This is a genomic window from Inquilinus limosus DSM 16000 (assembly GCF_000423185.1).
Classification (GTDB): Bacteria; Pseudomonadota; Alphaproteobacteria; order DSM-16000; family Inquilinaceae; genus Inquilinus; species Inquilinus limosus.
Map to the genome: position 1 here is coordinate 1 of NZ_AUHM01000014.1, position 54,995 is coordinate 54,995.

Here is a 54,995-nt window from a genome sequence, read left to right on the forward strand (position 1 = left end):
CAGGCCGCGCTCAGCCGCTGCCCGGTTTCGGCAGCCAGGGAGCGCGGTCGAGCCGTTTGCCGGTCTCGATGTCATACCAGCCCTGGACCGGGATCTTGTCGCTCTCGTCGAGATGCCAGTAGCGGCCGGCATCCGGTCCGTCCTCGGGCCACCAGGGCACGGGGGGCTTGTCGCCGTCCTTGGCCGCCTTCTTCCGCCGTCCGAACCAGTCGGCGCCGGAATACTCCGGGTCCAGCCAGGCCGGGTCGGGGCGGATGCGCAGGTCGCGGCAGAGCTGGAAGACGATCGCCTCCAGCGCATGCTCGGAGAGGGAGAGGTCGGCGTCGATCGCCGGGTCGTCGACCAGCCGCTTCCACATCGCGGCGATCTGCGCCTCGCAGGTCTCGGCATCGAGGTCGCGGTTGGCGGCGACCGAGCAGGCGACGGCGCGGGCCACCCGGTGGCGGCGCGTCTCCTTCGCCGCGGCGCTGTCGCGGGCATGGACGGCGACCATCTCCGCCATCTCCTGGCGCTTCTTGGCGAGGTGGAGCTTGAGCGCCAGGACGTGGCGGACGCCGCGGCCGGCACGCTCGAAAACCAGCCCGAACTCCTTGGCCTTGGCGGCGTCATCGGCCTCGACGGCGGCCATCGTGGCCCGGTGCATCGCCTCCGCCTGCTGCATCGCCATCTCCGCCAGCCGGTCGAGCATGCGCGCCGCCCGCTCCGCCTCGGCCGGGTCGAGGCCCGGGGCGGCTGGCTGGGGAGTGGGGACGGAGTGCGGCGTGTTCATGGAACATATCATGAACGAGGTACGCGGAGTTAAGCAATGAACATTGTGTTAACCAGGGCGAAGGCACGTCGGCTCGAGCTCGTGTGCGCTTTAGGAGGGCGGCGGGGCGAGTGCTCTGCCGGGGGATGCTGACCGTCGCCTTTGGGCGGAAAGCGGAACTCCTGCGAAGATCCTGGTCAGCACGCTATCTTACGGAATGACTGAAAAGATTCTCAGAGAGATCGTGAATCCAACAGGAACCGAAAAGGTTCTGATCGTGCAGCGCTCCGACGACAGATTCACCTACAAGCGCCAATTCCATGATGGAAGCGGCTGGAGTCTTCCGACCATCGATGCCGGCATCTACGACTCTCCCGACACGGCTGAGACCGAGGCGAGACAACGGATTGGGTGGTTGAGGGCGCTATTCCACTGATGGCTGCAAGGGTCGAATCCAGCCCACAGCGTCCCTTTCGATAAGGGCGGCGCGAGGCCGCCCGCCGCGGCAGCGCCGAATAACCCATGCGGCCAAGGCGGGCTTTCCGCCTTCGCCGGCTATGCCGGCGGAACGCCGGGCGCAACCTTGTTCAGCCGGACGGCTGCGGCGGCGGCCAGCAGGCCGAGGAAGGAGGCCAGCAGCATCAGCGCCATCAGGAGCGCAGGCGACGGCTCGCCGGACAGGGCGAGGCCCGTCAGCGTCGTCATCAGCGCGCCGCCCAGGACGGTCAGCGCGCCGGTGATGCCGGCCGCGCTTCCCGCCAGCCGCGGGCGCACCGACATCGCCCCGGCATTGCTGTTCGGCATCGTCATGCCGTTGCCCAGCCCGACGAAGATGGTGCATCCGAAATACAGAGCCGGCGCCAGATGGCCCGTGGCGATGACCGCGAGGCCGAGCAGAAGGCCCAGGCAGGCAGGCCAGCATCCGGCCGATCAGCATGACCGTCGTCGGCGGATGCCGGCCGGCAAGGCGGCTGGCCAGCCAGCTGCCGGCCATGAAGCCCGCGGTGATGCTGCCGACGAACACCCCCAGCTCCGCCGTGCCGATCCCGAACACCGTGGCGACAAGGGGCGCCCCGGCCAGGAATACGTAGAAGGCGCCGGTCGAGAAGGCCGTGCACAGCGCGTAGCACCAGAACGCCGGCTCCCGCAGCAGCGCGGTCAGGCGCCTGCCGTCATGTCCCGCGCCGGCCGAGGGCCGGTTGGTTTCGCCCAGATCCGCCCATGCCAGGCCCAAAAGCCCCACCCCGGCCGCGGCATAGAGCAGGAAGACCATGCGCCAGCCGAAGGCGGCGTCCAGAACGCTGCCCAGCATCGGTCCCAGCATCGGGGCCAGTGCCATCGCCATGCCGATGCGGCCCAAGAGCCGCGCGGCCTCGGCCTCCCCGGCCGTGTCGCGAACGATCGCGAGGGACAGGACGTAGCCCGACACCACCGCCGCCTGCAGCATCCGGAACGCCAGCAGCATCCACACGGTCCCGGCCGTCGCGCAGCCGAGCGACGCGAGCGTGAAGACCGCGAGCGCCGCGAGCAGCACCGGACGCCGGCCGATCCGGTCGGACAGCGGACCTACTGCGAGCTGGACCGCGGCCGTGACGGCGAGATACCCGCCGAGGGCAAGGCTGACCAAGGCATAGTCGGCATCGAGATCCCGCGCGATGTTGGCCAGCGACGGCACGATCATGTTCAGCGTCACCGTCGAGGTGGCGGTCATCAGGATCAGCGTCGCCAGGGCCGGGGGGCCGCTTGCCTTGCGCATCGGTTCAGAATCCCTGAAAACAAAAAGCCCCCGAACGATGGTTCGGGGGCGCATGGCGAACGGATATGGCTTCCGCTACCGGGCCATGCACCTTTCACCTACGACTGCGAAATTCGATTGAAGCATCTGCTGTCTCCTGCGCAATGAACATATTATCAGATCGGCGCGCTGCGCAAGTTCTGTTCTGGCTTCCGCTATGGGCTCGTACCGGCTACTGACCCTCCCGGCAGCGACACCTCCTGTGGGTCGAAGCCGGTCCGCTGCGGGGTGGCCGCTGACTGGTTTCGACGCAAAGCGGCCAATACCGGAAAGGACATTCAGTACCAAGGAGCCCTAGGAGGCTCCGGTCTTAGTCCTAACACGAGCGGCTTCCGATACATGGATCCAAGGCAGGGTTATGCTGGCGGATATAGCTCGTATAATAATCCTGGCGGCCAGGCCGTTAATATCGGAACAGGAAGAACAATTGGCAAATCTGATCCTTCATGTTCACATTCTCGCCAAATGAGGAGTGACGATGACCACTCCTGAACCACAGGTATCAATCCTGGATAGGTTGTTGGATCTCGAATTGAGCGCCATTACTTTTATTAGAGACTATCTACAATTGCATTTTGATGGACCATATCTTAATCTATATACTTTGCCGATAGTTATAGATTCGGAAGAACGGACATGCGACAGTACATCGTTAAAATATCGCAATGCTTTGTGTAATCAAATTGGTAAAAGAGTAGTGTCTACTGAAATCAACAAACAACAGAAGATGTCAATTGGCTTCGAAGATGGTGTTTTTTTCGTTGTATCGTTACGAGAAGAAGATCGTGTCGGCGAGGAGGCGGTGATGTTTCAGGATGGGACAGGAGAACTTTGGGACGTCTGGTGGCCACCCATTCATGAACTGCCCCCGCGGACTGTCGACTCCTTCTCGGGCCACGCGGACGGCGGCGGGTCGGGAGCATCTCCGGATCGGATCCTACGGTCGTCGATCGGCAGCATCCGGCCACGGCCGCACGGTCGTTGCGGCAGAACGCCATGTGGATGGTCCTGGCAGAACAGGGGCCGGGCGTATCGCCGCCTGCGGCCCCTACCCAGCCGCACCGGCGACCGACCGACCCGCGCCGAGCCGGCGATCGCTGCCGCCGCCGGCAGCCCCGATGCCCGATAAGCCCCTTATCGCGCGTGCCGTGATTGCATTCGGCACTGGGACCGGATGCCCGCCATCGTTTGGAGCGGCCATTCAGCGGCCTTAGTTGAAACTTCCGCTTTCCACCCTTCGGAGATGGGCGGGGGCCTGCGGCTCTTTCGACCATGAACGTACCGGCACCGCCCGGTGAGGGTCAGGCCGTCTTCCGGCCGTCCTCGAACCAGACCAGGGCCAGGCACAGCGCGGCTGCGCCGGCGGCGATCGTGCGCGCCCAGTTCCAGGCATCCCACGGCCCGAAATAGCGGGCCCGCGCCGCCGTCAGATCGGCTGCGCCATCCAGCGGAACCGTCGCCAGCCATTGGTTCAGCGGCACATTCGCCAGGAAGGTGAGGGCGAAGCCAGCGGTTCCGTAGAGGACCACCGCCGCGGCCAGCCAGACCTCCGACCGGCCGAAGCGGGCGCGGGCCAGCCGCAGCGCCAGCAGCGCCGCCGGGAAGGCGAGGGCGCCGAAGAAGGCGAAGGCGAAGACCGGGTTCCGGACGGTCGCGTTGATCGCCTGCATGGCGGCGATCGCGGCGCGATCGTCGAGCTGGGCCAGCCCGTACAGCACGGAACAGCCGTAGGCGTAGAAGAACCCGGCCGCCAACGCGACCGCGAGGGTCGACAGCGCCAGGAGGCCACGGTCGAGAAGCCGAAACGATGGCATGCTGATCTCCCGGATCTGTACCGTACCGATCGGTACTGATATGCTGCAGCGAATGAGGCCGAAGGGTCAAGAGGTACGGATCGGTGTCACGACAGACCGAGGAGCGGCGGCGGGCGGTGCTGGATGCCGCCCTGGCGGTGCTGGAGCGCCAGGGCTATGCCGGCACCAGCATGCTCGACATCGCCCGCGCGGCCCGGGCGTCGAAGGAAACGCTCTACGCCTGGTTCGGCGACAAGAAGGGGCTGTTCACGGCGTTGGTCGCGGACAATGCCGCGGCCCTGAACGCCATGGTCGACGCCATGCTCGCCGACCCGGAGGAGGCGCCGATCCGCGGCGTGCTGTCGGATTTCGGTTCGGCGCTGCTCGGCCTGCTGCTGGGACCGCGGGCGGTGGCGATCAACCGCGCCGCGGCGGCGGAGGCGGCGCAGGACAGCGAGTTCGGGCGCCTCCTCGTCGCCTCCGGCCGCGGGGCGACAGGCGGCCGGGTGGTGGCCCTGCTGCGGGACCGGGCCGCCCGCGGCGAAATCGAGATCGCCGATCCGGAGGACGCCTTCTCGGTCTTTCTCGGCCTGCTGCTGCGCGACCTGCAGATCCAGGTGCTGGTCGGGGCTGCGTCAGCGCCGGACGACAAGGCCCTGCGGCAGCGGGCGGAAGCGGCGGCGGATCTTTTCCTGCGGCTCTACGGGGCGGGGCGCGGCTGAGCCGTCACGCCCCGATCGGCACCTTGGTCTCGTACTTCACCCGCGACAGGTTGAAGCTGGTGCGGAAGCGCCGGATGTTGTGCTCGTTCGCCAGCACGCGCCGGCAGAACAGGTTGTAGGCCTCCATGTCGCGGCAGGTGACGACCAGGAGGTAATCGATCTCGCCGGAGACGAAATAGCATTGCTGCACCTCCGGCTCTGCCGCGATCTTGCGCTCGAAGGCGGCCAGCACGTCCTCGCGCTGGCGGTCCAGCTCGACCCCGACGAAGGCGACGATGGTCTGGCCGACCTTCTCCGGGTCCACCAGGGCCACGTCGCGCACCACCACCCCTTCCTGGCGCAGCCGCCGCACCCGTTTCAGGCAGGCCGGCGGCGACAGGCCGACGCGCTCGGCCAGGGCCAGGTTGGTGACCTGGTTGTCCTCCTGCAGCGCGTCGAGGATGCGGCGGTCGATGGCGTCGAGCTGGGCCGGGGCAGGGCGGGGGCGGTCGGGACTTTTCATGGATTTCCTCGAGGTGGCGCCGGCACATTCCACGACGGAAATTCCGGTCCTGCAAATCGAAATCCGTTTCCGCCGATTTCGTCCTAGCCTCGACGAACGTCGAACAGGAGGCGGACATGGACTCACCGGATCTGTCGAACCGCATCGAGGTGCACGACCGCGAGGCGCTGGCGGCGGCGCGCGCCGTGCTGGACGCCTGCGCGGATGCCGCGGCGATGGGGGAGGCGGTCAAGGCCGCCGTCGGGCGCAACGCGGCCTGGCGCGGCGAGGAGTGCATCAACCTCTTGGCGCCCGAGGCGCCGACCAGCCCGGGCGTGCGGGCGCTGCTGGCGGCGGAGATCGGCACCCGCGCGGCGGAGGGCCATATCGGCCGGGTCAACCGCTGGTTCGCCGGCACCCGCCATATCGACGAGGTCGAGGCGCTGTGCGTCGAGCTGCTGAAGCGGCATTTCCGCTGCAGCTACGCCGACCACCGGCTCTGCGCCTCGATGATCGGCAACGCCGTGGTCTACACCGCGCTGACCGCGCCGGGCGACGTGGTGATGACGGCGGCGCAGCCGGTCGGCGGCCATTCCTCGAACCGGGCCGACGGGCCGGCCGGCGCCATGGGCCGCACCATCGTCGACATCCCGATGGATCCCGAGGAGCTGGTGGTCGACATCGACCTGTTCCGCCGGGCGGCGCCGCTGGCCCGGCCCAAGCTGGTGGCGCTGGGCCTATCGATGACGCTGTTCCCGCAGCCGGTGGCGGCGATGCGCGAGGTGATCGCGGAGTGGGGCGGCCGCTTCTTCTTCGACGCGGCGCATCAGCTGGGCCTGATCGGCGGCGGCCAGTTCCAGGATCCGCTGAAGGAGGGGGCGGACATCATCACCGGCTCGGCCGGCAAGACCTTCGCCGGGCCGCAATCCGGCATCCTCTTGTGGGACGACCCGACCATCACCGAGGCGGTGACCACCGCGGTCTTCCCGGTCTGGGCCGCGACGCACCAGGTCAACCGTGTGGCGGCGCTGGCCCTGGCGACGGCCGAGGCGATCGCCTTCGGCGCGGCGCTGCAGGCGCAGATCGTCGCCAATGCCCGGGCCCTGGCGCGGGCGCTGCAGGAGCGGGGCGTGCCGATGCTCGGCGCGCACAAGGGCTTCACCACCACGCATCAGGCGATCGCCGACGCCCGGAACTTCGGCCGCGGCCTGGCGGCGGCGCAGACGCTGGAGCGCGCCAACCTGATCGTGAACAAGAACCTGCTGCCGGCCGACCGCAAGGAAGACTGGGACTATCCCGGCGGGCTGCGCATCGGCACCATCGAGGTCACCCGCTTCGGCATGCGCGAGCGCGAGATGGAGGCGATCGCCGAGCTGATCGCCCGTGTCCTGGTGCGCGGCGAGGCGCCTGAATCCGTCCGGCCGGATGCGGTGGCGCTGCGCCGGAGCTTCCCGACGCTGTACTACTGCTTCGAGAACGGCCTCCCGCCGGCGTGAGGGAGCGCGGCGTCGCTCCGGGCGCTATTGCGTCTCCGGGGCCAGGGCCGCCTCGATCCGCTGCCGGGCGGTGCCGCTGAGCCGGCGGATGCCGAACCGGCGGGCGATCTCGACCGCCGGGTCCTCGGCAACGCCGGCCCGGGCCGCGGCCCGGATCTCGGCCAGCGCGATCTCCTCGATCTGGCGGATGTCCTCGGCCGAGGCCGGCGGACGGAACCCCTGCCAGCGCGCCGGTGCCTCCCGGTCGGGCCACACGAACAGCCCCGCCGCGCCGTCCGGCGCCGCGTGGTGCCGCTGCGCGACCACGGCCATCACCCGTTCGCGGATCAGCCGCCCGGCGCGCTGGAACCCGTGCGCCCGGGCGATCCGCTGCACCAGCAGAGTCTCCGAGATCGGCGCCTCGCCGGCGAGCACGTGCTCGACCAGCGCAGAGAGCGTCTCGTCATAGCCCGGCTCATGGAACGCGGCGGGATCGATCCTCTCCTGATGCGGCGTGAAGTCGGTCGCCCGGTAGGGGGGCGATTCGGCCGCCGTCGCGTCGGCCTGGATCTGCCGGGCGAGCTGGATCGGCGCCGTGCTCGCGATCGTGTCGGTCTCCCCGGCGCCGTTGCCGGCCGCGGCATGGTGAAGAGTGGGCGGTTCCGCGATCGTCCCGTCCGGAATCGGATCGAGCGCCGGGATCGCGTCCGCCGCAGGGGCCGGATCGACGATGATCGGCGCCGACGGGACGGGGGCTGCCTTCTCCGCCTCGATCCTGGCGCGCGACTCCGCCAGCGCCGCCTCCAGCGCGCGGTGCAGCCGGTCGGCAGATCCGGCCTTGTCGATCCACCAATCGGTGGACCAGATGCGGATCAGGGTCCAGCCGAGCCCCTGCAGGATGGCGGCACGCACCTTGTCGCGGTCGCGGGCGGTGGCGGCGCTGTGATAGGCGGCGCCGTCGCACTCGATCCCGGCCAGATAGTCGCCCGGCCGGTCGGGATGGACGATGCCGAGATCGATGCGGAAGCGGGAGACGCCGATCTGCGGCACCACGGTCCAGCCGCGCCGCGTCAGCTCTCGCGCCACCGCCTGCTCGAACGGCGATTCGTGGCCGCCGACCGATCCTTGCACGGCCTCGGCCATCGCGGCCGGCCCGCGCTCGGCAAACTCGATGAAATGCTTCAGGTCGCGCACGGCCCGGGCGCTGGTCCGGTTGAGGTCGATCATGCCCGGATCGAAGGAGGTGAAGACCACCATCTCCCGCCGGGCGCGCGTCACCGCCACGTTCAGCCGCCGCCAGCCACCCTCCTTGTTGAGCGCGCCGAAGGACATCGACATGATCTTGCCCCCCGGCTCGGTCGGGCCGAAGCCGATGCCGAGCATGATCACGTCGCGCTCATCGCCCTGCACCGTCTCCAGATTCTTCACCACCACAGGCTCGGTGCGGTCCTCGCCGAAATGCGCCTCGATCTCGGGATGCTGCCGGCGTGCCTTGTCGAGCAGGTCCTCGACCAGCCGCTGCTGGTCGGCGTTGAGCGTGATGATGCCCAGCGTCAGGCCGGCGGCGATGAAGGCGGGGTCGGTCAGGCGGCGCACGGTCTCGTCGACCATCGCCTGCGCCTCGATCGGGTTGGTCCGCCCCTTGCCGCGGGCGTAGACGCCGTCGACCCGCCGCCATTCCACGGCGCTGGCGCGCGTGACCGGCGCGGGGAAGGTGACCAGGCCGCCCTCGTAGTAGCGGTGGTTGGAGAAGGCGATCAGGCTTTCGTGCCGGCTGCGGTAGTGCCAGGACAGGCTGTGCATCGGCACGCCGGTGGCGAGGCACTCGTCGAGGATGCTCTCCATGTCCTCCTCGGTGTCCGCATCGCTGTCGGTCGCCGTGGCGGAACGGTTGAAGAAGCTGGTCGGCGGCATCTGCCGCGGGTCGCCGGCGATCACCACCTGTGCTCCGCGGGCGATGGCCCCGACCGCATCCCAGGGGGCGATCTGGGAGGCTTCGTCGAAGATCACCAGATCGAACAGCGCCTGGTCCGGCGGCAGGTATTGCGCGATCGACAGCGGGCTCATGAGCATGCAGGGGGCCAGGCGGGTGAAGCTCTCGCCCATCTCCGCCGCCAGCTGACGGATCGGCTTGTGCCGGCGCTGCAGCTGCAGCTGGTGCTTCAGAACCGCGTAGCCGTCGCCCCGGCCGACGCTCTCCTTCGCGGGAATCAGGCCGCAGATCCTGGCGCGGATGTAGCGGGTGGCGAGTTCCGACAGCCGGGCATCGAGCCGGCGGAACGCCTCGATATTGTCCATATGGACCGAGGAGACGAAGCGCGACAGCAGCGGTTCGGCGTCGATCCGCCGGCTGGCGAACCAGCGGGCATATCCCGTCTCGAACGCATCGGAGGCTTCGCCCGGACGGATCGTTTCGGACTCCAGCGCCGTGACCAGCGGGCCGAGCTCCGCCAGCATCGCCTCGTCACGCACCCGGCGCCAGTCGGTCCAGGCCTTCAGTCGGGGTGCCCGGGCGACGACGGCGAGGGCACGGTTGCGGGTCTCGGCAAAGTCGCGGGAAGCGGCGGGCGGCTCCGCCAACGCATCGAATCGCGAGGACGCCGCCTCGAAGGCCGCGGCGGCATCCTCGAGGCGGGTCTTGCCGCGGGCGATCGCACTGTCCGGCGCCAGCAGGTCGTTGGCGTCGACCACGAGGGTCGATACCGCCCCGCGCAGCGCGACTAGATGGTCGGGGCCGGTCGCCGCGGCCGTCACCGCGGTCCGCAGCTCTTCGGCCAACGTCAAAGTGTCCGCGATGGCCTTGGTATCCGACGCCACCCCTGCCCAGCCGGGCAAGCCCGCCAGGCGAAGGGACAGGCCATCCAGCTCCGACAGCGCGGCGGCCATGGCCTCGAGACGCGGCAGATCGGCCGCGACGTCGACAGGCGCTGCGACGCCGGCCTGCTGCGCCAGGTCGCGGGCGACCCGCCTCCGGGCGAAGGTGGCGAGAAGCCAGACCTTCTCCCCGGCGGCCTGCCAGCGCGCCCGCAGCGCCGAAAGATCGATCCGGCGCACCGCTTCGGGCGCGTAGCGGGCGGACAGCGCGGCCTCCTCGTGCCGATAGCGTTCGACCAGCCCGATCGCGGTGCGGGCCGCGGCGATCCGCTCGGCGGCGTCGGGCGCGAAGGCGAAGCGGAAATCGCGGCTATGGACTGCCAGCCCGAGCCCGACCAGCCGGCGCAGCCGCGCCATGCCGGCGGGATCGTCGGCGGCGAGCGGCAGTCGCGTCGCCGCCAGCACCTCGTCGCGCGCGGCCAGCATCGTATCGAGCGCCGGCGGCAACGCCTGCGCGGCCTCGACGATCGCCTCCTGCCAGCTGTTCGACCAGTCGGCATGGGCGATGCCGTCGAGCGCGCCGGACAGATCGTGGACTTCGGCCCAGGCCAATCCCAGGCGCCGCGCGATGTCGCGCAGCCGGGCGAGATCGGCCTCGCGATGGTCGCTTCCGGGCGCGAAGGCGAAGCGCGGGCTCGTCTCCGTCCAGTCCCGCACAACCCGGCCGATCGCGCTGTGGACCGTCAGGCCATTGGCGGCGCGGCGATGCAGCAGGGCGACGACGTCGTTCAAGGCGTCGCGCAGGCGCTTCGCTTCCGCGGCCTCGCGCGCCCATTCCTCCGCATTCATGGTCTCGCGTGTGGTCCAGGCGCGGTCGAGCTGCTTCAGGACCTCGGTCTTGGTCGCCTTGGCCGAATGCAGCTCCAGGCAGAACTCGCCCAGCCCCCTTTCGGCGAGGCGGCGCTGCACGACGTCGAGGGCCGCCATCTTCTCCGCCACGAACAGCACCCGTCGTCCCAGCGCCAGGTTATGGGCGATCATGTTGGCGATGGTCTGCGACTTGCCGGTGCCGGGCGGGCCGTCCAGCACGAAGTCATGGCCTCTCGCCGATGCCACCACGGCGGCGATCTGCGAGCTGTCGGCCGGCAGCGGCGTGAACAGCTCGGCCGGATCGACCGACTGGTCCAGCTGCTCGGGCCGCGGGAATTCGCCCCGCTTCGGGAAGCCCGACCCGTCCCGCTCGATCAGGTGGCGGACGATCGGGCTCTGCTTCAGCTGGTCGGCGCGGTCGACCAGATCCTTCCACATCAGATATTTGGCGAAGGAGAAGGTGCCGAGCACCAGCTCCTCCGTCACCTCGAAGCCCGGCAGGTCGCGCACCGCCCGGCGGACCGTGGTCCAGACGGCGGCAACGTCGACGCCGCGCTCGTCGGCCGGCAAGGGCCCCTCGAGGGCGGGAATGGTCAGCTCGAAATCCTGGCGGAGCAGCTCGAGCAGCGTGAGGTTGAAGCGCGGCTCGTCCTCGTGCTGGGTCATGACCACGCCGGACCGGGCGCTCTTCCGCTCCAGCCGGATCGGCAGCAGGATCAGCGGCGCCCGGAAGCTGCGCGGGTCGGAGGCGGATTTCTTCCATTTCAGGAAGCCGAGCGCGAGGAACAGCGTGTTGGCGCCGCCCTCGGCCATGTCGGTCCGGGCCTTGCGGTAGAGGTCGATCAGCGCGCTGTCCAGCGTCTCCTTGTCGGCGAGCGACAGCACCTCGCCGCGCTCCAGCGCGGCCCGGGCAAGCTCCTCGCGCAGGTTTTCGTTCGTCCGGGCCTCGAACAGCTTCTCGTCGCGCCCGCCAGCGGTCAGGTCAGGCATGGGGACGATGCGGACCTTCTGTCCCATCGCCAGGCGGTCCTCCAACCCGCCCGGATCGGGGCAGAGCAGCCGGACCACCTTGCCGCCGTCGGGCAGATGCAGCAGGCGGTTGCTGGTGGTCAGGTTCAGCAGCTTGCGCTGCCACAACGCGACGCGGTCCGCCGCCGTCACCGGCTCTGCCGCCGTCTCGACATCAAAGCCCGGCAGGGCCGGCGGCGCCTCGAGCGCCTCGGCGACCGGCGGCGCATCGGCGGACCCGTCTTCCGCCGGCCTGGATCCGACGAGGCTGAGCGGCCGGATCTTCTGCATGCGCGCGCGGCGCACGTCGACCGCCATCTCGAACGGGGCGAGGGCATCCTCCGCCAGTTGCCGCACCGCGGTGCGCTCCGCCTGGCTGAAGCTCGGCGTCGGGATCTGCGTGACCAGCGTCGTCTCGAAGACGAGGAGATCCTTCAGGTCGATCCGGCGGCGCAGGGCGGCCGCCTCGTCCGTGATCAGCGCCGAGAACTCGACCGGCTGCAGCCAGACGCCGGCGAAGGCATGGCCGCGGGTGACGATGATCAGGGGATTGAGCCCGGCTTGCTCCAGCGCCGCGGCGAACAGCAGCGCGGTGTCGAGACAGGTCGCGACCTGGCCCTCCAGAATCGCGCCGGGCGTTCGCACTTTCTGTCCCTGCTGTTCGAAGCTGGCGGGCGGCAGCGCATAGGCGATCCGGAAGCCCGCGACCGCCGACCAGATCGCGGAGGCCAGCTCCCAGACCCGTTCCCGCGACTTCGCCTCATAGCCGTCCATGCCGGAGGGACGGCCGGCACGGCGCAGCACATCCGACGCGGCCTTGAGGACGCGATCGACCGCAGGGTCGTTCGGCATCACGAAGACGGGCAGCAGCTCCGCCATCGTGCCCGCCCCGCCCCATTCGCTGCGGGCCAGCAGCTCGATCGGATGCGTGGCTTCGGCCAGCACCTCGTCGCCGGCGGTCAGACGGAAGGTGACGGTGCCCCGGATGCTCTCCGTCAGGTCGTTCAAGAGACCGGCGTTCAGCGCGACGTCGCGGTCCGTAACGTGCAGGACGCCATCGGACGCCAAGCGGTCGATCCGCCACGTCTTGGGCGTGAGGAAGGCCGGATCCGCGGTCAGCGTCAGCGTCGCGCCGTCCACCGGCGCCTCCGCATGGCCGGCGATCTCCAGCTCGCGCAGAACCGGGACGGCATTCTGATGCGACGCGAAGCCGATCTTGCCGGCGACGACGGTCTTGATCTCGAAGGTCACGGATACGTCCCCTTCACATCCGATCTTCTAAATCGTCTCTTCCAGTATTCCCCGCCGAGGGCGGAGGTTCTCATGAATGCGTGGTGTCAATCGGGCGGGATCGCGCGCGAATGGCGGGATGGTCTCAAAAAGTCACGCATCGGAGAGTGCCGGTTTCGTCCGCGCACCGTCAACGCTTCCGTCCCCATCGGCGCCGGGAGGCGTCAGTCGCGGCCGCGCCGCGCCCGCGGATGGGCGTCGGCGTAGACGGCCATCAGCCGGTCGGTGTCGACGTCGGTGTAGCGCTGCGTGGTCGACAGGGCGGCGTGACCCAGCAGCTCCTGGATCGTGCGCAGGTCGCCGCCGCCGGCCAGGAGATGGGTGGCGAAGCTGTGCCGGAGGGCGTGCGGCGTCGCCGAATCTGGCAGGCCCAGCACGGCCCGCAACTGGCGCATTTGCCGCTCGGCCACGCCGGGATTCAGCGGGCCGCCGCGGGCGCCCAGGAACAGCGGCCCGTCGGCGGCGAGCGGGTGGGGGCAGGCGGCGATATAGGCGTCGACCGCCTCGCGCACCGCCGGCAGCACCGGCACTATGCGCTGCTTGCGACCCTTGCCGGTGACCGCCAGCGTGTCGCCCTTCGGCGCCTCGCGCCGGGTCAGCCCCAGCGCCTCGCCCAGGCGCAGGCCGCAGCCATAGAGCAGGAAGAGGAGGGCGCGGTCGCGCAGCCCGATCCATTCCTCGTTGCTCAAGGTCTCCACGGTGTCGACCGCGGCGAGGGCGTCGGGCACGGCCAGCGGCCGGGGCAGGCGCTTCGGCAGCTTGGGGTTGCGCAGCGAGCCGATGGCCGCGTTGTGCAGCACCCCGGCGCGGTCGAGATGGGTCAGGAAGTTGCGCAGGCCGGACAGGCCGCGGGCCCGGGTCGCCGCGCCGGCCCCGCCCGTGGCCCGGCGCGACTGGTAGGCGCGCAGGTCGGACAGGGCGGCGGCGGAGAGGTCGTTCAGGCTGGGCGGGCGGCCGAGATGCTCGGCCAGGAAGCCGACGAAGCGGGCGACATCGCCGAGATAGGCGCGCAGCGTGTGCGGCGACACCCGCTTCTCATCCTCCAGCCACACCCGCCAGCGGCCGGCCGCGTCGCGCAGATCCGCCGCCGCCGGCCAGCCGGCCATGGAGTCGGGGTCAGAGGGCATGGACGGTTGCCGATGCGCACAGACGAGTCCCCCCTCCCCCCGCGGGAGGGGGGTAGGGGGAGGGGGCTCGCGCCGTCGAGCTGACGGATGTCCGGAAAGAGAGGATTAAGGAGTCTTTGGTCGGCGGCTCCGATAGCGGAACCGAGTCTGCCCTCGACACCCCCCTCCCCCTACCCCCCTCCCGCGAGGGGAGGGGGGACAAGGAAGAGCGAACCGCTTCGGCGGAAAGGCGACCGAGGAAAGAAGCTTCCTGTCGCAAGAGGACCGACCCGCCCATCGGGCCTGGGCCCTAGCCGTCCTGGCCGGGGATGGTCAGCCAGGAGCGGATGCAGCGCTCCAGCACCCGGCCGAGGAAGCCGACCAGCTCGGTCCGCATGCCGGGGTGGAACATCTCCGGGTCGCGGCTGCCGAGGGCCAGGACGCAGGGCGGCGTCTCGGGCGAGACGTTCAGCCGGACCAGCGCCTGGCTGCGCACCAGCCCGGCCCCGGCGCCGAACAGTGCCTCGTCGCCGGCGATGTCCGATTCGAGCAGCAGCTCCTGCCCGCCCAGGCGGCGGCCGACCTCACCGGGCCCGACGATGCGGACCTCGGCGCTGTGCGGCGGCGATTCCTCGCCATCCGCCGCCTCGACCAGCAGCGTCACCACGTCGAGGTCGAGCAGCACGGCGAGGTCGGTCGACACCGTGTGGATCAGCTGCTCGAAGCTCTCGGCGTCGAGCAGGAACAGGATCGCGGCATGCACCCGGTTCTGGGTGTTGTGGTTGGCGCGGCTGGCGCTGATGAAGGCGCGTTGCTGGTCCTTCAGCCGGTCGACCTGGCCGCGCAGCCTCTCGGCCTGGTAGCCCTGCAGGTCGATCACCCCTTCGCCGCGGTCGCGCGGCGGCAGGGCCAGCCGGCCCAGCAGGTCCGGGTGCTGGACCAGGAAGTCCGGATGGGCCAGCAGCCAGGCCGAGACGTCCGCCGCGGTGATCGCGGGAGCGTCCGGCCGCTTCACTTCCTGTGCCAACGGGCCGCCCTCACGCCGCCGACTTCTGCTGCTTCAGGGCCGCGAGCTCGTTGTCGTCGAGGATGCTCTGGCCGGTCTTCTGCCAGTCGGCCACGAAGGCGGACAGGCCCTTGTCGGTCAGCGGGTGGCTGAACAGGGCGCGCAGAGCGGCCGGCGGCATGGTGCCGACATGGGCGCCCAGCTTGGCGGCCTGGATGACGTGCTGCGGCCCGCGGATCGAGGCCACCAGCACCTCGGTCTTGATCGCCGGGTACTGGCGGTAGATCTCGACGATGTCGGCGATCAGCTGCATGCCGTTCTCGCCGATGTCGTCGAGCCGGCCGACGAAGGGCGAGATGAAGCTCGCACCGGCCTTCGCCGCCAGGATCGCCTGGCCGGCCGAGAAGCACAGCGTGACGTTGACCATGGTGCCGGCGTCCGCCAAGGTGCGGCAGACCTTGAGGCCGGCCGGCGTCAGCGGCACCTTGACCGCGATGTTCTTCGCGATCTTCGCCAGCTTGCGGCCTTCGGCCAGCATGGTCTCGAAGTCGGTGGCGGCGACCTCGGCCGAGACCGGGCCCGGCACCACTTCGCAGATCTGGGGAATCAGATCGAGAAAGCGCGCCCCGGACTTGGCGACGAGCGAGGGGTTCGTCGTCACGCCGTCGACCAGGCCGGTGGCGGCGAGATCGCGGATTTCGGAGATGTCGGCGGTATCGATGAAGAACTTCATGGGCTTCGTTCCAATGGCCGGGGATCGTTTCGGGCCGATGCGCGGCGCCGATTCCGGCGCACGGGGGCAAGTCTAGCCGATGGCGGAGTCCGAGGCCACAGCAGCAACGCCCATCGGGGAAGAGAGTGGCGAGATCGCCACGGTGCGGGTGCTGCTGCCGCTGCCATTGGCAGAAGCTTACGACTATGCGGTGCCGGAGGGCATGGATCTTGCGCCCGGCAGCTATGTCGAGGTGCCGCTCGGCCGCCTCAGGCGGGTCGGCGTGGTCTGGGGGCCGGGCAGCGGCCAGGTCGCGCGGTCGAAGCTGAAGCCGGTGCTGCACCGGTTCGACCTGCCGCCGCTGCCGGAGGTGGCGCGCAGCTTCATCGACCGGGTCGCCCGTTACACCCTGTCGCCCCCCGGCGCCGTGCTGCGCATGACGCTGTCCTCGACCGGGGCGCTGGAGCCGCCGAAGCCGATCCAGGCCTATCGCCGGGCGGAGGCGCCGCCGGAGGGGGCGAAGCTGAGCGCCGCCCGGCGGCGGGTGCTGGCGGTGCTGGAGGACGGGCCGCCGCGGCTGCCGGCCGAGCTGGCGCGCGAGGCCGGCTGCGGCACGCCGGTGATCAAGGGAATGGCCGAGGCTGGCCTCCTGGAGGTGGTGCTGCTGCCCGGTTTCGAGCCGGTGCCGCAGCCGGACCTCTCCAGGCCGCGGGCGGTGCTGGGCGAGATCCAGCGCGAGGCGGCGGACCGGCTGATCGATGCGGTCGCCGACGGCGGCTATTCGACCACGCTGCTCGACGGCGTCACCGGCTCGGGCAAGACCGAGGTGTATTTCGAGGCGGTGGCGGCGGCGCTGGCGGCCGGGCGCCAGGTGCTGGTGCTGCTGCCGGAGATCGCGCTGTCGGCGCATTGGCTCGACCGCTTCGCCGCCCGCTTCGGCGTGCGGCCGGTGGAATGGCATTCCGAGCTGAGCTCGACCCAGCGCCGGCGCAACTGGCGGGCCGTGGCCTTCGGTGAGGCGCGGATCGTGGTCGGCGCCCGCTCGGCCCTGTTCCTGCCCTATCCCGATCTCGGCCTGATCGTGGTGGACGAGGAGCATGAGAGCGCCTTCAAGCAGGAGGACGGCGTCGTCTACCAGGCCCGCGACATGGCGGTGCTGCGCGGCCATCTCGGCGGCTTCCCGGTGGTGCTGGTCTCGGCCACGCCGTCGCTGGAGACGCTGGCCAATGTCGAGGCCGGGCGGTACGCCGCGCTGCAACTGCCGGACCGGCACGGCGCGGCGCGGCTGCCGACGGTGAGCGCGATCGACATGCGCCGCGAATCGCCGCCGCGCGGCCGCTTCCTGTCGCCGACCCTGCGCGAGGCGGTGGTGGAGACGCTGCGGGCGGGGGAGCAGGCGATGCTGTTCCTGAACCGCCGCGGCTACGCCCCCCTGACCCTGTGCCGGACCTGCGGCCACCGCCTGGAATGCCCGCACTGCACCGCCTGGCTGGTCGAGCACCGCCTGGCCGGACGCCTGGAGTGCCACCATTGCGGCCACCGGGCGCCGCTGCCCAAGGCCTGCCCGTCCTGCGGCGCCGACGGCAGCTTCGCCGCCTGCGGCCCGGGGGTGGAGCGGATCGCCGAGGAGGTCGACGCGACCCTGCCGGAGGCGCGCTGGCAGATCGTCGCCTCCGACACCTTCTCCGGCCCCCAGGCGATCGCCGACCTGACCGCCGACCTCGCCAGCGGCGCGGTCAACCTCCTGATCGGCACCCAGATCCTGGCCAAGGGGCACCACTTCCCGGGGCTGACCCTGGTCGGGGTGGTCGACGCCGATCTCGGCCTCGCCGGCGGCGACCTGCGGGCGGCGGAGCGGACCTGGCAGCTGCTGCACCAGGTCGGCGGCCGGGCCGGGCGCGGCGAGAAGCCGGGCCGGGTGCTGCTGCAGAGCTTCATGCCCGACCACCCGGTGATGCAGACCCTGGTCGTCGACGACCGCGACGGCTTCCTGGCGTCGGAGGCGGAGGCCCGGCGGTCGCGCGGACTGCCGCCCTACGGCAAGCTGGTGGCGCTGATCGTCTCCGGCCCCGACCGCGGCGCGGTCGACCGGGTGGCGCAGGATCTCGGCCGCGCCGCGCCGCAGGGCGACGGGCTGCTGGTGCTGGGCCCGGCCGACGCGCCGCTGGCCATGCTGCGCGGCCGGCACCGGCGCCGCCTGCTGCTGAAGGCCGACCGGCGGATCACGGTGCAGCCGCTGGTGGCGGAATGGGTGTCGCGGGTGCAGGTGCCGGGGACCGTCCGGGTGCAGGTGGATATCGATCCGTACAGCTTCCTGTGAGCGAAGCCGCAGAGTGATACCGGCGGGCTTTTCGAATGACTCTCCGGCCCAGCCCTCGTCATCGCGAGGCACCGTGGCGATCCACGGGCCGGGACCGCTGGATGGCCACGCCCTTCGGGGCTCGCCATGACGGGTTAATATTTCGGAGCGTTGGTCTGAATGGCGGCTTCGAATCGCTGCGAATGTTGATCGATCACCGGCCTGTCTAGGCTTGGGCCGATCGCATCAATGGCCCCACATCTCATCGATCTCGTCCTTGGTCATGGCACGCCCGCCCGATCCTGCTTCCGCAGCGGCGATGGCCGCGATCCGCGCGATCCGATCCGCCAGGGGCTCCTTCCCCGCATTGCTGGACAACTCGTCTTCCGATCCGTGAGTGACGGTCTTGACTGGCGGTTCGCTCAGCTCCAGCCGGTTGCCCGCCGGGTCGCGGGTGAACAGGCGGCGATATCCTGTCGGCGGCCGCGGATCGTCCTCGATCGGCGCTCCGGCGGCATGCAACTGGGCCATGGTGGCGTCCAGGTCCGCCACGGTCAGGCAGAGATGGCGGTCGGCGGCCATCTGCTCCTCAAGGCCCGGCGCGTCCGGCGACAGGTGGATCTCGGCCGCGCCGACCCGCAGCCAGGCGCCCCGGCTGCGCCGGCCCTGCGGCTTCGGCAGCCGCTCCAGCCCCAGGGTTTCGACGTAGAAGCGCACCGTCTCGGCCTCCAGCTCGGCCGGGAAGGTCAGGTTGACGTGGTGCAGGGCGAGGATCGTCACGGACGCCGCAGCAGCGGGGCGAAGGCGGCCAGCACGGCGGCGTAGACGTCGCGCTTGAACGGCACGATCTCCGCCAGCACCCGGTCCGGCTCCGACCAGCGCCAGGCGTCGAACTCCGGATGCTCGGTCTCGAGGTCGATGTCGCTGTCCTCGCCCAGGAAGCGCAGCGCCACCCAGCGCTGCTCCTGGCCGCGATAGCGCCCGCCCCAGACCTTGCCGACCAGATGGTCGGGCAGGTCGTAGCGCACCGTCTCGGGCGCTTCCGCGAGGAACTCGGCCCGGTCGGTGCCGATCTCCTCCTTCAGCTCGCGGAAGGCCGCCTGCTGCGCGGTCTCGCCGTGGTCGATGCCGCCCTGCGGCATCTGCCACCCGTCCGGGGTGTCGCGGCGGCGCCCCACGAAGACGCGGCCGTCGCGGTCGAGCAGCATGATGCCGACGCAGGGTCGGTAGGGCAGGTCGTCCTTTGGCTTCGCCGGCATCGCCGTGGCGGCGGGCGTCAGCCCGCCTGCCCCTTCTGGAACAGCGACAGGCCGCGCAGCAGGTCGAGCGCCCGCGACAGCTGGTAGTCGACATCCGCCGGCTTGTTGGCGTCGGCGGCGCCGTCGGAGGGCGGCGACACCGCCTTGTCCTGGCCCGGGGTGGCCGGCTTGTCGGTCGAGGCGGCGCCGCCCGGCGTCGTCGTCGGCGCCTTCTGGTCGGCGCCGCCTTCGCCCGGCTGGCTCTGCTGGTTGTCGTTGTTCAGCGCGCCCTTCAGGTCGGATTCACGGTAGCCGCGCATCTGCGCGATCTCCTCGATCCGGGCCTGCTGCACCTCGATGTCCGGGGTGATGCCGAGCTGCTGGATCGACTTGCCGGACGGGGTGTAGTAGCGCGCCGTGGTCAGACGCATCGCGCCGTGGCCCGGCAGCGGGATGATGGTCTGGACCGAGCCCTTGCCGAAGCTCTGCGTTCCCATCAGCACCGCGCGGTGGTGGTCCTGCAGCGCGCCGGCCACGATCTCGGAGGCCGAGGCGGAGCCGCCGTTGATCAGCACCACCAGCGGCAGCCCCTCGGCCAGGTCGCCCGGCGTGGCGTTGTAGCGCTGCGCCTGGTCGGCCTTGCGCGACCGGGTCGAGACGATCTCGCCCTTGTCGAGGAAGGCGTCGGAGACCGCGATCGCCTGGTCCAGGAGGCCGCCGGGGTCGTTGCGCAGGTCGAGGACATAGCCCTGCAGCTTGTCGCCGAGCTTCTTCTTGATGTCGGCGATGCCGCGCTTCAGCCCGTCCTCGGTGCGCTCGGTGAAGCTGGTGATGCGGATGTAGCCGATGTCGCCCTCGGTCCGCCAGCGCACCGATTCCACCGGGATGGTGGCGCGCGCCAGGTTCACGTCGAAGGGCTCGGCTTCGCCGCGGCGGATGGTGATGGTGATGTTGCTGCCCACCGGGCCGCGCATCTTGTCCACCGCCTCGTTGAGGCTCATGTTGACGATCGGCTTGCCGTCGATGGCGATGATCAGGTCGCCGGCCTGGACCCCGGCCCGGGCGGCGGGGGTGTCGTCGATCGGCGACACCACCTTCACCACCCCGTTCTCCATCGTCACCTCGATCCCGAGGCCGCCGAAGCTGCCGCGGGTCTGGGACTGCATGTCCTGGAACTCGTCGGTGTTCAGGAAATTGGAGTGCGGGTCCAGCGAGGTGAGCATGCCGTTGATCGCCGCCTCGATCAGCTGCTTGTCGCTGACCTGCTCGACATATTCCGCCCGCACCCGTTCGAACACCTCGCCGAACAGGTCGAGCTGCTTGTAGGTGTCGGTGGCGTCGTCGCTGGTCGCGGCCTTCTCGGGCGCCTTGTCCTGCGCCCAGCCCTGGAAGGTCAGGGTGTGCCCGCCGACGAAGGCCAGGCCCACCAGGGCCCCGATCGCGACGGCGTTCAGATGCTTCTTCATGCTTGCCCTCGCTGACGGCCGGGCCGCCAAGCGCTCGAGTCAATCGGCCGGCCCGCCATCCCCACAACGAAGGGACGGCCGGCCAGGGTGGACGCCAATCGATGATATCTGCCGGGTTTCGGCTGGATCAAGTTACCAGAGGCTCATAATTGCGGCGGGAGGTCACATCGGCGCCGCTTCCGGGGCGCCGATCAGGCTGCGACCGGTCATCTGCGCCGGCTGCGGCAGGCCCATCAGCGCCAGCAGGGTGGGCGCCACGTCGGCCAGCCTGCCGTCGTGCAGGGCCGGGCGAGGGCCCCCCGCGTCGGGTTTGGGCGCGTTGACCAGGATCGCCGGCACCTTGTTCAGCGTGTGCGCCGTGTGCGGGCCGCCGGTCTCCGGGTCGCGCATCAGCTCGGCGTTGCCGTGATCGGCGGTGACGATCATGGCGCCGCCCTGGCGCCGCACCGCCGCCTCGACCTTGCCGAGGCAGGTGTCGACCGTCTCGCAAGCCTTGATCGCCGCCTCCAGCACGCCGGTGTGGCCGACCATGTCCGGGTTGGCGAAGTTGACCACGACCAGGTCGTATTTCCCGGAATCGATCGCGGCGACCAGCTTCTCGCACACCTCCGGCGCCGACATCTCCGGCTGCAGGTCGTAGGTCGCGACCTTGGGGGAGGGGACCAGGATCCGGTCCTCGCCGGGAAACTGCCGCTCCTCGCCGCCGTTGAAGAAGAAGGTGACGTGCGGGTACTTCTCGGTCTCGGCGGTGCGCAGCTGTGTCCTGCCGGCCTCGGCCACCACCTCGCCCAGACCCTTGTCGATCGACTTGGGCGGGAAGATCGCCGACATCAGCCCGTTCAGCAGGTCGGAATACTCGACCATGCCGCAGGCGTCGGCGAAGCGGATCGGGGCGCGGGCGAAGCCGTCGAAGGCCGGGTCCAGCAGCGCCTGCAGGATCTCGCGGACCCGGTCGGCGCGGAAATTGGCGCACAGCACGCCGTCGCCGTCCTTCATCCCGGCATAGCCGCCGATCACGGTCGGCAGGATGAACTCGTCGCCGGTCTCCGCCTTGTACGCGGCCTCGACCGCGGCGACGGCGTCGGGCGCTGTCTCGCCCTTGGCCTCGGCGACGGCGCGGTAGGCCTTCTCCACCCGCTCCCAGCGCTTGTCGCGGTCCATGGCGTAGTAGCGGCCGTCGACCGTGGCGACGCGGGTGGCCGGCAGGCCCTCGATGTCCTTCAGGAAGCGGCGGAGATAGTCGGCGCCGGCCTGCGGCGGGGTGTCGCGGCCGTCGGTGAAGGCGTGGATCGCGACCGGCACGCCGGCCCCGGCGACGATCTTCGCCAGCGCCACCATATGGTCCTGATGGGCGTGGACGCCGCCGGGGGACAGCAGGCCCATGAGATGGCAGGTGCCGCCGGAGGCCTGCAGCGCGGCGACGTGCTTCTGCAGCGCCTCGGCCTTTGCCAGCGACCCGTCGGCGATGGCGTTGAAGATCATCTGCAGGTCCTGGAACACCACCCGGCCGGCGCCGAGATTCATGTGCCCGACCTCGGAATTGCCGATCTGGCCGGCCGGCAGCCCGACCGCCTCTCCGCTGGCCTGGAGAAAGGCGTGCGGTTCCTCCGCCCACAGCCGGTCGAAGTTCGGGGTGCGGGCCTGGCGCACGGCGTTGTCCGCCTCATCCTCGCGCCAGCCCCAGCCGTCGAGGACGCAGAGGACGACGGGACGGGGCGGGGTCGTGGCTGCTGCGCTCATCGCATGTCCTTTCTCGGAATCCGCCCTTCATGTATCGATTGCCGCCGCCCGCACAAGGGCGGAATGGAGGCGGCATGACGAGACTCGGCGCGCGATGGTTCCCGGTGGCCCTGCTCCTCGCCGGCTGCGGCGGCGGCTCGATGGCCGGCGTCGCCTACGACACGGCCGACCCGGTCGACCGCTGGCAGGCGGTGCTGCGCGCCAACGCGGCGCGCTATGTCTGCGGTGCGCCGCTGGCCGAGGGGCGGGAGGCCCGGCTCGCCGACCTCATGGTGGAGGCCCAGCGTCAGGCGACCGAGGCTCTGGCGAAGCGGGAGGGCACGGCGCCGGGCGACCCGGAGGTGCTGGGCGACATCGCCGCCCGCCGCACCCTGCAGGAGCGTATGGTGCGCGATGCGGTCGCAGAGCGCGGCTGCGGCGACGCGCAGATCATGGATCTGATCGCCCTCGCCGATCGTTTGTCGGCCGGTCAGGGCTGACCCGACCCGACCCGACCCGAAACGATGACGGAGACAGTGATGCGCATCAGGCGCTTCGGATCGGCCGCGGCGGTCGCGGCACTCGCCCTCGGGGCCTGCGTGCCGCAGCAGCCTTACTACTATCCGGAGCCGGCGCCGGTGTCGCCGCAGCCGGGCCATGCCGGCGACGCGCTGCAGCGCTACGACGCCATGGTCCGGGCCGAGACCGCCGCCCGGTCCTGCCGGGTGCGGCTCGACCCGCTGCAGGAGCAGCGCTTCGCGGCCGTGCTGTCGCAGGCGGAGGCCGAGGCGGCGGGGCAGCTCGCCAACGCGCCCGGCGCGCCGGCGAACCAATCCGCAGTGTGGCAGGAGCTCGGCGCCCGCCGCGCGGCGAACGAGCAGGACGCGGCCAGCCTGGCCCGGCAGCGCGGCTGCCGCTCCGGCCCGGTGGAGGAGCTGATCGGTGCCTACCGCAACTTCGCGGCGCTGGGCTGAAGGTCTCAGGGCCCGAACAGAACCCGGAACATGATGCGCCCGGGGACGGCGAAGGCGACGACCAACGGGATCCCGAGGGCAAAGTAGGCGATCCTCCGCATGATCCGGCGGTGACGTTCGACGTCGCGCCGCCGGGCGGAGGCGACCGCCTGCCACAGGCTGGCGAGGGTGAACACCGCGAGCAGGTGGAGCCAGCTGACCGGCCCGATATGCGGCGGGACGGGCCGGTCCAGGATGAAGAGGGCGCTGACGCAGCCGGCGACGAGCGCGGCGACCCAGATCCAGCCCATGGCGCGGTGGCGGGACGTTCCTTTCGGCAGGATCAATTGCGGCGGCGCCAGGATCACGGCGACGCAGACCGCGGCCACATGAAGCTGGATGACGAGCGGGGCATCCAGCAGCGGCGCAAGCGACATGACCCCCGTCCCCACCCCCGGTGTCATGCCCGGGCTTGACCCGGGCATCCAGTGAATGTCGACAGCTTCTGGATTGCCGGGTCAAGCCCGGCAATGACAGGTAGGGCAAGGGTTGGCCCGCCCTCACGCCCGGTGATACGGGTGCCCGCTCAGGATCGTCTGGGCGCGGTAGATCTGCTCCGCCAGCATCGCCCGGGCCAGCATGTGCGGCCAGGTGAGGCGGCCGAAGGACAGCAGCAGGTCGGCGCGGCTGCGCACCGCATCGTCATGGCCGTCGGCGCCGCCGATCAGGAAGGCGGCGTCGCCTCGTCCTTCGTCGCGCCAGCGGCCGAGCAGGCGGGCGAAGCCCTCGCTGTCGAGGTCGCGGCCGCGCTCGTCCAGCGCCACCACGGCGGCCCCGGCGGGAACCGCGGCCAGCAGCAGCGCCGCCTCCTCGCGCTTCAGGGCGAGGCCGGACAAACCCTTGCGGGCTTCGACCTCGCGCAGGGTCAGCGGCCAGGCGGACCGGCCGGCATAGTCGTCGAACAGGTCGCGCAACGGCCCCGGCCGGGCGCGGCCGACCGCGGCGATGGTCAGCCGCATGGCGGGGCCGTCCGTACGGCCTCAGGCCGTGCCGGCGATGCGGGTCACCCGCTCGGCGTCGTCGGCCCACATCTTCTCGAGCGCGTAGAAATCACGCACCTCGGGCCGGAACAGATGGATCACCACGTCCCCGGCGTCGATCAGCACCCAGTCGGCCCGCGCCTGGCCCTCGATCTGAATCGGGCCGGGAGCCAGCGGCTTCAGCTTTTCCAGCAGATGCTCGGCCATGGCGGCGACTTGGCGCGAGGAACGGCCGGAGGCGATGACCAGGCTGTCGGCGATGGAGGAGCGGCCGGTGAGGTCGATCACGACCACATCTTCGGCCTTGTCGTCGTCGAGCGACGTCAGAGCGGTCTCGAGCAGCGGCCGGGCGAGGCTGGCGGCGAGGCCCGGCGGCAGACGCCCGGCTTCGGCCTGGGGCGTCACGGAGTTCGGTCGTATGGCGTTCACCTCAAGGTTTCGCGGTGGACACGACGCGGCTGCGCCGCGGCGCCGGCAGGGTTGGTGCGAAGCTGCCGCGCGGCCCTCAGCGCCGTGGCCGAGGCCGGGTGACGCTTCGCCAGGAAGAACACCCAGGCCGGTGGGGCCGTTCCGGCCAGCGCCCGGGTGTGGTCCTGGTCGATCCGCGCCCGCGCGAACCGCTGCGCCGCCAATCCCGACAACGCCCTTAGAGAATAGGAAGGACGGTCGTAGACGGCAACCGGCATGGTCTCGAAGATTTTCGTCCAGCGCTGCCAGTGGCGGATCTGCGCCAGGTTGTCGGCCCCCATCAGCCAGACGAACTGCGTCCGCGGTAACCGGGCGGTCAGCGCCTTCAGCGTGTCGGCGGTGAAGCGGGTGCCGAGCTCGGCCTCGATCCCGGTGACGACGATGCGCGGATGGCGGGCGGCGCGCCGGGCGGAGTCGACCCGGTCGGCGAAGGGCGCCATGCCGTCGGCCGGCTTCAGCGGGTTCTGGGGCGACACCAGCCACCACACGGCGTCCAGCCCCAGCCGCTTCATCGCCTCCAGGCTGATGTGCCGGTGACCGGCATGGGCCGGGTTGAACGACCCGCCGAGCAGCCCGACGCGGCAGCCATCCCAGATCCGGCCGTGCCGGGGATTGGGCGGGGTCAGCATGGCGACATCCCGGCACCGCGTAGGTTGGGTTCGCCGAGGCGAACCCAACGCTTCGCCGACGCTGCTGCCGACGACCATGTTGGGTTCGCTTGCCGCGAACCCAACCTACGGACAGGAGCCTTCATTCAAGGGCGCGTCTGGCCGGTGCCGCGGACGAGGTATTTGTAGCTCGTCAGCTGCTCGGTGCCGACCGGGCCGCGGGCGTGCAGCCGGCCGGTGGCGATGCCGATCTCGGCGCCCATCCCGAACTCGCCGCCATCGGCGAACTGGGTCGAGGCGTTGACCAGCACGATGGCGCTGTCGACCCGGGCCAGGAACGCCTCGGTCGCCGCCTCGTCCTGGGTGACGATGCTGTCGGTGTGGTGGCTGCCGTGCAGGTTGATGTGCTCGACCGCGGCATCCAGCCCGTCCACCGTCTTCACCGACAGGATGGCGTCGAGATACTCGGTGTCCCAGTCGTCGTCGGAGGCTGCGACCACCCGCGGGTCGATCGCCTGCACCACGGTGTCGCCGCGGATCTCGCAGCCGGCCTCGATCAGGTCGTCGAGGATCGGCCGCAGCATCGAGACGGCGACGCTGCGGTCGATCAGCAGCGTCTCGGTGGCGCCGCAGACGCCGGTGCGCCGCATCTTGGCGTTATAGACCACGCGCCGCGCCATCTCCGGGTCGGCGGCCTCGTGCACATAGGTGTGGCAGATGCCGTCCAGATGCCACAGCACCGGGATCCGGCTGTCCGCCGCCACCCGTGCGGTCAGCGACTTGCCGCCGCGCGGGATCACCACGTCGACGAACTCGGTCAGGCCGAGAAGCTCGCCCACCGCGGCGCGGTCGCGGGTCGGCACCAGCTGCACCGCGCTGCGCGGCAGCCCGGCCTTCTTCAGCCCGTGCCCGACCGCGGCGGCGATGGCGGTGGAGCTGGCGAAGCTCTCCGACCCGCAGCGCAGGATGCAGGCGTTGCCGGATTTCAGGCACAGCGCGGCGGCGTCGGCGGTGACGTTGGGCCGGCTCTCGAAGATCACGCCGATCACGCCGAGCGGCACCCGCACGCGCTGGATGCGCAGCCCGTTCGGCTGGGTCCAGTCGGCCAGCACGGTGCCGATCGGGTCGGGCAGGGCGGCCACGGCCTCCAGCCCCTGGGCGATCGCCTCGATCCGCCTGTCGTCCAGCGCCAGCCGGTCGAGGAAGGAGCCGGCGACGCCGTTCCGCCGGGCCAGCGCCATGTCCTCGGCGTTCGCCGCCAGGATCAGCTCGCGGTCGTCGCGGATCGCCGCCGCCGCCGCCGTCAGCGCTGCGTCCTTCTGCGGTCGCGGCGCCAGGGCCAGCGCCGCGGCGGCGCTGCGCGCGGCGGCGCCCAGGCGGCGCATCAGCTCGGCGGTGGTCTCGGTCTCGGCGTCGAACAAGGCGGTCATCAGGAGGTCTTTCAAACGCGATGCCGCAGCTTAGCCCGCATTTCTCACACTCCCTATACCCTGCGTCGCCTTGCGGCGAGACGGATGCGGGGGCGGGACGCGAAGAGCGTAGCGGCACTACGGTCGAGCGGCCCGCCCCCGCAGGCGGCCGCCGCAAAGCGACCCTTCGGGCCGACGTCCCAGGCCGGCAGGGTGCGTCGCCGCGCTTGCCCGATGTGCCGCATCGCGCGGCGCGCGGCTCCTGCCCTGCCGGCCTGGGACATCGGCGCAGGGCATAGGGAGTGTGAGAAATGCGGGCTGGTGCAGAGTTCCGCCGGTTTCACTGCGCTTCGGCCGCAACGGCGTTATGCCCGTCGTGGCTGCGGTCCTCGGACGGGCCGCGGAACTCGGCCAGGTTCAGCGCCGTGTTGATCACCCCGATATGGCTGAAGGCCTGGGGGAAGTTGCCGAGCTGCCGGCGCGCGACCGGGTCGTATTCCTCGGCCAGGAGGCCGACATCATTGGCCAGGCCGATCAGCCTTTCGTAGAGGGCGGTCGCCCGGTCGGCGTCGCCGATCATGGCCAGCGCATCGGCCAGCCAGAAGCTGCAGACCAGGAAGGTGCCTTCCTCGCCGGCCAGGCCGTCGACCCCGGATTCGGTCTCGTAGCGCCGGACCAGGCCGTCCACGGTCAGCTCGCGCTCGATCGCCCTGACCGTGCCGATCACCCGCGGATCGTCCGGCGGCAGGAAACCCACCATCGGGATCTGCAGCAGCGCCGCGTCCAGCAGCTCCGACCCGTAGGACTGGACGAAGCTGTTGCGGTGTTCGGAGAAGCCCTTGGCGCAGACCTCGGCATGGATGCGGTCGCGCAACGCCCGCCAGGCCCGGACCGGCCCCTCCAGCCCGAACTGCTCGACCGCCTTGATCGAGCGGTCGAAGGCGACCCAGGCCATCACCTTGCTGTGCACGAAATGCCGCCGCGGGCCGCGGATCTCCCACAGCCCTTCATCCGGCTTGTCCCACATCTTCTCGAGATAGCCGAGCAGCACCCGCTGCACCCGCCAGGCGTCGTGCGGATGGGTCAGGTGCTTCTTGCGGGCGACATGGATCGCGTCCAGCAGCTCGCCATACACGTCCAGCTGCAGCTGGGCATGGGCGCCGTTGCCGACCCTGACGGGCTTGCTGCCCTCATAGCCGGCCAGCCAGGGGATCTCCAGCTCGGTCAGCCGGCGCTCGCCGGCCAGCCCGTACATGATCTGCAGCTGCTCCGGCCGTCCGGCCGCGGCCCGGCGCAGCCAGTCGCGCCAGGCCGCCGCCTCCTCGGTGAAGCCGGCGCCGAGCAGGGCGTAGAGGGTCAGGGTCGCGTCCCGGATCCAGCAGTAGCGGTAATCCCAGTTGCGCTCGCCGCCCAGCTCCTCGGGCAGCGAGGTGGTGGCCGCGGCGACGATGCCGCCGGTCGGGGCGTAGGTCAGGGCCTTGAGGGTGAGGGCGGAGCGCAGCACCGCGTCGCGATAGGGGCCGTCATAGGTGCAGTGATGCGCCCAGCCCTTCCACCAGGTCTCGGTGTCGATCAGCGAGCGGAACGGGTCGATCACCCCCGGCTCCGGCAGGTGCGACGGATACCAGGTCAGGATGAAAGGCAGGCGGTCTCCGGCCTCGACGGTGAAGTCGCCGACGGTCTTCATCGCTTCGCCGTGCAGCGCCACCGGTGAGCGGAAGCGCAGCCCGTTCGGCCCGGCGATGGCGACGATGCCGTCCGGCCGGTGCCGCACCCAGGGCACGATCCGGCCGTAGTCGAAGCGGAACGCCGCCTCCAGCCGCATCGGCACGGATCCCTCGCGGCCCTCGACCAGCCGGATGATCGAGATCTCGTCCTCGCGGTGCGGCAGCGGCATGAAGTCGATCACCGCCACCGTGCCGGTGTCGGTCTCGAACTCGGTCTCCAGCACCAGCGTGTTGCCGCGGTAGCGGCGGCGGGTCCGGGCGGTGAGGTGATCGTCCGGCGCGATCTGCCAATGACCGTTCTCGACGTCGCCGAGCAGCCGGGCGAAGCAGGATTCGGAATCGAAGCGCGGCAGGCATAGCCAGTCGATCGACCCGTCGCGCCCGACCAGCGCGGCCGTGCGGCAGTTGCCGATGATGGCGTAGTCCTCGATCCGTGCGGCCGGGCCCCTGAACCGTCCTTCGGTGGGCACCTTCGGCTGCTTGCCGGTGGCGAGGCCTTCAGCGCCGTCGGCGGCCGGGGTGGGGACTGCGTCCGGATGCCCTGTCAGTGACGCCATGTCGATCTCCGCTGTGTCGTCATGCCGGGAAGGTGGGAAGGCCCGGTTTGTTCCTCTGCGCCCGAACCCGCCGCCGCGACGGAACGCCGCGCACCCGGCGGCATGCGATCGCCTGGAATCACCATAGCGGTCCGGCCCGCGTTGTCGAATAATGCGCCGACTCACTCCGTCCGTGTCATATGCGCGAACGCCCCTCTTTTATTGCATCTTTTGGCGTTGTCTTCGCAGAAGCAGGCTCCAATCTTCTGATTATGAAGGCGTTGCGCATCCTGGCCCTGATCGCGGCCATTCTCGCGACGCCGTGCGGGACCCTCTCGGCGGCGGACACGCCGACTCGTCTCGACGCCCTCCTCGACCAGCTCCGGACCGCCGATAATGCCGCGGAGGCGCAGCAGCTGGAACGGCAGATCTGGACCCTGTGGCTGACCTATGAGGGCGCCGATCCGCTGGTGCCGGACCTGCTGCGGCGCGGCAACGCCGCCCTGCTGCAGCGCGACTTCGCCGTGGCGGAGGCCGCTTTCACCGCGGTGGTCGAGCGCGCGCCGGATTTCGCCGAGGGCTGGGACCGCCGGGCGGTGGCGCGCTTCCTGCGCGGCAATTGCGACGGCGCCATCCAGGATATCGAGCGCACCCTGGCGCTGGAGCCGCGGCATTTCGGGGCGCTGTTCGGCCTCGGCCTGTGCCGGACGATGCAGGGCGACCATCAGGCCGCGCTCGACGCCTTCGAGCGGGTGCTGGCGCTCGACCCGCACTACGCCCCGGCCCAGAGCCAGGCGGCGCTGATGCGCAAATACCTCGCCGGCTATCCGCTCTGAGAACCCGCGGCTCTGATCCGGTTCGCCTCTTGCCGGCCGGCCGCGCCGGACCGACATCAAAGCCATGCGCCGCATCCTCGCCCTGCTGCTGTCGGCTGTCCTGATCGCGCTGGCCGTGCCGGCCGCGGCCCAGGATCGGGCGGCCCGGCTGGACGAGCTGTTCGCCCGGCTGCAGACGGCGACGCCGGAGGAGGAGCCGGCGCTGCAGGCCGAGATCTGGCGCCTCTGGTTCACCTATGACGGTGCGGACAGCGAGGTCCCGGCGCTGATGGACCGCGGCAACACGGCGATGCAGGCGCGGGACTACGCCGTGGCCGAGGCCGCCTTCGCCGCGGTGATCGAGCGCGACCCGGCCTATGCCGAAGGCTGGAACCGCCGGGCCACGGTGCGCTATCTGCGCGGCGACATCCGCGGCTCGATCGCCGATATCGACCAGGTGCTGGCGCGCGAGCCGCGCCATTTCGGCGCGCTGTCGGGCCTCGGCCTGTGCCGGATCGCGCTCGGCGACATCAAGGGCGCGATCGAGGCGTATCAGCGGGTCCTGACGATCGATCCGCAGATGGCCACGGCCCGCGCCCAGATCGAACAGCTGAAGAAGATCCAGGCGGGGGAGCCGATCTAACCCTCCTCGGCCAGCATGTCGAGGACCGGGCAGGCCGGCGTCATGTCCCCGGAACATCTCTCCACCGTGCGGGACAGGATGTCCTCCAGCCTGCGGAGGTCGGCGATCTTGGCGCGGACCTCGTCGAGATGCGCCAGGGTCAGGGTCCTCACCTCCGCGCAGGAGGCGTGCCCCGGTTCGGCCAGGGCCAGCAGCGCCCGAATCTCCTCGATGCCGAAGCCGAGCTCCCGCGCCCTTCGGATGAAGGACAGGCGCCGCACATGGTGGAGGTCGTAGCTCCGATACCCGCTTTCGGTCCGGGCGGGCAGCGGCATCAGGCCGATGCGTTCGTAATAGCGCACGGTCTCCAGATGGATCCCCGCCGCGGCCGCCAGCTTCCCGACCGTCAGCCCCTTCGATGCCATCGCGATCCCGCTTGAGTCCGTAGTGGCTACGGGGTTCATCATGCCCCTATCCGGCGAGGAAAGCGACCATGGCCGCTCACCAATCCATTGCCGCCCCCGTCACCACAGGGATGCACCGCCCGGCGGTGCGCCGGGGCTCGGGCGTTCTGGCGGCCCTCGGCGCGGCCGCGGGGCTCGGGGCGATCGCAGCATCCTCGTGCTGCATCATTCCCCTGGCCCTGGTCTGGCTCGGCGCCGGGACCGCAGCCTTCTCCGCGCTGGAAGCGCTTGCCCCCTGGCGCCTGCCCCTGCTCGGGGCGGGCGGCATGGGGGTCGCCGCGGGCTGGCTGGTCTGGTGGATCGGCCGCGGCCGCTGTGCGGCCGGCTCCGCCTGCGCCGCGCCCCGCCGATCGTGGATCCCTCCGAGCCTCCTGGTCCTTGCATCCCTCGTGGTCGCGGCGGCGATCGGCTGGAACCAGCTTGAACTTCCGCTGCTCAGTCTGGTGCGGCCGGCGTGATCGATCTCACTTCCACCATCGCCTGTCCGCTCTGCGGCCACCGGGCGGCGGAAACCATGCCGACCGACGCCTGCCAGTTCTTCTACGACTGCAGGGGGTGCGGCGCTCTGCTCCGGCCGAAACCGGGGGATTGCTGCGTGTTCTGCTCCTACGGCACCACGCCCTGCCCGCCGGTCCAGGAGGCGCGTGCAGGAGGCGCCGCGACCCCGTGCTGCAGCGGACGGCGCGGCTAGGAGCACCCGTCCGCGCGGCGATCCGACGCGACCGGGTTCAACCCGGCGCCGGGCCCCACTACATCGGGAGGGTTCCCGCCGCAACCGGAGGCCGAGCCCCGCCATGTCGATCCGCCCCATCTTCGGCGACGGGCAGATCCGGGCCCGCGAGGATGCCACGGTCCAGCTGCACCGGGCCGCGTGGCTCGACTCCCGGGTGCTGTTCGACCATCGGCGCTGGGTCTGCCGGGAGGTCGAGATGCGCTGGACCGCGCCCCGGCACCTGCTGGTCCTGACCGATGCCGGCCGGACCGCCGGCACCCGCGTCCAGGCCGACGGCAGGCTGCTCTTCGACGGTTCCGACCGGCCGGGCGTCTTCACCTTCGTCCCGGCCGGGGCCGAGCGGGCCGGCGTCTATCGCGACGCCGATCTCCGCTATTCCGCCCTGTGGATCGACCCGGCCTGGGACGGCGCGGAGCGCCTGGCCGCCCTGCCGATCCTGGTGAACCGCTGCGACCCCGTGATCGGCACGCTGATGGGATCGCTGCAGGCCGAGATCGCGCTCGGCTGCCGACCCGACGCGGCCTATGTCGAGCATCTCGTGGCCCTGCTGGGCTTCCGCCTCGCGGCGCTGGACCGGGCCCCGCCGCCGGCGTCGCGGCACGGGCCGCTCGGCCGCCGCGCCCTGGCGCGGGTCCGGGACTATGTCGACGCCCACATCGCCGAGGACATCTCGCTGGCCGGCATGGCCGCGGCCGCCGGGATGGGGGCGGACAGCTTCGCCCGCCGCTTCAAGGCCGCGACCGGCACGGCACCCTACGCCTTCGTGCTGGAGGAGCGGATCCGCCGGGCCGAGGCGCTGCTGCGCGACACGGCCGTTCCGCTCGGGGCCGTCGCCATGCGCCTCGGCTTCTCGAGCCAGAGCCATTTCACCGCCACCTTCCGGCGCCTCCGGGGCGTCACGCCCCGGGCCTACAGGATGCGGATTCTTCCCGAATCCTGACAGTCCGGCCGGTTTCCTGACAGCAGCCCGGCGCCGGTGCTCCCACCTCCGGGGCGTCGGCGAGGACCGGCTTCGGCCGCCTCGCCCCGCAACCGGGGATGCTCATGGCCGAATTCGACGGCAATACCGGACCGACACGCCGCTCCGTGCTGGAGGCCGGCGCCGCAACCAGCCTGATCTTCGCCGCCGCGCCCGTCGCGGCGCAGTCGCCGGGGCCCGCTCCGGTCCCGACCGTGGCGGTGCGGCTCTCGATCAACGGGCAGGAGCGTGCGGTCGAGCTGGACACGCGGACGACGCTGCTCGACGCGCTGCGCAACACGCTCGGCCTCACCGGGTCGAAGAAGGGCTGCGACCACGGCCAGTGCGGCGCCTGCACCGTGCTGGTGAACGGCCGGCGGATCAACGCCTGCCTGACCCTCGCCGTGATGCATGAGGGCGACGAGATCACCACCATCGAGGGGCTGGCCCAGGGCGACGCGCTGCATCCGATCCAGGCCGCCTTCGTCGCCCGCGACGCCTTCCAGTGCGGATACTGCACGCCGGGGCAGATCTGCTCCGCCGTCGGCATGCTGCGCGAGGCCGAGGCCGGCTGGCCCAGCCACGCCAGCGCCGATGTCGCCGCGCCCGGCCCGCTGACCGATGCCGAGATCCGCGAGCGGATGAGCGGCAACATCTGCCGCTGCGCCGCCTATCCCAATATCGTCGCGGCGATCCGCGACGTGGCGGAGGCCTGAGATGCAGCCCTTCACCTATGAGCGCGCGGCGGATGTGCGGGGCGCGGCCGCGGCGGTGGCGGCCCGGCCGGGCGCCCGCTTCATCGCCGGCGGCACCAACCTGCTCGACCTGATGAAGCTCGGGGTCGAGCGGCCGACCCATCTCGTCGACATCAGCCGGCTGCCGCTCGACCGGATCGAGCCGACGCCCGAGGGCGGCTTGCGCATCGGGGCGCAGGTGCGGAACGGCGACCTCGCCGCCGACCGGACGGTGCGGCAGCGCTATCCGCTGCTGGCGCAGGCGCTGCTGGCCGGGGCCTCCGGCCAGATCCGCAACAAGGCCTCGACCGGCGGCAACCTGCTGCAGCGCACCCGCTGCCCGTATTTCCAGGATCTCTCGGTTCCCTGCAACAAGCGCAGCCCAGGCTCCGGCTGCGCCGCGCTGGACGGCTTCAACCGCATGCACGCCGTGCTCGGGGCCGGCGAGGACTGCATCGCCGTCCATCCCTCCGACATGGCCGTGGCCCTGGCCGCGCTCGACGCCCGGATCGAGACCATGCGCCCGGATGGCGGGACGCGCGGCATCCCGGTCGGCGAGCTGCACCGGCCGCCCGGCACCGCCCCGGATGTCGAGACCGTGCTCGGCCCCGGCGAGATGATCACGGCCGTCGTCCTGCCCCCGCCGCCGGCGGGCCGGCAAATCTACCGCAAGGTGCGGGACCGCGCCTCCTACGCCTTCGCCCTGGTCTCGGTCGCCGCCATCGTCGACGCCGCGGGCGGCCGCATCCGCGACGCCCGCATCGCCCTCGGCGGGGTGGCGCCGAAGCCCTGGCGCGCCGGGGAGGCGGAGCGGCTTCTGGCCGGTGCCGACGCGGCAGAGCGCAGCTACCGGGATGCCTCGGCGGCCGCCCTGGCCGGGGCGCAGGGCCGCCCCGGCAACGCGTTCAAGATCCAACTGGCCCAACGGACGCTGCGGCACACCCTGGCCGCGGCCGTCGAGCGCATGTGAGAGAACCATGGCGAATGACAGCGCTGTGATCGGGAAGCCGGTCGACCGGATCGACGGCCCGCTCAAGGTCACCGGCCGGGCGGCCTATGCCTATGAGCATGTGCCGGATAAGGCTCCGGCCTACGGATTCATCCTGGGAGCGACCATCGCCAAGGGCCGGATCGTCGCGATCGACACGACGGAGGCGGAGCGGGCGCCGGGCGTGCTGCATGTGATGACGCATCGCAACGCCCCGCCCCAGGCGCCCTTCGGCCCGCCGGTGACCCCGACGGTGCCGGAGGTGTTCACCCGCGCCCGGCCCATGCTGGCCGACGACCGGGTGCGCTATCACGACCAGCCGGTGGCGCTGGTGGTGGCGGAGAGCTTCGAGGCCGCCCGCGCCGCCGCCGGACTGATCCGGGTCCGGTACGAGGAAGAGGCGGGCGACTTCGCGCTCGCGCCGCGCCTGGCCGAGGCCTATGCGCCGCAGCGCACCAATGCCGGCATGCAGACGGACAGCGCCGTCGGCGATTTCGAGGGCGCTTTCGCCGCCGCGCCGGTGACGGTCGAGGCGCTGTACCGGACGCCCTACGAGCACCACAACCCGATGGAGCCGCATGCGACGCTGGCGGCGTGGTCGGGGGAGGCGGTGACGATCCGGACCGGGGCCCAGACGCTGGCGAACTTCCGGGCCGGCATCGCCACCACCCTCGGCATCCCGCCGGAGAACGTCCGGATCGTCAGCCCCTTCACCGGCGGCGGCTTCGGCGCCAAGCTGATCGCGCATGCCGACACGGTGCTGGCCGTCCTGGCCGCGCGGATCCTGCAGCGACCGGTCAAGATCGCCCTGACCCGGCAGCAGATGTTCGGCAATGCCGGGCACCGGGCGGAGATGATGCATCTGGTCCGCCTGGGCGCGGACCGGGACGGGCGGCTGACCGCGCTCGGCCACGACGTCTGCTCGGCCACCGCCCGGATCGAGGAGTTCTGCGAGCAGACGGCGGTCGTCACCCGGTCGCTCTACGCCGCCCCGAACCGGCTGACCCGGCACCGGCTGGTGCCGGTCGACCTCCGCCGCGGGGAGTGGATGCGCTCGCCCGGCGAGGCGCCGGGGCTGCTGGCCTTCGAATGCGCGATGGACGAGCTGGCGGAGCGGCTCGGGATCGACCCGATCGAGCTGCGCATCCGCAACGAGCCCGCCGAAGACCCGGAACGCGGCGTGCCCTTTGCCAGCCGCAACCTGGTCGGCTGCCTGCGGGAGGGAGCGCGGCGCTTCGGCTGGGACCGCCGCAGCGCCGCGCCGGGGCAGATCCGGGAGGGACGGAAGCTGATCGGCATGGGCGTGGCGGCGGCGATCCGGCCCAACTACATCGGCGCCGCTACTGCCCGGGTGGCGATCGACGCCCGCGCCCGGGTGACGGTGCGGCTGGACATGACCGACATCGGCACCGGCACCTACACCATCCTGGCCCAGATCGCGGCCGAGCGGCTGGGCGTGCCGCTTTCGGCGGTGACGGTGGAGCTCGGCGACAGCCGCTTCCCGCGCACCGCCGGCTCCGGCGGCTCCTGGGGCGCGGCCAGCGCCGGCTCCGCAGTCCATCAGGCCTGCCTGGCCTTGCGGGCGAAGATTGCGGAGGCCGCAGGGACCGGCGACGGCACGCTGTCGGCGGATCTCCTCGCCCGCATCGCCCCCGATGGCCTCGAAGCCGAGGGGGCGTCCACCCCGATGGCCGCGAACCCGGACTACAAGGCCTTCTCCCAGCATTCCTTCGGCGCGCAATTCGCCGAGGTCGCGGTCGATATCGACACCGGGGAGGTGCGGCTGCGCCGCATGCTGGCGGTGATCGACGCCGGCCGCCTGCTCAACGCCAAGACCGCGCGGTCGCAGGTGATCGGCGGCATGACCTGGGGCCTCGGCGCGGCGCTGATGGAGGAGACGCATCTCGATCCCCGCCACGGCCGCTTCGTCAACCGCGACCTCGCCGAATACCACGTCCCGGTCCATGCCGACGTGCCGGAGCTCGAGGTCGTGTTCCTGGAGCAGCCGGACGAACGCGCGAACCCGCTCGGCTCCAAGGGCATCGGCGAGCTCGGCGTCTGCGGCGCCGGCGCGGCGGTGGCCAATGCCGTGCACAACGCCACCGGCGTGCGGGTGCGCGATTTCCCGATCACGCTCGACAAGCTGCTGCCCGGCTTGCCGCTCGCGGACGTGTGAGGATCCGATCATGACGGATGGACGACTGTCGCGGCGGCGGATGCTGGGTGGGCTGGCGGCCGGCGCGGCCCTGGCGGCGCCGGATCCCGGCCGGGCCCAGCCCCGCATCGCCGGAACTGCCCTCGCCAACGGCGCCTATGCCCACAATGTCGAGATCGTGGGCTACAGCGACCTCGACCACCGGCCGGCCTTCAAGATGGCGATCCGGGAGGCCGGGGGGCGGTGGTACCTCCACACCGGCCATTTCTGGCACCGGGGCTGGAGCATCGTCGACGTCACCGACCCGGCCCAGCCCCGGGTGGCGCGCTTCATCGAGCATCCGGGCGCGAACACCTGGACGCTGCAGGTCGACCTGCACGGCGACATCATGATCACGGCGCTGGAGAAGCCCTTCGCCAATTTCGGCGGCGATCCGGACGCGCCCTTCGACGAAGGTGTGGTGATCTGGGACATCGCCGACCCGCTGGCGCCGCGCCGGCTGGGCCAGTACCGCACCGGCGGCACCGGCACCCACCGCAACCTCTATGCCGGCGGGCCCTATATGCATGTCGCGGCCGGCATGCCGGGCTATCGCGGCAACATCTATCTGATCGTCGACATCTCCGACCCCGCCCGCCCGCGCGAGGCCGGTCGCTGGTGGGTGCCCGGCCAGCACGAGGCGGGCGGGGAGGCGGCCCTGACCCGCGTCGCCGCCGAGGCCGCGCCCCATGCCGGCGGCCATTGCCGCTGCGGCGTGTTCTGCGCCGGGTCGGGCGAGGACGTGTCGCTGCACGGGCCGCCTTACGTCGTCGGCAATACAGCCTATCTGCCTTACGGGGCCGCCGGCGTGGTGATCCTCGACATCAGCGACGTGGCCCGGCCGCGGCAGATCGGCGGCTTGTCCTTCAGCCCACCCTTCCATTCCCGCTTCGGCGTGCACGGGGTGCTGCCGATCCCCGAGCGGGGCATCGCCTTCGCCAATTCCGAGAACGTCACCTATGAGCGCGGACCGGCGCACCACGCCTCGATCCTCGACATCTCCAACCCGGGCGAGCCGTTCCTGCTGTCCCTGTTCCCGGAGCCGATCCCGCCGGCCGAGGCGCCCTATGACGACTTCACCACGCGGGGCGGCTGGCGCGGGCCGCACAACATGAACCACCACCAGCACCACCCGGACGTGCAGAAGCAGGGCGACCTGTTCTACCTCGCCCATTTCAACGCCGGTCTCCGGATCTACGATGTCTCGAACACCCGGCTGCCGCGCGAGGTCGGCTTCTTCATCCCGCCGGAGCCAGCGCGGCGCTACGGCCCGATGCCGGAAGGCAAGCTGGTGGTGCAGACCGAGGACGTCCTCGTCGACCGGCGCGGCTTCATCTACATCACCGACAAGAACCAGGGGCTCTGGATCCTGCGCTATACGGGGCCGGAGCCGGGGAGCGGCTGAAGCAGAGCGGCCTTGATGTCGCAATGACGTTTCTTCCACTGTCATGCCCGGGCTTGACCCGGGCATCCAGGAATGTCGATGCCGCTCTCGGTGGCTCCTGGATCGCCGGGTCAAGCCCGGCGATGACAAATGAAAACCAAGTCCTGCTCCTTCTCCGCGCCGGAAATCCTCAGCAGACAGGCGTCGATCAAGGGCTCTCTGACAGTGACCGTCAGTGAATGGTGCCGGCCGGCCTGGGCGGGGCGGGGCTGATCTCGCGGGTCGGGCCGGCCTGGTGGTGCACCAGGCGCCAGCCTTCGGGCCCGCGATGGAAGACGTTGGTCGCCGCCAGCCGGTTGTCGCCGATCCGCTCGATGCACAGCACCACGGCGGTATCGCCGTAATCCAGCACCCGCACCGCCTCGGCAGCGATCCGGGGCGGGTCGCGCAGGATCGTCTCCCAGCTCTTCATCACCGCCTCGCGCCCCGCCAGCACCGGCCAGCCGGGATGGATGCAGGCGATCGGCTGGCGGCGCGACCACAGCTCCGCCATGGCGGCCGCGTCGCCCTCCGCCAGGGCGGCGTAGAAGGCCTGGTTGGCGGCGAGCGGGGTGTTGGTCATCGGCAGGCGGTCAGTCCTCGATCCAGGCGATGCGCAGCACGTTGGTGTTGCCGGGGGTGCCGAAGGGCACGCCCGCCGTCACCACCAGGCGCTGGCCGGGGGCGCCGATGCCGTCGTGCCGGGCCAGGCGGCAGGCCTTGCCGACCATCTCGGTGAAGCTGCTGACATCCTCGGTGTGCACCGCGTGCACGCCCCAGCACAGCCCCATGCGGCGGGCGGTCTGCAGGTTCGAGGTCAGGCACAGGATCGGCACCTCCGGACGCTCGCGCGCCGCGCGCAGCGTGGTCGAGCCCGAGGTGGTGTAGGTCGCGATCGCCACCGCGCCGATGGTGTGCGCCACCTGCCGCGCCGCGGCGGTGATGGCGTCGGCCATGGTGTTCTCCGGATCGTAATGCACCGCGTCGAGGATGGTGCGGTAGATCGGGTCCTTCTCAACCCGCTTGGCGATCCGGTCCATCATCGTCACCGCCTCGACCGGGTATTCGCCCGAGGCGGTTTCGGCCGACAGCATCACCGCATCGGCGCCGTCGAACACGGCGGTGGCGACGTCGGAGGCCTCGGCCCGGGTCGGGGTCGGGGAGGCGATCATGCTCTCCAGCATCTGCGTCGCCACGATCACCGGCTTGCCGGCCTGGCGCGACGCGCGGACGATCCGCTTCTGCAGCGACGGCACGTCCTCGGCCGGCATCTCGACGCCGAGGTCGCCGCGCGCGACCATCACCGCGTCGGTCAGCTCGACCAGCTCGTCCAGATGCTGGATCGCCGCCGGCTTCTCCAGCTTCACGATCACCTGCGCCCGGCCGGCGATCAGCCGCCGCGCCTCGGCGATGTCCTCCGGCCGCTGCACGAAGGACAGCGCCACCCAGTCGACATCGATGTCGAGGGCGAAGCGCAGGTCGTCGCGGTCCTTGTCGGTCAGCGGCGACAGCGGCAGCACCGCGTTCGGCACGTTGACGCCCTTGCGGTCGGACAGGCGGGAGCCCGCCTCGACGATGGTGTCGGCGAAGTCGGGGCCGCAATCGGTGACCTTGAGGCGCACCTTGCCGTCGTCGAGCAGCAGGATCTGCCCGGGCTCGATCGCGGCGAAGATCTCGGGATGCGGCAGCGTCACGCCGGTGGCGTCGCCAGTGCGCTCCTGGAGCGACAGGCGGAAGCTCTGGCCTTCGGTCAGCCGCACCGGGCCGTCGGCGAAGGTGCCGAGGCGCAGCTTCGGCCCCTGCAGGTCGGCCATCACCGCGATCGGGTGGTCGAACTCCCGCTCCACCTCGCGGATCAGGGCGAGGCGGGCGGCATGGTCCTCCTGTTTGCCGTGGCTGAAGTTCAGCCGGAAGACGTCGACGCCGGCCTGGAACAGATTGCGGATCGCCTCGGCCGAGCTCGAGGCCGGGCCCAGAGTGGCGACGATCTTGGTCTGGCGCGTGCGGCGGAACGACGGGCGCTTCTTGGGCATGGCTGAACTCCCGGATCTCGTGCCGGCGCTGCGGGATCCGGCCGCGCCGACCGCCGGGAAGAAATCACATCCGCGGCCCTTCGCCAACGTCGAATGTGCGCGGAGCTTCCGATGTTACGTGGACTTAATATTTCGCCTCGGCCCGGATCCGCGCGGAAACGCGCGGCTTCGCGGCTGGTGTTGCGGATCAGACACGCAGCTCGTTTTGCCGCCGCAGCACCGCGGTCGCGGCCTCCAGGTCGGCCGCGCGCACCAGCAGGTAGTCGGTGTCGTAGGTCGAGACGGCGAAGATGCTGATCCCGGCCTCGGCCAGCGGCGCGGCGAGTCGGGCCAGGATGCCGGTCAGGGCGAAGTCGAGCGGCCCTTCGACCTTGAAGCCGCGCCAGCCGCGCTCGGCCCGCACGTCCCCAGGCACCCGCGCCTCCGGGCACACCACCGACAGCTCGTCGCGGGTTCGGCTGACGGTGACGAAGGGGTCGGACCAGTCGACCCAGCCGGGCAGCAGTGCGCCGGCGGGCAACCGGGCCACGGCCAGCATCTCCGGCAGCAGGCTGAGGGTGAGGCGGGTCTCGGCCATGCGGTCAGGCCCTCCGGGCCAGGAGGATGCCGGCCAGCACCAGGGCGCCGCCCAGGCCCTGGGCCGGGCCCAGCGGCTCGGCCAGGACGATCCAGGCCAGCGCCGCCGCGGCCACCGGCTGGATCAGCAGGGTGAGGGAGGAGAAGGCCGGAGGCAACCACGCCAGCGCATAGGTGATGAGGCTCTGCCCGGCAACCTGCGAGACCCAGGAGAGGCCCAGCAGCACGGCCCAGCCGTAAAGCGTCGGCGGCAGGAACGACGGCTCCATCAGCAGCGCCAGCGGCAGCGTCGCCGCGGCGGCGACGGCGCTGGTCCACAGCATCACCGTGGCAACGGAGAAGCGGTCGCGCAGCCGGCCAACCGCCAGGATGTAACCGCCGTAGAACACCGCGGCGAGGGCGGCCAGGGCGTCGCCGGCCAGCCGGCCGTCGCCGAAGCCGCCGCCCTTCAAGACCATCACGCCGGCGATCGCCACGGCCAGGCCGGCGGCGAAGACCGGGCGGATCGGGGTGCGGAACAGGACGAAGGCGCCGAGGGTGACGAAGATCGGTGCCAGATTGGCCAGCAGCGTGGCGTTGGCGACCGAGGTGATGGCCAGCGCCCAGTGCCAGGCCACCAGGTCGGCGGCGATGAACAGGCCGGGCAGGGCCAGGGCGGCGCAGTCGGCCAGGTTCCGCGGCCGCGCCGCCTCGCCCCGTGCCCGCTCCGCCCGGTACCAGAGGAACAGGATCGGCAGCGCCAGGGCCACGCGCCAGACCGCCGTCGCGACCGGCCCGACCTCCGACAGGCGCACGAAGATCGGCGAGCTGCCGATCGCCAGCCCGCCCAGGATCAGGGCGGGCAGCGCCAGGCGCTGGGCGGGGGAAGGGGACAGGACGGCGTCGCTCATGGTGGCCGGGAGCTTATCTGCGGCGCCGGGCGCCGCGCCATGCATCGGCGCGCAGGGGAGACCGGCGCGCCGCGCGGGCCGGCGCTATCATCAAACCGTCACGGCGCCGCGGCAGGATGCGCGCGCCGCCATCGGGGGATTCGCCATGCACCGCTTCGCCGCCTTGGCCGCCGGGATCGTCCTGGCCGCCGTCGCCGCCACCACCGCCGCCTCGGCCGGTCCGGACGACCTGGCCCGGCGCATCGAAGGGCTGTCGCGCTCGACCCAGTGGCGGCTGGTCGAGACGATCAAGGTGCCGTTCGACACCGAGCACCCGCAGGGCTTCGCCCGGGTCGGCGACGCGCTCTTCGTCTCCTCGGTCGAGATCACCGTACCGACCAAGCGCTATCCGGAGCCGAAGGACGGCATGGACCGCGACACTGGCCAGGGCGTCGGCCATCTGTTCAAGCTCGATGCCCAGGGCCGGCAGATCGGCCACGTCACGCTCGGCGAGGGCTCGATCTACCACCCGGGCGGCATCGACTATGACGGCCGCTGGCTGTGGGTGCCGGTCGCGGAATACCGGCCGAACAGCCGGTCGATCCTGTACCGGGTCGACCCGCAGACGCTGGAGGCGGTCGCGGTCGGCCGCGTCGACGACCATATCGGCGGGCTGGTGCACGACACGGACCACAACACGCTGCACGGCGTCAGCTGGGGCTCGCGCCGCTTCTACACCTGGCGCCTGGACGCGGAGGGCAAGGTCGACGCCGTCGTTCCGCCGACCCGCACGCCGAACCCCGAGCACTATCTCGACTACCAGGACTGCGCCTATCTGCCGGTCGGCCGCGCCATATGCACCGGCATCACCGAGTTCCGCCGCGCGCCGGACTCGCCGGTCTTCGGCCTGGGCGGGATCGAGATCGTCGACCTCGCCGCCGGCCGGCCGACCTTCCAGGTGCCGGTGCTGCTGTGGACCGAGGACGGCACGGCCATCACCCGCAACCCGGTGCTGGTCGAGGCGACGGAGTCCGGCCTGCGCCTGACCGCGATGCCGGAGGACGACCGATCGCGGATCTTCGTCTACGAGACGCCCTGAGACCGTTTGGAAATGCTACTGGCGAGGTCGTCTGATGGCGGTTTCTGCGCTTCCGGTGCTCACGGACCCAAACGTCCGCTGCGCGCCGGTTCTCGAAACCACCACCAGCCGACTCACGCCAGCGCATTTCTAGACGGTCTCTGATCTTTTTTCGGGACGGGATGTCGGGGCCGCCCTGGCGGCGGCGTCCTTGGGCCATCGCATCACGGCGGCTGCATGCCGCCGGCCCAGGGATGGAGCCCGACATGCTGAAGATGATCCTGACCGGTGTTCTCGCGGCCGCGGCGCTCGTCGCCGGGCCCGCCGCCGCCCAGACCCCTGCCGCCCTCCGCAGCGGCCATGCCGAGGCCGGCGGCATCGGCTACTACTACGAGATCCATGGCCAGGGAGAGCCGCTGCTGCTCCTGCATGGCGGGCTGGGCTCCATCGACATGTTCCGGCCGCTGCTGCCGGCGCTGACGGAGAAGCGCCAGGTCATCGCCGTCGACCTGCAGGGCCACGGCCGCACGCCGCTGGGCGACCGGCCGATCAGCCTCGAGGCGATGGGCGCCGACATGGCGGCGATCCTGCGCCAGCTCGGCGTCGAGCAGGCGGATGTGCTGGGCTATTCGCTGGGCGGCGGCGTCGGCTTCCAGCTGGCCGTGCAGCATCCGGAGATGGTGCGCCGCCTAGCCCTGGTCTCGGCCGGCTACGCCCAGGACGGGTTCTATCCGGAGATGCTGCCGCAGCAGGCCGCGGTCGGCGCCGGCATGGCCGAGATGATGAAGGGCACGCCGATGTACACCTCGTATGTCGCGGTGGCGCCGAAGCCGGACGATTTCCCGCGGCTGCTCGACGCCATGGGCGCGCTGATGCGCAAGCCCTATGACTGGTCGGCGGATGTGCCGAAGCTGACCATGCCGGTGATGCTGGTCTATGGCGACAGCGACATGTACCGGCCGGAGCATGTGGTGAAGTTCTACCAGCTGCTCGGCGGCGGGCTGCGCGACGCCGGCTGGCAGCGCGAGCACATGTCGCGGAACCGTCTGGCCATCCTGCCCGGTCTGACCCATTACGACATCTTCCTGGCGCCGCAGCTGGTCGAGACGGTGCTGCCCTTCCTGAACGGGGAGAGCCGCACCGCCGACTGGGCCGACCAGGCCGGGAAGTGACGCGAGGGTCAGTGGTGGTCGCCGCCCCGCTGCGGCACCACCAGCGCGACCGTCCTGCTGTCGACGACCTTGTGGGTCGGATCGGCGAGGTCGATCCGGACCTTGTGCGGGCCGGCGGGAAGGCCCTGGATGATCAGCGGCTCGCCGCTGGCGTCGGCCCAGTGCCAGGGCGCGTCGTCGACGGTGACGTGGATGTGGCCGATGCGCGGCGAGACGTCGAGGGCGGCCGGGCCGTAAACGGGGACGATGCGCAGGTTGTCGGCTTGGTAGCGGATGACGACCAGCCCCCTCGCCAGGGCGTCCGGCAGCGGGGACTCGACATGCAGGGCCGGCGCCGGCTGGCCAGCCAGCGGGATCACCGGCGCCGGGGCGTAGCTGAGCTGCTGGGCCGGCGCGGCGCAGGTCGCGGCGAAGCTGCCGGCGGCGCCGAGCATCGCGCCCGCGGCCAGGCGGCGGGCGAGCGAACGGATCATGGGATGTCCTTGCGTGACGGGGAGGAGGGGACGGCCGGTCAGAGCCTGGCGACGTCGAGGACCGCCTGGGCGAAGGCCTGCGGGGCCTCCTGCGGCGGGTTGTGGCCGATGCCGCCGGTGAGCGTCCGGTGCTCGTACCGGCCGGAGAACTTGCTGCGGTAGGCGGCAGGCTCCGGATGCGGCGCGCCGTTGACGTCGCCTTCGAGGGTGATGGTCGGCACGCCGATCACCGGCGCCTCGGCCAGCCGGCGCTCGAGGTCGTCGTACCGCGCTTCGCCCTCGGCCAGGCCCAGCCGCCAGCGGTAGTTGTGGATCACGATGCCGACGTGGTCCGGGTTGTCGAAGGCCGCGGCGCTGCGGTCGAAGGCGTCGTCGTCGAAGCGCCATTGCGGCGAGGCCGTCCGCCAGATCAGCCGCGAGAAGTCGCGCCGGTTCTGGTCGTAGCCCTGCCGGCCGCGCTCCGTTGCGAAATAGAACTGGTACCACCACTGGTGCTCGGCCTCCGGCGGCAGCGGGCGCTTGCCGGCGGCGACGCTGCCGATGAGATAGCCGCTGACTGACACCAGGGCTCTGCAGCGTTCCGGCCACAGCGCCGCGACGATGCAGGCGGTGCGCGCGCCCCAGTCGAAGCCGGCGAGGATCGCCTTCGGGATCTTCAGCGCGTCCATCAGGGCAATGACGTCGGAGGCGAGGGCCGCGGGCTGGCCGTTGCGTACCGTCGCATCCGACAGGAAGCGCGTGCTGCCGTAGCCGCGCAGATACGGCACGATCACCCGGTGGCCGGCGGCCGCCAGCAGCGGCGCGACCTCGGCGAAGCTGTGGATGTCATAGGGCCAGCCGTGCAGCAGCAGGACCGGCGGGCCGTCGGCAGGGCCGGCCTCGACATAGCCGACGTTCAGGAGGCCGGCGTCGATCTGCTTCAGCGGACCGAAGGCGGCTTGTGATCCCGGCTTGGCCGTGCCCGCCGTATCGGATTGGGCGGCCGCGGGGTCTGTTCCGGCGAACTGAACCGCGGCCAGGGCCGCCAGCGCGGTGCCGAAGAAGCGGCGGCGGTGATGGTCGATGTCTTCGGGCACGTGTTTCTCCATCGGAGGTGGGGATCTGTCGCTATCAATCACATCCGATTAAATCGGACACGAACTATATGGGCAAAGCAGATCCGGAATGTCAACCTTCCGATCCGATCGGATCCGATTTGTATGCGAAAGAGCACGCAGGCCCCAAGGTCGCCAGGCCGCGGATGAGTCGGCGGCCTGGCGAGATGCCGCTCCTGGAATCGGACGCTCCGATCGCCGAACGCGGCGCGGAGGATGCGGCCGCGGCTTACGGCATGTACTGGCCGCCGTTGATCTCGACCATCTGGCCGGTGACGTAGCCGCTGGCGGCGTCGGAGGCGAGATAAAGGAAGGCGGCGGCGCATTCCTCGGACGTTCCCAGCCGGTTCATCGGGATCGTCGCCTGCATCGCCGCCAGCTGCTCCGGCGTCGAGAAGCGCTCGTGGAACGGGGTGGTGATGACGCCGGGGGAGATGGCGTTGACCCGGATGTTGTCCTTCGCCAGCTCCTTCGCCCAGCCGCGGGTGGCGACGGCGACGAAGCCCTTGGCCGCCGCATAGATCACCGAGCCCGGGCCGCCGCCGTGCCGCGCGGCGATCGAGCTGAGATTGATGATCGACCCGCCGCCGCCCTGTCGGCGCATCTGCACCGCGCCCTCGCGCATGAAGCGGACGACGTGGCGGACATTGACGTCGAGCACCGCGTCGACGAACTCATCGGTGTATTCGGCGACCGGCGTGCGCTTGACCAGGGCGCCGGCGTTGTTGACCAGCACGTCCAGCCGGCCGAAGGCGGAGACGGTCTGCTCGACCAGGCGCTGCGCCGTCTCGGGCCTGGTCACGTCGCCCGGCGCCAGGATGGCCTCGCCGCCGGCGGCCTGGATGTCGGCAACCACCGCCTCGGCCGCCTCGCGGCTGGAATTGTAGTTCACGGCCACCCTGGCGCGGCTCTGGCCGAAGGCGCGGGCCGCGGCGGCGCCGATGCCGGTGCTGGCGCCGGTGATCAGCACGGTCTTGCCGGCGAGATCCGGGAAGACGGGCAGGGGGGCTGGGCTGGTCATTTCCTCACCTCGAATCGCGTGGTTTCAAATCAACTCGGCTGCCATCATGTCCGACAATTCTGCGGCGCGCACCCCGGCGTTGCGTCGCGCCGCTCCACAGCGCATCGGCGCCCTGCTAGGGTCATCGGCGATGATGCTTCTCGGACCCGACGACCCGCCGCCCTTCGAGCTGGTGAATCCCGACGGCAAGGCCTGTGCCCTGCTGGTCGCCGACCATGCCGGCCGCGCCTTCCCGAAATCCCTCGGCACGCTCGGCGTCGATCCGGGCGCGCTCGACCGCCATGTCGCCTATGACATCGGCATCGACGCCTTCGCCCGCCGCCTCGCCGAACGGCTGGACGCGCCGCTGCTGCTGCACCGCTACTCCCGCCTGATCCTCGACCCGAACCGGCAGCCCGACGACCCGACCTCGATCTGCGCCATCAGCGACGGCGTGATCGTGCCCGGCAACGCCAAGCTGACGCGGGAGGAAGAGGCCGCCCGGGCCGACGCCTTCTTCCACCCCTATCACGACGCGATCGCCGGGCAGCTGGACCGGATGGCGGCGCGCTGCCCGGCCCCGGCGCTGCTGTCGCTGCACAGCTTCACCCCGGTGATGCGCGGCTTCGCCCGGCCCTGGCATGTCGGGGTGCTGTGGCGCGACGACGGCCGCATCCCGCTGCCGCTGATGGAGGCGCTGCGCAGCGACCCGGAGATCACGGTCGGCGACAACCAGCCCTATTCCGGCCGCAACGAGCACGGCTACACCATCCACCACCATGCCGAGCCGCGCGGCCTGCCGCATGTGCTGATCGAGATGCGGCAGGACCTGATCGCGGCGGACGAGGCGGCCCAGGCCTGGGCCGACCGGATGGCCGGCATCTTCGCCCCGATCCTGGCCGACCCGGCCCTGTACCAGCCGCTGCAGGCCGTCGCGTGACAGAGCCCGCTCTCACCCTCGGCATCGAGGAGGAGTATCTGCTGGTCGACCCGGCCAGCCGCGACCTGGTGGCCGACCCGCCGCCAGACTTGGTCGAGGCGCTGGAGAACCGGCACGAGGGCGCCGTCGCCCGCGAGTTCTTCCGCTGCCAGGTCGAGGTCGGCACCCCGGTCTGCCGCAGCATCGCCGAGGCGCGGACCGAGCTGACCCGCCTGCGCCGATCGGTGATCGAGGAGGTGGAGCGGCACGGCCTGGCCCTGATCGCGGCCTCGACCCATCCCTTCGGCACCTGGCGGCCGCAGAAGCACACCGACCGCAGCCGCTACGACCAGCTGGCGCGCGACCTCGGCGTGCCGGTGCGGCGCCTGCTGATCTGCGGCACCCATGTCCATGCCGGGATCGAGGATCCGAATCTGCGCATCGACCTGATGCGGCAGGTCCGCTACTTCCTGCCGCATCTGCTCTCGCTCAGCACCTCCTCGCCGTTCTGGCAGGGCACCGACACCAAGCTGAAATCCTATCGCCTGGCCGTGTTCTCCGAGCTGCCGCGCACCGGCATGCCGGAGGAGTTCCAGAGCTACGGCGAGTACGAGGCGACGCTGGCGGCGCTGGTCCAGGCCGGGGTGATCGAGGACGGCACCAAGATCTGGTGGGACATCCGGCCCTCCGCTCGTTTCCCGACGCTGGAGATGCGGGTCACCGACGTCTGCACCCGGGTCGAAGACGGGCTGACCGTCGCCGCGCTCTATCTCTGCCTGCTGCGCATGCTGTGGCGGCTCCGGGCCCAGAACATCGCCTGGCGCCGCTACCGCAGCGTGCTGATCGAGGAGAACCGCTGGCGCGCGATGCGCTACGGCTTCGAGGAGGGGCTGATCGACTGGGGCAAGGGCAAGTTGGTGCCCTATGCCGAGCTGCTGGAGGAGGTGCTGGCGATGGTGGCGGAGGACGCCGCGGCGCTGGGCTGCGAGGCCGAGGTGGCGCAGGCGCGCGACATCCTGGCCCGCGGCACCTCGGCCCATCGCCAGCTCGCCACCTATTACGAGGCCCTGGCCCAGGGCGCCGACGAGGCGGAGGCGCTGCGACGCGTGGTCGACCGGCTGATCCTGGAGACCAAGGAGGGGCTGCAGCCATCCGCCTGACGCCCTACATCCTGAGTTCCGGAACCTGTGGACACCGTCATGACCGAGATCGACGCCAAGACCCGCACCGAGCTGGAGGCCGCCGCCTTCCGCACCTTGATCGAGCATCTGCGGCAGCGCACCGACGTGCAGAACATCGACCTGATGAACCTGGCCGGCTTCTGCCGCAACTGCCTGTCGCGCTGGTACCGAGAGGCGGCGGAGCAGCGCGGCATCGCGCTGCCGGACGCCGAGGCGCGGGAAATCATCTACGGCGAGCCCTATGAGAGCTGGAAGGCCAAGCACCAGAAGCAGGCGTCGGCCGACCAGCAGAAGGGCTTCGCGGCCTCGCACAAGCACTGACGGTCGACCCCCTTGTTGCCTCTCCCGCGTCCGGCAGGAGAGGCAACGCAAGACAAGTCGACATCGCGCCGCTTGAGGGCGATTGGTTCGCTCCGAATCGGGGCTGCGAAGGCGGTCGCCGCCAGCCGGAATTCCGCGCCGGCGCTGGGCTTGGACAGCCCGCTTGCCGGCCCGGCGCGGCCGCTTTATGGTCCCGCGCCCTGAACGGACCCATTCCCTTTGAAGGACCAGCCATGTCGGATGTCGGTGGTATCGCCGCGGATCGCCTGAAGTCGTTCATCGAGCGCATCGAGCGGCTCGAGGAGGAGAAGGCGGGGATCGCGGGCGACATCAAGGATGTCTATGCCGAAGCCAAGGGCACCGGCTTCGACGTCAAGATCATCCGCCAGATCATCCGCCTGCGGAAGATGGAGCAGGACGATCGCCGCGAGCAGGAGGAACTGCTCGACCTCTACAAGCAGGCCCTCGGCATGCTGGAGTAAGCCGGCCCTCGGCCTTCGAGCGCCGACGGTCCGGAGCGACGGATCATGAGACTCGAGACGCCCCGGCTGCTGCTGCGTCCCTGGGAGGACCGCGACCGCGCGGGCTTCGTGGCGATCAACGCCGATCCGGAGGTCCGCCGCTACTACTACCCGAGCGTCCTGACGCCGGCGGAGTCCGACGCCGTCATCGACCAGGCGGCGGCGGGGCTGGCGGAATGCGGCTTCGGCTTCGTCGCGGTCGAGCGCAAGGCGGATGGCGCGCTGGTCGGCGGCGCCGGCCTGTCGCGCCCCGGCCCCGAGGTGCCGGGGAACCATCCGGCCGAGATCGGCTGGATCCTCGGCCGGGCCTTCTGGCGCCAGGGCTATGCGACCGAGATCGGCCGGGCCTGCCTCGACGCCGCCTGGACGCGGTTCGGCCTGCCGGCGGTCATCGGCTACACCTCCGCGGTCAACATGCCCTCCCGCCGCGCCATGGAACGGCTGGGGCTGACCCATGTGGAGGATGGCGATTTCGAGGACGTCACCGTCCCGCCCGGCGACCCGCTGCGCCCGCATGTGCTGTACCGGATCGCCCGGTCCGGATGAAGGGCCGGTGGGGCGGCTCGTCGACCTGAGGTCGCTCGGCTACCCCGCCTCGATCTCGGCCAGGATCCAGCGCCTGAAGGCCTGCATGGACGCCGTCTCGGTGCGTGACTTCAGGCGCGTCAGCCAATAGCTGCCCGCGGGCGCCGTGATGGCGAAGGGCTGGACGATCCGCCCCGATTCGAACTCGTCGGCGAACATGGCGACGGGAACCAGCGCCACCCCGACTCCCTGCGCCGCCGCCTCTACCAGGGTCAGCGAGGAATCGAACATCCAGCCGCGGAGCTTCGGCGGCTCGATGCCGGCCGCCCGGAACCAGATGCTCCACTCGTCGACCCGGTAGGACCGCAGCAGCTGCTCGTTGACGAGGTCCGCCGGGCTGCGCAGACGCGCGCGGAGCGACGGCGCGCAGACCGGCGACAGCGGCGCGGTCGTCAGGCGCAGCGCATCGGTCCCGTGCCAGGCGCCGTCGCCGAACCGGATGAACCAGTCCAGGCCGTCGGCGAGAAACTCGGCCCGGTTGTTGTTCGTCTTGATGCGCAGATCCACCGAGGGGTTCTGCTGCCTGAAGCTCTGCAGCCGACGCAGCAGCCAGCCGGTCGCGAAGGTTGCGACCACGCCGACGGTCAGGATCTCGTGGAAATTGCCTTCCTCGAGCTGGCTCAGCGTGGCGCTCATGCGGCGGAATGCGTCGGTCAGCACCGGCAGCAGCGCCTGCCCCTCGTCGGTCAGGGCCAGCCCGCGCGGCAGGCGCTCGAACAAGATCACGCCCAGCGTCTCCTCCAGCGCCTTCACCTGATGGCTGATGGCGGTCTGCGTGACCCGCAGCTCCAGGCCCGCGCGCGTGAAGCTGCCGAGCCGGGCGGATGCCTCGAAGGCCCGCAAGGCGTTGAGTGGCATCTGCGAGACATCCATCGGCTCACCCGCCTGAGGCCAACATTGGCTCATGTCTAGGCGGAGTATTCCTCGTTTGGCTAGGGGCATGGCCTCCGCCTATTCAGAGGGCGAGCGGCGGCCGGCGAGACCGGCGCCGTTCCGGACAGGGCCCGTCCGGCAGCCACCCGAATCATGGAGACAGCATTGACGATCATGGTATCGCGCCGGATGGCGCTGGCCGGCTCCCTGCTCGCGGTTCCCGCGCTGGCCTCTCTTCCCAAGGAGGCGCGGGCGCAGGCCGGCCGGGACGCCGGGGCCCGGCTCGCCGAGCTCGAACGCGCGCAGGGCGGCCGCCTGGGCGTGGCCGTCCTCGATCTCGCCACCGGGGCGCGCATCGGGCATCGGGCCGATGAGCGCTTCCTGCTGTGCAGCACCTTCAAGGCGCTGGCGGCGGCCTTCGTCCTCGCCCGCGTCGACCAGAAGAAGGAGCAGCTCGACCGGCGGGTCGTGTTCTCGCGGAAGGACATCGTGGCCACCGGGCCGTCGGTGATCGAACACCGTGTCGGCGGAGCCGGAATCACGATGGCGGAGCTGTGCGACGCGGCTGTGACCTACAGCGACAACACCGCCGGCAACCTCCTGCTCGCCAGCTTCGGCGGCCCGCCGGCGCTGACCGCGTTCCTGCGGTCTCTCGGCGACGAGGTCTCCCGGCTGGACCGGACCGAGCCGGAGCTGAACGCCTATGCCGGGCCGGGCGACCCTCGCGACACCACGACGCCGGCGGCGGTGCTGGAGACGCTGCGCAAGCTGCTCTTCGGCGATGCGCTGTCCAGGCGCTCGCGCGACCAGCTGGCCGCCTGGCTGATCACCAACAAGACCGGCGACACCAGGCTGCGGGCCGGCTTCCCGGCGGACTGGCTGGTCGGCGACAAGACCGGAACCGGCGGCAACAAGGAGAAGAGCACCAACGACGTCGCCATCGCCTGGCCGCCGGGACGGGGGGCGGTCATCGTCACCGCCTATTGCGAGCTGCCGTCGGCGTCGTTCGAGCAACGGAACGCGGTGGTCGCCGAGATCGGGCGGATCGTCTCGCAGGCCTGAACGGACGGGCGCCGCGGCGACGGCGCCCTATCTCAGCCTTCCCCGTCCCGATGCCGAGGAGCAGCCCGTCCCATGCGACCGATTCGGGACATCCTGTCCGACGCCGATCTCGACGAGGTGGTGCGGCGCTGCGAGCTGCGCTGGCGCGCCGTGGAACAGGGACTGCGCGAGGACGAGATCGCCGTGCTGCTCGCGCTCGGCCTCGACCGGGCGGAGGCACGGCTCCGGACTCTTCATCCGTGCGAAGGCGCGGGGAACGGCCCGGACTGATGGCGCCCGCCGTCCCGCCGGTCCATCCTGTCTTCCGCTTCGGAGTGGTGCGGGCTGCTGTCTTTTTTCAAAGCAATTGCTTTTCTAATTTGCGGGATATAGCAAGAAGTGACTTGCAAAAAGAGGGCGGGCCATGGAGGAAACGATCGACGGGCGGTGGGGCGAACTGCTGACCCGGCGCTATGCCGCTCCGGTCGCCACCCTGTGCCTGGGCGTGGCGCTCTACGCGCTCAACGCCTTCCTGGTCTCGACCTCGCTGCCCACCGCGGTGGTCGAGCTCGGCGGCGTCGGGCTGATCAGCTGGGCCTTCACCGTCTTCCTCGTCGCCGCCATCGTCGGCGGCGCCGCCTCGGCGATGCTGAAGCAGCGGTTCGGCACCCGCCCGACGCTGCTGCTGGCGGCGCTGGCCTTCCTGGCCGGCACGCTGGTCTGCGGCTTTGCCACATCGATGCCGATAGTGCTGGTCGGCCGTCTGGCCCAAGGCGCGGGGGAGGGGGTGATCGCCGCGGTCTGCTATGCGCTGATCCCCGAGATGTTCCCGTCGCGCCTGATCCCGAAGGTGTTCGGGGCCGAGGCGATCGTCTGGGCCGCCGCGGCCTTCGGCGGACCGCTGCTCTCCGGCGTTCTGACCGAGACCGTGTCCTGGCGCGCCGCCTTCCTGGTCAACGTGCCGGCGATCCTGGTCTTCGCCGCGCTGGTCGCCGTGGTGGTGCCGCCCGACCCGGGCACGCGGACCGGTGCCGGGGTGCCGATCGGGCGCCTGTTCGGCTGCGCCCTCGGCATCATGCTGGTCTCGATCGCCGGCATCGTGCCGCAGAGCTGGCAGGCGGCGCTGTGCGTCGCCGCGGCCCTTCTGGTGCTGGCGGCGGTGGTGCTGGCCGACCGGCGCAGCCACGACCGGCTGTTCCCGTCCGACGCCTTCACCTTCCACTCCACCGTCGGCGCCGGGCTCTGGGTGGTGCTGCTGATGCCGGTGGCCCAGGCGGCGACCACGGTCTATCTCAACATCACCATCCAGCATCTCTGGGGCTACGGACCGACCATGGCCGGCTATGTCAGCGCCCTGATGGCGCTGTCCTGGAGCGGCTCGGCCGTGCTGGTCGCCGGCATCGTCCGGCCGGAGGCGCAGCGTCGGCTGATCCGGCTCGGGCCGTTCCTGCTGGCGCTCGGCCTGCTCGGGGTGATGGCGGCGGTGGCGACGGGCCGGCCCTGGCTGCTGATGCTGTGCCAGGTGCTGATCGGCGCCGGTTTCGGCATCTCCTGGGCCTTCCTCAGCCAGGCGGTGATGGAGGCGGCGCGGCCGGGCGAGCGTGACGCCGCCTCCGCCCTGCTGCCGACGTTGCAATCCGGCGGCTACGCCATCGGCGCCGCGGTGGCCGGGCTGATCGCCAACGAGGCCGGCATGGCTGCGGCGCTGACGCCGGAGGCGATCATCCCCGCCGCCAGCTGGGTGTTCGGCATCGCCGCGCTGCTGGGGACGCTGGGGTTCCTCGCCAGCTTCGGGGTGCGGCCAGGCGGCCGCCCATCCTGAAACTCGCCCCGACGGCCATCTGACGCGGGCTTCCAACTTCCAATGCCGTCATTGCGAGCGCAGCGAAGCGATCCAGGGCCGTTCACACCGGCCCCTGGGATTGCTTCGTCGGCTTCGCCTCTTCGCAATGACGGTTGGGGGAGCGGTCAACTCGACTCCGGGCCGGTCTCGCCGCTATCGTCGATCGATCAGCGGAAGGCAGGAGAACGGCGATGCTGGCGAGTTCGATCCTGGCGTTTCTCGGGGTGTCGGCGCTGGTCATCGTCACGCCCGGCCCCGACACCGCGGTTACGGTGCGCAACGCCCTCCTCGGCGGCCGCGCCGGCGGCGTGTTCACCGCGCTCGGCGTCTCGGTCGGCCAGGCGATCTGGGCCTTCGCCACCAGCCTCGGCATCGTCGCCCTGCTGGTGGCGTCCGAGCCGCTGTTCCTGGCGGTGAAATACGCCGGCGCCGCCTATCTCGTCTGGCTCGGCCTGCAAGCGCTGCGGGCGGCGTGGCGAGGAGACGAGGTCGGCGATGCCGGCCCCGCACGGCCGGCCCGGCGTCTCGGCCGCGGCGCGGCGTTCCGCCAGGGGCTGGTCAGCGATCTCGGCAACCCGAAGATGGCGGTGTTCTTCGCCAGCCTGCTGCCGCAATTCGTGCCGGCGGGGCAGCCGGCCTTCATCGCCTTCCTCGCCCTCGGCCTGGTGTTCAGCCTGATGACCTTCGCCTGGCTCGCCGCCTATGCTGTCGCCGTGGCCAAGGCCGGCGACGTGCTGCGCCGGCCGCGGATCCGCCGCGCCATCGAGGGCGTCACCGGCGTCCTCCTGGTCGCGCTCGGGCTGCGGATCGCGGCGGAGCAGCGCTGACGGCTACTGCGCGGTGGCGCCGGAGGCCTCGACGATCGGCTTGTACTTCGCCGTCTCGGTCTTGATGTAGGCGGCGAACTCCTCGGCGGTGCTGCCGATCGGCTGGGCGCCCAGGGCCTCGACCCGGGCGCGGATCTCCGGCAGGCGCATGATCCGCTGCGCCTCGGCGCTCAGCTTCTGGACGATGGCGGGCGGCGTGCCGGCCGGCGCCAGGATGCCCTGCCAGGAGGTGATGTCGAAGCCGGGGATGAACTCCGCCACCGTCGGCACGTCCGGCAGCACCGTGGCCCGTTGCAGCCCGGTCACCGCCAGCGGGCGGACGGTGCCGGCCTTGGCCTGCTCCACCGCCGTCGGGATGTTGTCGAAGATCATGTC

Annotated in this window: 53 protein-coding genes (1 of these 53 running past the window's edge); 25 read left to right on the forward strand and 28 right to left on the reverse strand. The window is 71.0% G+C overall.

Features of this window, described 5'->3' with window-relative positions:
* Positions 1-10: 10 nt before the first annotated feature.
* From G537_RS0114365 to G537_RS0114390, 3 genes are all read right to left on the reverse strand, one after another.
* Positions 11-769, reverse strand: a complete 759-nt coding sequence (locus tag G537_RS0114365; RefSeq protein WP_155888617.1) for a hypothetical protein — start codon at positions 767-769, stop codon at positions 11-13.
* Between the two features lie 403 nt (positions 770-1,172).
* Positions 1,173-2,504: an MFS transporter gene (locus G537_RS38010; RefSeq protein WP_211230386.1), complete on the reverse strand. Its 1,332-nt coding sequence runs from the start codon at positions 2,502-2,504 to the stop codon at positions 1,173-1,175.
* Positions 2,505-3,844: 1,340 nt separating this feature from the next.
* Positions 3,845-4,357, reverse strand: a complete 513-nt coding sequence (locus G537_RS0114390; RefSeq protein ID WP_026870713.1) for an anthrone oxygenase family protein — start codon at positions 4,355-4,357, stop codon at positions 3,845-3,847.
* Between the two features lie 83 nt (positions 4,358-4,440).
* Between G537_RS0114390 and G537_RS0114395 the strand changes: the two genes are divergently transcribed.
* Complete coding sequence (locus G537_RS0114395) at positions 4,441-5,058, forward strand: TetR/AcrR family transcriptional regulator (RefSeq protein ID WP_026870714.1); 618 nt, start codon at positions 4,441-4,443, stop codon at positions 5,056-5,058.
* A 4-nt stretch (positions 5,059-5,062) separates the two neighbouring features.
* On the opposite strand, the gene G537_RS0114400 is transcribed toward G537_RS0114395, so the two are convergent.
* The gene (locus G537_RS0114400) at positions 5,063-5,560 is read right to left on the reverse strand and encodes an Lrp/AsnC family transcriptional regulator (protein WP_026870715.1); all 498 of its coding nucleotides are present in this window, start codon (positions 5,558-5,560) and stop codon (positions 5,063-5,065) included.
* A 116-nt stretch (positions 5,561-5,676) separates the two neighbouring features.
* Here G537_RS0114400 and G537_RS0114405 point away from each other — a divergent pair, with 116 nt between their 5' ends.
* The gene (locus G537_RS0114405; RefSeq protein WP_026870716.1) at positions 5,677-7,035 is read left to right on the forward strand and encodes an aminotransferase class I/II-fold pyridoxal phosphate-dependent enzyme; all 1,359 of its coding nucleotides are present in this window, start codon (positions 5,677-5,679) and stop codon (positions 7,033-7,035) included.
* Between the two features lie 24 nt (positions 7,036-7,059).
* On the opposite strand, the gene G537_RS0114410 is transcribed toward G537_RS0114405, so the two are convergent.
* The 4 genes from G537_RS0114410 to fsa form a co-directional block, all read right to left on the reverse strand.
* Complete coding sequence (locus tag G537_RS0114410) at positions 7,060-12,957, reverse strand: DUF3320 domain-containing protein (RefSeq protein ID WP_026870717.1); 5,898 nt, start codon at positions 12,955-12,957, stop codon at positions 7,060-7,062.
* Positions 12,958-13,160: 203 nt separating this feature from the next.
* A complete protein-coding gene (locus G537_RS0114415) occupies positions 13,161-14,123 on the reverse strand; it encodes a tyrosine recombinase XerC (protein WP_026870718.1) in 963 nt (320 codons plus the stop codon).
* A 289-nt stretch (positions 14,124-14,412) separates the two neighbouring features.
* Complete coding sequence (locus G537_RS38015) at positions 14,413-15,129, reverse strand: DUF484 family protein (protein WP_034851751.1); 717 nt, start codon at positions 15,127-15,129, stop codon at positions 14,413-14,415.
* Between the two features lie 10 nt (positions 15,130-15,139).
* A complete protein-coding gene (fsa, locus tag G537_RS0114425; RefSeq protein WP_026870719.1) occupies positions 15,140-15,841 on the reverse strand; it encodes a fructose-6-phosphate aldolase in 702 nt (233 codons plus the stop codon).
* Positions 15,842-15,920: 79 nt separating this feature from the next.
* Between fsa and G537_RS0114430 the strand changes: the two genes are divergently transcribed.
* Positions 15,921-18,140, forward strand: coding sequence for a primosomal protein N' (locus tag G537_RS0114430; protein WP_026870720.1), 2,220 nt, complete (start codon positions 15,921-15,923; stop codon positions 18,138-18,140).
* A gap of 225 nt (positions 18,141-18,365) precedes the next feature.
* On the opposite strand, the gene G537_RS38020 is transcribed toward G537_RS0114430, so the two are convergent.
* The 4 genes from G537_RS38020 to gpmI form a co-directional block, all read right to left on the reverse strand.
* Positions 18,366-18,899, reverse strand: a complete 534-nt coding sequence (locus G537_RS38020; protein ID WP_051248426.1) for a VOC family protein — start codon at positions 18,897-18,899, stop codon at positions 18,366-18,368.
* Positions 18,896-19,378 (reverse strand): RNA pyrophosphohydrolase, encoded by a 483-nt coding sequence (locus G537_RS0114440; RefSeq protein WP_026870721.1) that lies wholly within the window; start codon positions 19,376-19,378, stop codon positions 18,896-18,898. Before G537_RS0114440 ends, G537_RS38020 begins: the two co-directional genes overlap by 4 nt.
* 17 nt (positions 19,379-19,395) lie before the next feature.
* Positions 19,396-20,823, reverse strand: a complete 1,428-nt coding sequence (locus tag G537_RS0114445; protein ID WP_026870722.1) for a S41 family peptidase — start codon at positions 20,821-20,823, stop codon at positions 19,396-19,398.
* Between the two features lie 162 nt (positions 20,824-20,985).
* The gene (gpmI, locus tag G537_RS0114450; protein WP_026870723.1) at positions 20,986-22,563 is read right to left on the reverse strand and encodes a 2,3-bisphosphoglycerate-independent phosphoglycerate mutase; all 1,578 of its coding nucleotides are present in this window, start codon (positions 22,561-22,563) and stop codon (positions 20,986-20,988) included.
* Positions 22,564-22,637: 74 nt separating this feature from the next.
* Between gpmI and G537_RS0114455 the strand changes: the two genes are divergently transcribed.
* Both G537_RS0114455 and G537_RS0114460 read left to right on the forward strand, forming a co-directional pair.
* Positions 22,638-23,042 (forward strand): hypothetical protein, encoded by a 405-nt coding sequence (locus G537_RS0114455; protein WP_155888618.1) that lies wholly within the window; start codon positions 22,638-22,640, stop codon positions 23,040-23,042.
* 39 nt (positions 23,043-23,081) lie between these two features.
* Entirely contained in the window at positions 23,082-23,516 is a 435-nt protein-coding gene (locus tag G537_RS0114460) for a hypothetical protein (RefSeq protein ID WP_026870725.1), read from the forward strand.
* Positions 23,517-23,521: 5 nt separating this feature from the next.
* On the opposite strand, the gene G537_RS38025 is transcribed toward G537_RS0114460, so the two are convergent.
* The 6 genes from G537_RS38025 to G537_RS38035 all read right to left on the reverse strand — a co-directional run bounded on the left by G537_RS38025 (position 23,522) and on the right by G537_RS38035 (position 29,304).
* Positions 23,522-23,932, reverse strand: coding sequence for a DUF2306 domain-containing protein (locus G537_RS38025; protein ID WP_064742139.1), 411 nt, complete (start codon positions 23,930-23,932; stop codon positions 23,522-23,524).
* Between the two features lie 123 nt (positions 23,933-24,055).
* On the reverse strand, positions 24,056-24,514 hold the full coding sequence (gene rlmH / locus G537_RS0114470; RefSeq protein ID WP_026870726.1) for a 23S rRNA (pseudouridine(1915)-N(3))-methyltransferase RlmH: 459 nt from the start codon (positions 24,512-24,514) through the stop codon (positions 24,056-24,058).
* Between the two features lie 21 nt (positions 24,515-24,535).
* A complete protein-coding gene (gene rsfS, locus G537_RS0114475; RefSeq protein WP_342665208.1) occupies positions 24,536-24,964 on the reverse strand; it encodes a ribosome silencing factor in 429 nt (142 codons plus the stop codon).
* Positions 24,961-25,632 (reverse strand): nicotinate-nucleotide adenylyltransferase, encoded by a 672-nt coding sequence (locus tag G537_RS38030; RefSeq protein ID WP_051248427.1) that lies wholly within the window; start codon positions 25,630-25,632, stop codon positions 24,961-24,963. The genes rsfS and G537_RS38030 overlap by 4 nt, the downstream gene beginning before the upstream one ends.
* Before the next feature lie 125 nt (positions 25,633-25,757).
* Positions 25,758-27,041, reverse strand: coding sequence for a glutamate-5-semialdehyde dehydrogenase (locus G537_RS0114485; protein WP_026870728.1), 1,284 nt, complete (start codon positions 27,039-27,041; stop codon positions 25,758-25,760).
* Between the two features lie 319 nt (positions 27,042-27,360).
* A complete protein-coding gene (locus G537_RS38035; RefSeq protein ID WP_081688812.1) occupies positions 27,361-29,304 on the reverse strand; it encodes a glycoside hydrolase family 15 protein in 1,944 nt (647 codons plus the stop codon).
* A 251-nt stretch (positions 29,305-29,555) separates the two neighbouring features.
* On the opposite strand from G537_RS38035, the gene G537_RS38040 reads away from it, so the two are divergent.
* Together G537_RS38040 and G537_RS44670 are read left to right on the forward strand one after the other, a co-directional pair.
* Positions 29,556-30,119: a tetratricopeptide repeat protein gene (locus G537_RS38040; protein ID WP_051248428.1), complete on the forward strand. Its 564-nt coding sequence runs from the start codon at positions 29,556-29,558 to the stop codon at positions 30,117-30,119.
* 64 nt (positions 30,120-30,183) lie between these two features.
* A complete protein-coding gene (locus tag G537_RS44670) occupies positions 30,184-30,741 on the forward strand; it encodes a tetratricopeptide repeat protein (RefSeq protein WP_051248429.1) in 558 nt (185 codons plus the stop codon).
* On the opposite strand, the gene G537_RS0114505 is transcribed toward G537_RS44670, so the two are convergent.
* Positions 30,738-31,145 carry a MerR family transcriptional regulator gene (locus tag G537_RS0114505; protein WP_026870729.1) on the reverse strand — a complete coding sequence of 136 codons (408 nt, stop codon included), beginning with the start codon at positions 31,143-31,145 and terminating at the stop codon, positions 30,738-30,740. The genes G537_RS44670 and G537_RS0114505 overlap by 4 nt on opposite strands.
* Positions 31,146-31,213: 68 nt before the next feature.
* Here G537_RS0114505 and G537_RS0114510 point away from each other — a divergent pair, with 68 nt between their 5' ends.
* From G537_RS0114510 to G537_RS0114535, 7 genes are all read left to right on the forward strand, one after another.
* Complete coding sequence (locus tag G537_RS0114510) at positions 31,214-31,642, forward strand: hypothetical protein (protein WP_026870730.1); 429 nt, start codon at positions 31,214-31,216, stop codon at positions 31,640-31,642.
* Positions 31,639-31,875 (forward strand): GDCCVxC domain-containing (seleno)protein, encoded by a 237-nt coding sequence (locus G537_RS45410; protein WP_281171476.1) that lies wholly within the window; start codon positions 31,639-31,641, stop codon positions 31,873-31,875. Before G537_RS0114510 ends, G537_RS45410 begins: the two co-directional genes overlap by 4 nt.
* A 103-nt stretch (positions 31,876-31,978) precedes the next feature.
* On the forward strand, positions 31,979-32,857 hold the full coding sequence (locus G537_RS0114515) for an AraC family transcriptional regulator (RefSeq protein WP_026870731.1): 879 nt from the start codon (positions 31,979-31,981) through the stop codon (positions 32,855-32,857).
* A gap of 104 nt (positions 32,858-32,961) precedes the next feature.
* Positions 32,962-33,591 (forward strand): 2Fe-2S iron-sulfur cluster-binding protein, encoded by a 630-nt coding sequence (locus G537_RS0114520; RefSeq protein WP_026870732.1) that lies wholly within the window; start codon positions 32,962-32,964, stop codon positions 33,589-33,591.
* Between the two features lies 1 nt (position 33,592).
* Positions 33,593-34,579: an FAD binding domain-containing protein gene (locus G537_RS0114525; protein ID WP_026870733.1), complete on the forward strand. Its 987-nt coding sequence runs from the start codon at positions 33,593-33,595 to the stop codon at positions 34,577-34,579.
* 7 nt (positions 34,580-34,586) lie between these two features.
* Positions 34,587-36,773 carry a xanthine dehydrogenase family protein molybdopterin-binding subunit gene (locus G537_RS0114530; protein WP_026870734.1) on the forward strand — a complete coding sequence of 729 codons (2,187 nt, stop codon included), beginning with the start codon at positions 34,587-34,589 and terminating at the stop codon, positions 36,771-36,773.
* A 10-nt stretch (positions 36,774-36,783) separates the two neighbouring features.
* A complete protein-coding gene (locus tag G537_RS0114535) occupies positions 36,784-38,196 on the forward strand; it encodes an LVIVD repeat-containing protein (RefSeq protein WP_026870735.1) in 1,413 nt (470 codons plus the stop codon).
* A 211-nt stretch (positions 38,197-38,407) separates the two neighbouring features.
* Here G537_RS0114535 and G537_RS0114540 read toward each other — a convergent pair whose 3' ends face one another.
* The 4 genes from G537_RS0114540 to G537_RS0114555 form a co-directional block, all read right to left on the reverse strand.
* Positions 38,408-38,797: a nuclear transport factor 2 family protein gene (locus G537_RS0114540; RefSeq protein ID WP_034851755.1), complete on the reverse strand. Its 390-nt coding sequence runs from the start codon at positions 38,795-38,797 to the stop codon at positions 38,408-38,410.
* A 10-nt stretch (positions 38,798-38,807) separates the two neighbouring features.
* On the reverse strand, positions 38,808-40,247 hold the full coding sequence (gene pyk / locus G537_RS0114545) for a pyruvate kinase (protein WP_026870737.1): 1,440 nt from the start codon (positions 40,245-40,247) through the stop codon (positions 38,808-38,810).
* 187 nt (positions 40,248-40,434) lie between these two features.
* Entirely contained in the window at positions 40,435-40,824 is a 390-nt protein-coding gene (locus tag G537_RS0114550; protein WP_026870738.1) for an ACT domain-containing protein, read from the reverse strand.
* A 4-nt stretch (positions 40,825-40,828) separates the two neighbouring features.
* Entirely contained in the window at positions 40,829-41,713 is an 885-nt protein-coding gene (locus G537_RS0114555) for a DMT family transporter (protein WP_026870739.1), read from the reverse strand.
* A 145-nt stretch (positions 41,714-41,858) separates the two neighbouring features.
* Between G537_RS0114555 and G537_RS0114560 the strand changes: the two genes are divergently transcribed.
* Positions 41,859-42,791, forward strand: coding sequence for a DUF6454 family protein (locus tag G537_RS0114560; RefSeq protein ID WP_026870740.1), 933 nt, complete (start codon positions 41,859-41,861; stop codon positions 42,789-42,791).
* A 245-nt stretch (positions 42,792-43,036) separates the two neighbouring features.
* Positions 43,037-43,942 carry an alpha/beta fold hydrolase gene (locus tag G537_RS0114565; RefSeq protein ID WP_026870741.1) on the forward strand — a complete coding sequence of 302 codons (906 nt, stop codon included), beginning with the start codon at positions 43,037-43,039 and terminating at the stop codon, positions 43,940-43,942.
* A gap of 8 nt (positions 43,943-43,950) precedes the next feature.
* On the opposite strand, the gene G537_RS0114570 is transcribed toward G537_RS0114565, so the two are convergent.
* The 3 genes from G537_RS0114570 to G537_RS0114580 form a co-directional block, all read right to left on the reverse strand.
* On the reverse strand, positions 43,951-44,415 hold the full coding sequence (locus G537_RS0114570; protein WP_211230387.1) for a DUF6130 family protein: 465 nt from the start codon (positions 44,413-44,415) through the stop codon (positions 43,951-43,953).
* A gap of 38 nt (positions 44,416-44,453) precedes the next feature.
* The gene (locus G537_RS0114575; RefSeq protein WP_026870743.1) at positions 44,454-45,491 is read right to left on the reverse strand and encodes an alpha/beta fold hydrolase; all 1,038 of its coding nucleotides are present in this window, start codon (positions 45,489-45,491) and stop codon (positions 44,454-44,456) included.
* Positions 45,492-45,738: 247 nt separating this feature from the next.
* A complete protein-coding gene (locus G537_RS0114580; protein ID WP_026870744.1) occupies positions 45,739-46,530 on the reverse strand; it encodes an SDR family NAD(P)-dependent oxidoreductase in 792 nt (263 codons plus the stop codon).
* A gap of 130 nt (positions 46,531-46,660) precedes the next feature.
* On the opposite strand from G537_RS0114580, the gene G537_RS0114585 reads away from it, so the two are divergent.
* The 5 genes from G537_RS0114585 to G537_RS0114605 all read left to right on the forward strand — a co-directional run bounded on the left by G537_RS0114585 (position 46,661) and on the right by G537_RS0114605 (position 49,997).
* Positions 46,661-47,449, forward strand: coding sequence for an N-formylglutamate amidohydrolase (locus tag G537_RS0114585; protein WP_034851757.1), 789 nt, complete (start codon positions 46,661-46,663; stop codon positions 47,447-47,449).
* Complete coding sequence (locus G537_RS0114590) at positions 47,446-48,588, forward strand: carboxylate-amine ligase (RefSeq protein WP_026870746.1); 1,143 nt, start codon at positions 47,446-47,448, stop codon at positions 48,586-48,588. The genes G537_RS0114585 and G537_RS0114590 overlap by 4 nt, the downstream gene beginning before the upstream one ends.
* 39 nt (positions 48,589-48,627) lie before the next feature.
* On the forward strand, positions 48,628-48,930 hold the full coding sequence (locus tag G537_RS0114595; RefSeq protein WP_026870747.1) for a DUF1244 domain-containing protein: 303 nt from the start codon (positions 48,628-48,630) through the stop codon (positions 48,928-48,930).
* A 233-nt stretch (positions 48,931-49,163) separates the two neighbouring features.
* Positions 49,164-49,412 carry a DUF2312 domain-containing protein gene (locus G537_RS0114600; protein ID WP_026870748.1) on the forward strand — a complete coding sequence of 83 codons (249 nt, stop codon included), beginning with the start codon at positions 49,164-49,166 and terminating at the stop codon, positions 49,410-49,412.
* A gap of 45 nt (positions 49,413-49,457) precedes the next feature.
* Positions 49,458-49,997, forward strand: coding sequence for a GNAT family N-acetyltransferase (locus G537_RS0114605; protein ID WP_211230389.1), 540 nt, complete (start codon positions 49,458-49,460; stop codon positions 49,995-49,997).
* Between the two features lie 39 nt (positions 49,998-50,036).
* Here G537_RS0114605 and G537_RS0114610 read toward each other — a convergent pair whose 3' ends face one another.
* Positions 50,037-50,894, reverse strand: a complete 858-nt coding sequence (locus tag G537_RS0114610) for a LysR family transcriptional regulator (RefSeq protein ID WP_281171478.1) — start codon at positions 50,892-50,894, stop codon at positions 50,037-50,039.
* Positions 50,895-51,083: 189 nt separating this feature from the next.
* Here G537_RS0114610 and bla point away from each other — a divergent pair, with 189 nt between their 5' ends.
* The 4 genes from bla to G537_RS0114630 all read left to right on the forward strand — a co-directional run bounded on the left by bla (position 51,084) and on the right by G537_RS0114630 (position 54,620).
* Positions 51,084-51,971: a class A beta-lactamase gene (gene bla / locus G537_RS0114615; RefSeq protein ID WP_064742145.1), complete on the forward strand. Its 888-nt coding sequence runs from the start codon at positions 51,084-51,086 to the stop codon at positions 51,969-51,971.
* A 72-nt stretch (positions 51,972-52,043) separates the two neighbouring features.
* On the forward strand, positions 52,044-52,241 hold the full coding sequence (locus G537_RS0114620) for a hypothetical protein (protein ID WP_026870752.1): 198 nt from the start codon (positions 52,044-52,046) through the stop codon (positions 52,239-52,241).
* Positions 52,242-52,374: 133 nt separating this feature from the next.
* Complete coding sequence (locus tag G537_RS38050) at positions 52,375-53,772, forward strand: MFS transporter (RefSeq protein WP_034851759.1); 1,398 nt, start codon at positions 52,375-52,377, stop codon at positions 53,770-53,772.
* Between the two features lie 212 nt (positions 53,773-53,984).
* Positions 53,985-54,620, forward strand: coding sequence for a LysE family translocator (locus G537_RS0114630; RefSeq protein WP_026870753.1), 636 nt, complete (start codon positions 53,985-53,987; stop codon positions 54,618-54,620).
* Positions 54,621-54,623: 3 nt separating this feature from the next.
* Here G537_RS0114630 and G537_RS0114635 read toward each other — a convergent pair whose 3' ends face one another.
* Positions 54,624-54,995, reverse strand: partial view of a Bug family tripartite tricarboxylate transporter substrate binding protein gene (locus G537_RS0114635; protein WP_034851761.1) — the 3' end only. Its footprint extends 624 nt past the window's final position; the window shows 372 of its 996 coding nt (coding positions 625-996); the start codon falls outside the window, past its right edge; the stop codon is at positions 54,624-54,626.

What these genes read in the sequence shown, in the direction of transcription:
- G537_RS0114365 (WP_155888617.1), bottom strand. Translation starts at nt 769, where the DNA reads ATGAACACGCCGCACTCCGTCCCCACTCCCCAGCCAGCCGCCCCGGGC.
- G537_RS38010 (WP_211230386.1), bottom strand. Translation starts at nt 2,504, where the DNA reads ATGCGCAAGGCAAGCGGCCCCCCGGCCCTGGCGACGCTGATCCTGATG.
- G537_RS0114390 (WP_026870713.1), bottom strand. Translation starts at nt 4,357, where the DNA reads ATGCCATCGTTTCGGCTTCTCGACCGTGGCCTCCTGGCGCTGTCGACC.
- G537_RS0114400 (WP_026870715.1), bottom strand. Translation starts at nt 5,560, where the DNA reads ATGAAAAGTCCCGACCGCCCCCGCCCTGCCCCGGCCCAGCTCGACGCC.
- G537_RS0114405 (WP_026870716.1), top strand. Translation starts at nt 5,677, where the DNA reads ATGGACTCACCGGATCTGTCGAACCGCATCGAGGTGCACGACCGCGAG.
- G537_RS0114415 (WP_026870718.1), bottom strand. Translation starts at nt 14,123, where the DNA reads ATGCCCTCTGACCCCGACTCCATGGCCGGCTGGCCGGCGGCGGCGGAT.
- fsa (WP_026870719.1), bottom strand. Translation starts at nt 15,841, where the DNA reads ATGAAGTTCTTCATCGATACCGCCGACATCTCCGAAATCCGCGATCTC.
- G537_RS0114430 (WP_026870720.1), top strand. Translation starts at nt 15,921, where the DNA reads ATGGCGGAGTCCGAGGCCACAGCAGCAACGCCCATCGGGGAAGAGAGT.
- G537_RS0114440 (WP_026870721.1), bottom strand. Translation starts at nt 19,378, where the DNA reads ATGCCGGCGAAGCCAAAGGACGACCTGCCCTACCGACCCTGCGTCGGC.
- G537_RS0114445 (WP_026870722.1), bottom strand. Translation starts at nt 20,823, where the DNA reads ATGAAGAAGCATCTGAACGCCGTCGCGATCGGGGCCCTGGTGGGCCTG.
- gpmI (WP_026870723.1), bottom strand. Translation starts at nt 22,563, where the DNA reads ATGAGCGCAGCAGCCACGACCCCGCCCCGTCCCGTCGTCCTCTGCGTC.
- G537_RS0114455 (WP_155888618.1), top strand. Translation starts at nt 22,638, where the DNA reads ATGACGAGACTCGGCGCGCGATGGTTCCCGGTGGCCCTGCTCCTCGCC.
- G537_RS0114460 (WP_026870725.1), top strand. Translation starts at nt 23,082, where the DNA reads ATGCGCATCAGGCGCTTCGGATCGGCCGCGGCGGTCGCGGCACTCGCC.
- G537_RS38025 (WP_064742139.1), bottom strand. Translation starts at nt 23,932, where the DNA reads ATGTCGCTTGCGCCGCTGCTGGATGCCCCGCTCGTCATCCAGCTTCAT.
- rlmH (WP_026870726.1), bottom strand. Translation starts at nt 24,514, where the DNA reads ATGCGGCTGACCATCGCCGCGGTCGGCCGCGCCCGGCCGGGGCCGTTG.
- G537_RS38030 (WP_051248427.1), bottom strand. Translation starts at nt 25,632, where the DNA reads ATGCTGACCCCGCCCAATCCCCGGCACGGCCGGATCTGGGATGGCTGC.
- G537_RS0114485 (WP_026870728.1), bottom strand. Translation starts at nt 27,041, where the DNA reads ATGACCGCCTTGTTCGACGCCGAGACCGAGACCACCGCCGAGCTGATG.
- G537_RS38035 (WP_081688812.1), bottom strand. Translation starts at nt 29,304, where the DNA reads ATGGCGTCACTGACAGGGCATCCGGACGCAGTCCCCACCCCGGCCGCC.
- G537_RS38040 (WP_051248428.1), top strand. Translation starts at nt 29,556, where the DNA reads ATGAAGGCGTTGCGCATCCTGGCCCTGATCGCGGCCATTCTCGCGACG.
- G537_RS44670 (WP_051248429.1), top strand. Translation starts at nt 30,184, where the DNA reads ATGCGCCGCATCCTCGCCCTGCTGCTGTCGGCTGTCCTGATCGCGCTG.
- G537_RS0114505 (WP_026870729.1), bottom strand. Translation starts at nt 31,145, where the DNA reads ATGGCATCGAAGGGGCTGACGGTCGGGAAGCTGGCGGCCGCGGCGGGG.
- G537_RS0114510 (WP_026870730.1), top strand. Translation starts at nt 31,214, where the DNA reads ATGGCCGCTCACCAATCCATTGCCGCCCCCGTCACCACAGGGATGCAC.
- G537_RS0114515 (WP_026870731.1), top strand. Translation starts at nt 31,979, where the DNA reads ATGTCGATCCGCCCCATCTTCGGCGACGGGCAGATCCGGGCCCGCGAG.
- G537_RS0114520 (WP_026870732.1), top strand. Translation starts at nt 32,962, where the DNA reads ATGGCCGAATTCGACGGCAATACCGGACCGACACGCCGCTCCGTGCTG.
- G537_RS0114525 (WP_026870733.1), top strand. Translation starts at nt 33,593, where the DNA reads ATGCAGCCCTTCACCTATGAGCGCGCGGCGGATGTGCGGGGCGCGGCC.
- G537_RS0114530 (WP_026870734.1), top strand. Translation starts at nt 34,587, where the DNA reads ATGGCGAATGACAGCGCTGTGATCGGGAAGCCGGTCGACCGGATCGAC.
- G537_RS0114535 (WP_026870735.1), top strand. Translation starts at nt 36,784, where the DNA reads ATGACGGATGGACGACTGTCGCGGCGGCGGATGCTGGGTGGGCTGGCG.
- G537_RS0114540 (WP_034851755.1), bottom strand. Translation starts at nt 38,797, where the DNA reads ATGACCAACACCCCGCTCGCCGCCAACCAGGCCTTCTACGCCGCCCTG.
- pyk (WP_026870737.1), bottom strand. Translation starts at nt 40,247, where the DNA reads ATGCCCAAGAAGCGCCCGTCGTTCCGCCGCACGCGCCAGACCAAGATC.
- G537_RS0114550 (WP_026870738.1), bottom strand. Translation starts at nt 40,824, where the DNA reads ATGGCCGAGACCCGCCTCACCCTCAGCCTGCTGCCGGAGATGCTGGCC.
- G537_RS0114555 (WP_026870739.1), bottom strand. Translation starts at nt 41,713, where the DNA reads ATGAGCGACGCCGTCCTGTCCCCTTCCCCCGCCCAGCGCCTGGCGCTG.
- G537_RS0114560 (WP_026870740.1), top strand. Translation starts at nt 41,859, where the DNA reads ATGCACCGCTTCGCCGCCTTGGCCGCCGGGATCGTCCTGGCCGCCGTC.
- G537_RS0114565 (WP_026870741.1), top strand. Translation starts at nt 43,037, where the DNA reads ATGCTGAAGATGATCCTGACCGGTGTTCTCGCGGCCGCGGCGCTCGTC.
- G537_RS0114570 (WP_211230387.1), bottom strand. Translation starts at nt 44,415, where the DNA reads ATGATCCGTTCGCTCGCCCGCCGCCTGGCCGCGGGCGCGATGCTCGGC.
- G537_RS0114580 (WP_026870744.1), bottom strand. Translation starts at nt 46,530, where the DNA reads ATGACCAGCCCAGCCCCCCTGCCCGTCTTCCCGGATCTCGCCGGCAAG.
- G537_RS0114585 (WP_034851757.1), top strand. Translation starts at nt 46,661, where the DNA reads ATGATGCTTCTCGGACCCGACGACCCGCCGCCCTTCGAGCTGGTGAAT.
- G537_RS0114595 (WP_026870747.1), top strand. Translation starts at nt 48,628, where the DNA reads ATGACCGAGATCGACGCCAAGACCCGCACCGAGCTGGAGGCCGCCGCC.
- G537_RS0114600 (WP_026870748.1), top strand. Translation starts at nt 49,164, where the DNA reads ATGTCGGATGTCGGTGGTATCGCCGCGGATCGCCTGAAGTCGTTCATC.
- G537_RS0114605 (WP_211230389.1), top strand. Translation starts at nt 49,458, where the DNA reads ATGAGACTCGAGACGCCCCGGCTGCTGCTGCGTCCCTGGGAGGACCGC.
- G537_RS0114610 (WP_281171478.1), bottom strand. Translation starts at nt 50,894, where the DNA reads ATGCCACTCAACGCCTTGCGGGCCTTCGAGGCATCCGCCCGGCTCGGC.
- bla (WP_064742145.1), top strand. Translation starts at nt 51,084, where the DNA reads ATGGTATCGCGCCGGATGGCGCTGGCCGGCTCCCTGCTCGCGGTTCCC.
- G537_RS0114620 (WP_026870752.1), top strand. Translation starts at nt 52,044, where the DNA reads ATGCGACCGATTCGGGACATCCTGTCCGACGCCGATCTCGACGAGGTG.
- G537_RS38050 (WP_034851759.1), top strand. Translation starts at nt 52,375, where the DNA reads ATGGAGGAAACGATCGACGGGCGGTGGGGCGAACTGCTGACCCGGCGC.
- G537_RS0114630 (WP_026870753.1), top strand. Translation starts at nt 53,985, where the DNA reads ATGCTGGCGAGTTCGATCCTGGCGTTTCTCGGGGTGTCGGCGCTGGTC.